The sequence below is a fragment of the Erwinia sp. V71 genome (assembly GCF_965644245.1).
Taxonomy (GTDB): domain Bacteria; phylum Pseudomonadota; class Gammaproteobacteria; order Enterobacterales; family Enterobacteriaceae; genus Erwinia.
In genome coordinates this window covers 1-42,885 of the sequence record NZ_CBFFRK010000026.1, presented here as the reverse complement: position 1 = coordinate 42,885, position 42,885 = coordinate 1, and the positions used below count along the sequence as shown (strand labels likewise).

Annotated in this window: 43 protein-coding genes and 3 tRNA genes; 9 read left to right on the top strand and 37 right to left on the bottom strand. The window is 54.8% G+C overall.

Annotated features, from left to right (window positions below; translation table 11 throughout):
- Positions 1-58 precede the first annotated feature (58 nt).
- The 23 genes from ACSZO1_RS08530 to sdhC form a co-directional block, all read right to left on the bottom strand.
- Complete coding sequence (locus ACSZO1_RS08530; protein ID WP_437611485.1) at positions 59-1,021, bottom strand: phage integrase central domain-containing protein; 963 nt, start codon at positions 1,019-1,021, stop codon at positions 59-61.
- 264 nt (positions 1,022-1,285) lie between these two features.
- Positions 1,286-1,361, bottom strand: a tRNA-Lys gene (locus ACSZO1_RS08525).
- Positions 1,362-1,499: 138 nt separating this feature from the next.
- Positions 1,500-1,575 (bottom strand) — tRNA-Lys (locus ACSZO1_RS08520).
- A 94-nt stretch (positions 1,576-1,669) separates the two neighbouring features.
- Positions 1,670-1,745 (bottom strand) — tRNA-Lys (locus ACSZO1_RS08515).
- 164 nt (positions 1,746-1,909) lie between these two features.
- Complete coding sequence (cpoB, locus tag ACSZO1_RS08510; RefSeq protein WP_437611483.1) at positions 1,910-2,701, bottom strand: cell division protein CpoB; 792 nt, start codon at positions 2,699-2,701, stop codon at positions 1,910-1,912.
- A gap of 9 nt (positions 2,702-2,710) precedes the next feature.
- Positions 2,711-3,214, bottom strand: a complete 504-nt coding sequence (gene pal, locus ACSZO1_RS08505; RefSeq protein WP_437611481.1) for a peptidoglycan-associated lipoprotein Pal — start codon at positions 3,212-3,214, stop codon at positions 2,711-2,713.
- A 45-nt stretch (positions 3,215-3,259) separates the two neighbouring features.
- Positions 3,260-4,552: a Tol-Pal system beta propeller repeat protein TolB gene (gene tolB / locus ACSZO1_RS08500; RefSeq protein ID WP_437611479.1), complete on the bottom strand. Its 1,293-nt coding sequence runs from the start codon at positions 4,550-4,552 to the stop codon at positions 3,260-3,262.
- Between the two features lie 170 nt (positions 4,553-4,722).
- The gene (gene tolA / locus ACSZO1_RS08495) at positions 4,723-5,889 is read right to left on the bottom strand and encodes a cell envelope integrity protein TolA (RefSeq protein WP_437611477.1); all 1,167 of its coding nucleotides are present in this window, start codon (positions 5,887-5,889) and stop codon (positions 4,723-4,725) included.
- Positions 5,890-5,920: 31 nt separating this feature from the next.
- Entirely contained in the window at positions 5,921-6,349 is a 429-nt protein-coding gene (gene tolR, locus ACSZO1_RS08490; protein ID WP_437611475.1) for a colicin uptake protein TolR, read from the bottom strand.
- Between the two features lie 13 nt (positions 6,350-6,362).
- The gene (tolQ, locus tag ACSZO1_RS08485; protein ID WP_437611473.1) at positions 6,363-7,049 is read right to left on the bottom strand and encodes a Tol-Pal system protein TolQ; all 687 of its coding nucleotides are present in this window, start codon (positions 7,047-7,049) and stop codon (positions 6,363-6,365) included.
- Positions 7,046-7,450, bottom strand: a complete 405-nt coding sequence (gene ybgC, locus ACSZO1_RS08480; protein WP_437611471.1) for a tol-pal system-associated acyl-CoA thioesterase — start codon at positions 7,448-7,450, stop codon at positions 7,046-7,048. The genes tolQ and ybgC overlap by 4 nt, the downstream gene beginning before the upstream one ends.
- 206 nt (positions 7,451-7,656) lie before the next feature.
- The gene (gene ybgE, locus ACSZO1_RS08475) at positions 7,657-7,950 is read right to left on the bottom strand and encodes a cyd operon protein YbgE (protein ID WP_437611469.1); all 294 of its coding nucleotides are present in this window, start codon (positions 7,948-7,950) and stop codon (positions 7,657-7,659) included.
- Entirely contained in the window at positions 7,950-8,060 is a 111-nt protein-coding gene (cydX, locus tag ACSZO1_RS08470; RefSeq protein WP_437611467.1) for a cytochrome bd-I oxidase subunit CydX, read from the bottom strand. The genes ybgE and cydX overlap by 1 nt, the downstream gene beginning before the upstream one ends.
- 14 nt (positions 8,061-8,074) lie before the next feature.
- Positions 8,075-9,214: a cytochrome d ubiquinol oxidase subunit II gene (cydB, locus tag ACSZO1_RS08465; RefSeq protein WP_437611465.1), complete on the bottom strand. Its 1,140-nt coding sequence runs from the start codon at positions 9,212-9,214 to the stop codon at positions 8,075-8,077.
- Positions 9,215-9,229: 15 nt separating this feature from the next.
- The gene (cydA, locus tag ACSZO1_RS08460; RefSeq protein ID WP_437611463.1) at positions 9,230-10,798 is read right to left on the bottom strand and encodes a cytochrome ubiquinol oxidase subunit I; all 1,569 of its coding nucleotides are present in this window, start codon (positions 10,796-10,798) and stop codon (positions 9,230-9,232) included.
- A gap of 794 nt (positions 10,799-11,592) precedes the next feature.
- Positions 11,593-12,465 carry a succinate--CoA ligase subunit alpha gene (gene sucD / locus ACSZO1_RS08455; protein ID WP_437611462.1) on the bottom strand — a complete coding sequence of 291 codons (873 nt, stop codon included), beginning with the start codon at positions 12,463-12,465 and terminating at the stop codon, positions 11,593-11,595.
- Entirely contained in the window at positions 12,465-13,634 is a 1,170-nt protein-coding gene (gene sucC / locus ACSZO1_RS08450) for an ADP-forming succinate--CoA ligase subunit beta (protein ID WP_437611460.1), read from the bottom strand. Before sucC ends, sucD begins: the two co-directional genes overlap by 1 nt.
- A gap of 61 nt (positions 13,635-13,695) precedes the next feature.
- Positions 13,696-14,913, bottom strand: a complete 1,218-nt coding sequence (gene odhB / locus ACSZO1_RS08445) for a 2-oxoglutarate dehydrogenase complex dihydrolipoyllysine-residue succinyltransferase (protein WP_437611458.1) — start codon at positions 14,911-14,913, stop codon at positions 13,696-13,698.
- A gap of 14 nt (positions 14,914-14,927) precedes the next feature.
- Positions 14,928-17,735 (bottom strand): 2-oxoglutarate dehydrogenase E1 component, encoded by a 2,808-nt coding sequence (gene sucA / locus ACSZO1_RS08440; RefSeq protein WP_437611456.1) that lies wholly within the window; start codon positions 17,733-17,735, stop codon positions 14,928-14,930.
- A gap of 199 nt (positions 17,736-17,934) precedes the next feature.
- On the bottom strand, positions 17,935-18,651 hold the full coding sequence (locus tag ACSZO1_RS08435) for a succinate dehydrogenase iron-sulfur subunit (RefSeq protein ID WP_437611454.1): 717 nt from the start codon (positions 18,649-18,651) through the stop codon (positions 17,935-17,937).
- Positions 18,652-18,668: 17 nt separating this feature from the next.
- Positions 18,669-20,435, bottom strand: coding sequence for a succinate dehydrogenase flavoprotein subunit (sdhA, locus tag ACSZO1_RS08430; protein WP_437611453.1), 1,767 nt, complete (start codon positions 20,433-20,435; stop codon positions 18,669-18,671).
- Complete coding sequence (sdhD, locus tag ACSZO1_RS08425) at positions 20,435-20,782, bottom strand: succinate dehydrogenase membrane anchor subunit (RefSeq protein ID WP_437611451.1); 348 nt, start codon at positions 20,780-20,782, stop codon at positions 20,435-20,437. The genes sdhA and sdhD overlap by 1 nt, the downstream gene beginning before the upstream one ends.
- Positions 20,776-21,165, bottom strand: coding sequence for a succinate dehydrogenase cytochrome b556 subunit (gene sdhC / locus ACSZO1_RS08420; RefSeq protein WP_437611449.1), 390 nt, complete (start codon positions 21,163-21,165; stop codon positions 20,776-20,778). Before sdhC ends, sdhD begins: the two co-directional genes overlap by 7 nt.
- Positions 21,166-21,856: 691 nt before the next feature.
- On the opposite strand from sdhC, the gene ACSZO1_RS08415 reads away from it, so the two are divergent.
- A complete protein-coding gene (locus tag ACSZO1_RS08415) occupies positions 21,857-23,140 on the top strand; it encodes a citrate synthase (RefSeq protein WP_437611447.1) in 1,284 nt (427 codons plus the stop codon).
- 244 nt (positions 23,141-23,384) lie between these two features.
- Here the strand turns inward: ACSZO1_RS08415 and nei are convergent, their stop codons facing one another.
- The 10 genes from nei to ACSZO1_RS08365 all read right to left on the bottom strand — a co-directional run bounded on the left by nei (position 23,385) and on the right by ACSZO1_RS08365 (position 32,233).
- Entirely contained in the window at positions 23,385-24,176 is a 792-nt protein-coding gene (nei, locus tag ACSZO1_RS08410; protein ID WP_437611445.1) for an endonuclease VIII, read from the bottom strand.
- Between the two features lie 15 nt (positions 24,177-24,191).
- Positions 24,192-24,839, bottom strand: a complete 648-nt coding sequence (gene pcp, locus ACSZO1_RS08405; protein ID WP_437611443.1) for a pyroglutamyl-peptidase I — start codon at positions 24,837-24,839, stop codon at positions 24,192-24,194.
- A gap of 7 nt (positions 24,840-24,846) precedes the next feature.
- Positions 24,847-25,866 (bottom strand): DUF979 domain-containing protein, encoded by a 1,020-nt coding sequence (locus ACSZO1_RS08400; protein ID WP_437611487.1) that lies wholly within the window; start codon positions 25,864-25,866, stop codon positions 24,847-24,849.
- A complete protein-coding gene (locus ACSZO1_RS08395) occupies positions 25,866-26,591 on the bottom strand; it encodes a DUF969 domain-containing protein (protein WP_437611441.1) in 726 nt (241 codons plus the stop codon). Before ACSZO1_RS08395 ends, ACSZO1_RS08400 begins: the two co-directional genes overlap by 1 nt.
- Positions 26,592-26,652: 61 nt before the next feature.
- Positions 26,653-27,390 (bottom strand): 5-oxoprolinase subunit PxpA, encoded by a 738-nt coding sequence (gene pxpA, locus ACSZO1_RS08390; protein WP_437611440.1) that lies wholly within the window; start codon positions 27,388-27,390, stop codon positions 26,653-26,655.
- Entirely contained in the window at positions 27,380-28,312 is a 933-nt protein-coding gene (pxpC, locus tag ACSZO1_RS08385) for a 5-oxoprolinase subunit PxpC (protein WP_437611438.1), read from the bottom strand. The genes pxpA and pxpC overlap by 11 nt, the downstream gene beginning before the upstream one ends.
- Entirely contained in the window at positions 28,306-28,962 is a 657-nt protein-coding gene (gene pxpB, locus ACSZO1_RS08380; protein ID WP_437611436.1) for a 5-oxoprolinase subunit PxpB, read from the bottom strand. Before pxpB ends, pxpC begins: the two co-directional genes overlap by 7 nt.
- 127 nt (positions 28,963-29,089) lie before the next feature.
- Positions 29,090-29,833: a type 2 GTP cyclohydrolase I gene (locus ACSZO1_RS08375; RefSeq protein WP_437611434.1), complete on the bottom strand. Its 744-nt coding sequence runs from the start codon at positions 29,831-29,833 to the stop codon at positions 29,090-29,092.
- Between the two features lie 4 nt (positions 29,834-29,837).
- Positions 29,838-31,268, bottom strand: a complete 1,431-nt coding sequence (gene phrB / locus ACSZO1_RS08370) for a deoxyribodipyrimidine photo-lyase (protein ID WP_437611432.1) — start codon at positions 31,266-31,268, stop codon at positions 29,838-29,840.
- An 8-nt stretch (positions 31,269-31,276) separates the two neighbouring features.
- Positions 31,277-32,233, bottom strand: coding sequence for a YbgA family protein (locus ACSZO1_RS08365; protein WP_437611430.1), 957 nt, complete (start codon positions 32,231-32,233; stop codon positions 31,277-31,279).
- Positions 32,234-32,388: 155 nt separating this feature from the next.
- Between ACSZO1_RS08365 and ACSZO1_RS08360 the strand changes: the two genes are divergently transcribed.
- A complete protein-coding gene (locus ACSZO1_RS08360) occupies positions 32,389-32,661 on the top strand; it encodes a type II toxin-antitoxin system RelB/DinJ family antitoxin (RefSeq protein WP_437611428.1) in 273 nt (90 codons plus the stop codon).
- On the top strand, positions 32,645-32,953 hold the full coding sequence (locus tag ACSZO1_RS08355) for a type II toxin-antitoxin system YafQ family toxin (protein WP_437611426.1): 309 nt from the start codon (positions 32,645-32,647) through the stop codon (positions 32,951-32,953). Before ACSZO1_RS08360 ends, ACSZO1_RS08355 begins: the two co-directional genes overlap by 17 nt.
- Positions 32,954-32,955: 2 nt before the next feature.
- Here the strand turns inward: ACSZO1_RS08355 and ACSZO1_RS08350 are convergent, their stop codons facing one another.
- Positions 32,956-33,156, bottom strand: coding sequence for a YbfA family protein (locus ACSZO1_RS08350; RefSeq protein ID WP_437611424.1), 201 nt, complete (start codon positions 33,154-33,156; stop codon positions 32,956-32,958).
- 359 nt (positions 33,157-33,515) lie between these two features.
- Between ACSZO1_RS08350 and kdpD the strand changes: the two genes are divergently transcribed.
- Together kdpD and kdpE are read left to right on the top strand one after the other, a co-directional pair.
- A complete protein-coding gene (gene kdpD / locus ACSZO1_RS08345) occupies positions 33,516-36,185 on the top strand; it encodes a two-component system sensor histidine kinase KdpD (RefSeq protein ID WP_437611422.1) in 2,670 nt (889 codons plus the stop codon).
- The gene (kdpE, locus tag ACSZO1_RS08340) at positions 36,182-36,859 is read left to right on the top strand and encodes a two-component system response regulator KdpE (protein WP_437611420.1); all 678 of its coding nucleotides are present in this window, start codon (positions 36,182-36,184) and stop codon (positions 36,857-36,859) included. Before kdpD ends, kdpE begins: the two co-directional genes overlap by 4 nt.
- Positions 36,860-36,909: 50 nt before the next feature.
- On the opposite strand, the gene pgm is transcribed toward kdpE, so the two are convergent.
- Together pgm and seqA are read right to left on the bottom strand one after the other, a co-directional pair.
- Positions 36,910-38,550, bottom strand: coding sequence for a phosphoglucomutase (alpha-D-glucose-1,6-bisphosphate-dependent) (gene pgm, locus ACSZO1_RS08335; RefSeq protein WP_437611418.1), 1,641 nt, complete (start codon positions 38,548-38,550; stop codon positions 36,910-36,912).
- Between the two features lie 24 nt (positions 38,551-38,574).
- A complete protein-coding gene (gene seqA / locus ACSZO1_RS08330) occupies positions 38,575-39,120 on the bottom strand; it encodes a replication initiation negative regulator SeqA (RefSeq protein ID WP_437611416.1) in 546 nt (181 codons plus the stop codon).
- 233 nt (positions 39,121-39,353) lie between these two features.
- On the opposite strand from seqA, the gene ybfF reads away from it, so the two are divergent.
- The 4 genes from ybfF (at position 39,354) to fur (ending at position 42,091) form a co-directional block, all read left to right on the top strand.
- The gene (ybfF, locus tag ACSZO1_RS08325) at positions 39,354-40,118 is read left to right on the top strand and encodes an esterase (protein WP_437611413.1); all 765 of its coding nucleotides are present in this window, start codon (positions 39,354-39,356) and stop codon (positions 40,116-40,118) included.
- A 192-nt stretch (positions 40,119-40,310) separates the two neighbouring features.
- Positions 40,311-40,589, top strand: coding sequence for a LexA regulated protein (ybfE, locus tag ACSZO1_RS08320; RefSeq protein WP_437611411.1), 279 nt, complete (start codon positions 40,311-40,313; stop codon positions 40,587-40,589).
- A 166-nt stretch (positions 40,590-40,755) separates the two neighbouring features.
- On the top strand, positions 40,756-41,286 hold the full coding sequence (gene fldA, locus ACSZO1_RS08315; protein ID WP_437611409.1) for a flavodoxin FldA: 531 nt from the start codon (positions 40,756-40,758) through the stop codon (positions 41,284-41,286).
- Between the two features lie 361 nt (positions 41,287-41,647).
- Positions 41,648-42,091: a ferric iron uptake transcriptional regulator gene (fur, locus tag ACSZO1_RS08310; RefSeq protein ID WP_437611407.1), complete on the top strand. Its 444-nt coding sequence runs from the start codon at positions 41,648-41,650 to the stop codon at positions 42,089-42,091.
- A gap of 90 nt (positions 42,092-42,181) precedes the next feature.
- Here fur and ACSZO1_RS08305 read toward each other — a convergent pair whose 3' ends face one another.
- The gene (locus ACSZO1_RS08305; protein WP_437611405.1) at positions 42,182-42,784 is read right to left on the bottom strand and encodes a family 20 glycosylhydrolase; all 603 of its coding nucleotides are present in this window, start codon (positions 42,782-42,784) and stop codon (positions 42,182-42,184) included.
- Between the last annotated feature and the right edge of the window lie 101 nt (positions 42,785-42,885).

Sequence of the window (42,885 nt, the reverse complement as noted above, 5' to 3'; positions counted from 1 at the left end):
ACACTGAAAACGATAGATGAACGGCAATCATTGTAGTCATGAACAGAACTTTGAATGATTAAATCGCACCTTCCATAGGCTGGCAGCGCTTTACCCTGCCGGGAAACACAAATGGCGAATGCTTACTCAGGGGCTTAAGTTGTTCCAGAACGGCCATCACCTGAGGAGACAGCGGCACCTGATGTTCACGTTTCATCTTCATACGGGCTGCCGGGAGCGTCCAGAGCCGTTTCCCTATGTCAATCTCACACCACATGGTTCCGGCGGCCTCAGCGGGGCGTACAAGCGTCAGAAGCTGCCATAACAACAACAGGCGTGTCATCGGAGACAAGTTAGTCGTATAAACCCGCTGCATCAGTTCCGGCATACGTTCCGGACGAATGGTTGGCATATGCTTCTTCCTGGGCTTCACAAACGCCTCATCAATGGTTGATGCCGGGTTGGCATCCAGCAGGCCGGTATTAATGGCGAATTTCATCACTTCGTTAATCCTCTGCGTCAGGCGGTGCAAGGTTTCCAGTGCGCCACGCAGTCTTACTGGTTCCAGAGCGGCGATAAGCGTATGGGCTTTCAGATCAATTACCGGCGTCTGCCCGATAGCGGGAAATACGTCACGCTCCAGTGATTTCCAGATATCATCTGCATAATCGGCGGAGATTTTTGTTTTCTTCACGGCGAACCATCTTGTCGCCACGTTGATAAACAGACTATCCACCGCCAACCTTTCACGCTCTGCCTCTTCCTGCTCCTGTTTTTTCGGGTCAATGCCTTTTACCAGCAGGGTAAGGTGTTCGGCATGTAGCGTTCGGGCGCTGGCAAGCGACATGGCAGGGTAGTGTCCGAGGGTAATGGTGGTTCGGGCAGTCGAACCGGGACGCTTGTAACGAAAGCGCCAGATTTTTTTACCGTTGGTTTTGATGAAAAGGGTCAGCCCCTGTCCGTCGAACAGTTCGTAATCTTTATCGGCGGGTTTTGCCTTCTGGACTTCCGAGGCAGATAAAGGACGGGTAAGAACAGCCATAAAGTCACTCCTTACGTATCAGTGGAAAATGACAGTGATGGAGTGTGCAATATTCTGTTTTCTGGAGCGTTTTTCAGCCCGAAACTCAATATGGGCCTACAAGACTTCCACCATCAGAGGCATAGGCCCTTTCATAGGCCCATTTGCTCTGGCTCCCCCGGTATACGGAGGGGAGCATACAGACGAAAAAAAACCGTATCCTGATGACAGTGATACGGTTTTCTTACTTCCCCGGATACCATGAAACATCCCAGGAATGTATGTTGGTGGGTCGTGCAGGATTCGAACCTGCGACCAATTGATTAAAAGTCAACTGCTCTACCGACTGAGCTAACGACCCGCTGTGCGGAATGGGTACTGCATACTTTAAGATAATGGTGGGTCGTGCAGGATGACTTGGCCTTTGGCCTCGCCCTGCGGGCCGTTGCTTTCAGCAACGTTATCCTTCACGAACTAACATTACATACTGCTTAAACAATGGTGGGTCGTGCAGGATTCGAACCTGCGACCAATTGATTAAAAGTCAACTGCTCTACCGACTGAGCTAACGACCCATTATCTGTAAATCTCAGGAAATACTTTATCAGGCACCTTCCTGCCCGGTGCTTACTTCAAAGGAGATGAGTTAATCAAAGCCTGAAGAAGTAGTGGTGGGTCGTGCAGGATTCGAACCTGCGACCAATTGATTAAAAGTCAACTGCTCTACCGACTGAGCTAACGACCCACTTTTTGGCTGTCAGAGCGCTTTCGCTTATGCCCTGTCAACGGCGGCATATATTACTGATTTGAATTTCCAGCGCAACCACTATTTTTGAATAAGTGGTTCAACTGCTTACCTTTCAGGCGGCAAGACCAGAAATCACACGATATCTGGTCAAACCTCGGCTATTACAGCCCCGCCGCGCGCTTTTGCGCCAGCTTAGACGCCTCAGTATTTGGGTACTGTTTTAATACCTGCTGGTACACGGCTTTCGCTTTCGCGCTGTCGCCTTTGTCCTGCATGATCACCCCCACCTTATACAGCGCTTCCGCCGCTTTCGGTGATTTCGGGTAATTTTTTACCACAGTGGCGAAGTAGTAGGCCGCGTCGTCTTTTTTGCCTTTGTTGTAATTCAGCTGACCGAGCCAGTAATTTGCATTCGGCTGGTAAGTGGAATCCGGATACTTCTTCACAAAAGCCTGAAATGCGACGATCGCCTGATCGTACTGCTTTTTCTCCAGCACCAGCGCCGTCGCAGCGTTGTAGTCGCTGTTTGCATCTCCGCCCTGTACCGGCGCAGCAGAAGCACCGCTGTCGGTTGCAGAGCTATCAGACGCCGCAGCCGCACCGGCACCCGCCGCTGCATCACCAGCAGCAGAAGCGCCGCTATTGCTGCCCTGCGAGTCTATCTGCTGATACATCTGCTTCTGCCGTTCAACGGTCTGGTTCAGGTTATAGGAGTTTTCCTGAATCTGACCACGCAGAGAGTCGATATCGCGCTGGTTGTCGTTGAGTTGCTGCTGAAGTTGTTGAATGAGTTGTGCCTGAGCATTAGAAATACGCTCAAGAGTGGTGACACGGTCTTCTACCGAGCCTGAGCCAACGCTACTGATTGATGCCTGGGCATTAGCGGCCCAGGGAGCCGCTACGCCAATCAGTAACGACAGACTCAACAGGTGAGTTCTGAAGCTACTAATCATGTGATTCTCTTAGTATACCAGTACGGCACGACGGTTTTTAGCGTAAGCCGCTTCGTCATGACCCAGTACAGCTGGCTTCTCTTTACCGTAAGAAACGATAGAGATCTGGTCAGCAGAAACGCCTTTACCCTGCAGGTACATTTTCACAGAGTTAGCACGACGCTCACCCAGGGAGATGTTGTACTCTGGAGTTCCGCGCTCATCCGCGTGACCTTCAACAGTCACTTTGTAAGACGGGTTGCTACGCAGGAAAGCAGCGTGCTGATCCAGCATCTGAGCGAAGTCAGAACGGATGTCGTACTTGTCCAGGTCGAAGTAAACAATGTTGTTACGCTGCAGTTCTTGCATCTGCAGACGCGCTTGTTCTTCAGAAGACATGTTACCCTGGTTGTAAGCACCTTCGGCACCCATACCAGACTGGTCGTTGTTGTTGTCTTTTTTAGAGCTACATGCAGCCACTGCGATAACTGGCAGTGCCAGCAGTAAACCCTTCAGCACTTTGTTCAGTTGCATTTCTAATATCCTATTTATAGTTTGCTATACATATTTGCACATGCATCACAGATACGGCGACCAGGCAGGGAATTTGACCTGTCCATCGGTAGCCGGAAGACGCGCTTTGAAACGCCCATCTGTCGAAACCAACTGCAACACGGAACCCATCCCCTGAGTGGAGCTGTAGATAACCATTGTGCCGTTAGGCGCCAGACTTGGCGTCTCATCCAGGAACGTGTCCGTTAACGTTTGAACGGCTCCCGTTTCCAGATCCTGTTTGGCGATATGCTGTGCTCCACCTGCGGAACTCACCATCACCAGAGATTTGCCATCGAAGCTGACATCAGAGTTCTGGTTCTGGGAACCTTCCCAGGTCAGACGCTGCGGTGCACCACCGTTGACGTTAACTTTATAAATCTGCGGACGACCAGCCTGATCCGAGGTATACGCCAGTGACTGGCTATCCGGGAACCAGGTCGGTTCAGTGTTGTTGCTGCGACCATCGGTCACCTGACGGATCTGGCCGGAACCAATATCCATCACATAAATATTCAGGCTGCCAGTTTTTGACAGGGCAAACGCCAGCTTCGTTCCGTCAGGCGAGAAGGATGGCGCACCGTTGTGGCGTGGGAAAGACGCCACCTGTTTGATCGCACCGTTTGCCAGCGTCTGGATAACCAGCGCAGAACGGCCGCTTTCAAAGGTCACGTAAGCCACTTTGCTGCCATCTGGCGACCAGGCCGGGGACATCAGCGGCTCTGGTGAACGGTGTACAACAAACTGGTTATAGCCATCGTAGTCGGACACACGCAGTTCATACGGGTACTGACCACCATTGGTCTGCACCACGTAGGCGATACGGGTACGGAATGCGCCTTTAATACCAGTCAGTTTTTCAAACGCTTCGTCACTGGCGGTATGCGCTGCGTAACGTAACCACTGTTTGGTCACTTTAAACGAGTTCTGCGCCAGTACGGTGCCTGGGGAACCGGCAGTATCAACCAGCTGGTAAGAGATGGTGTAGCTGCCATCTGCGCCAGGCTGCACCTGACCCACAACGACCGCATCAATACCCAGTGCGCTCCAGGCCGCTGGCTGCACTTCAGCAGCAGACGTCGGCTGCTGTGGCAGACGAGAACGATCCAGCGGGTTAAATTTGCCGCTATTACGTAAGTCAGCCGCAACAATGCCACCAACATCTTCAGGGGCAGCGCCCGGACCGTCCCATTTGAACGGCACTACGCCGATTGGGCGCGCGCTGTTGACCCCCTGGGTGATTTCAATACGCACTTCTGCGTGCAGCACAGCTGCCCACAGAAATAAAAAGCTTAACGCTACACGCAATGCCTGCTTCATCTTTTCTCCCTTATCTGAACCCGTGGTCCACGATAATTAGCAGTGTACGAACCATTAACGCAATATTGCCCTGCGAACCTGGCGCTGCTGCAGCGTGGGCGCAACGCGAGGTCTCAGGCTTATAGAGTACGGCATGTTTACCATAGTTCAACATGCCGACTGTTACTGAATTACTGTGGCTTAAACGTCATTGGCGCATTTTTAAAGACTTCATAAACCGCCTGGCTTGGTGGCTTAGGAATACGCGCCTGCTTCGCTGCCGCAATTGCCGCCTGACACAGCGCCGGATCGCCGCCTTCTGCCTTAACATCAATCAGTAAGCCATCGGGTGCCAGCTTGATACGCAGATCACAGCTCTTACCACGATACAGATCAGCATCGTAGAATTTGCTCTGAATCGCACCGGTAATCTGTCCTAAATAGCCACTCACTTCTGCGCCGGAAGCGCCTGCCGTCTTGCTGTTGCCCTGCCCTGCCGGACCGGATTTGCCCGCTTTCGGCGCATTCTTACCGGAGGAGAGACCACCAAGCAGGTCATCGACATCCGCCGATTCAGCTGCTTCCGCAGCCGCCTTCGCTTTTGCCTCAGCCTTCGCTTTTGCAGCAGCATCCGCTTTTTTCTTCGCTTCTGCAGCGGCTTTTTCTTTGGCTTCCTGCGCAGCTTTCGCCTCGGCTGCGGCCTTCGCTTTCGCATCAGCCGCCGCTTTGGCTTTCGCGTCTTCTGCGGCTTTCACTTTAGCGGCTTCAGCTGCTGCGGCTTTCGCCTGCTCTTCCGCTTTCTTTTTCGCATCAGCAGCGGCTTTCTGTGCCTCTGCTTCGGCCTTTTTCTTCGCATCCGCGGCCGCTTTCGCCTGGGCATCAGCTTCAGCTTTCGCCTCTGCTTTTGCTTTCGCTGCTGCGGCTTCCGCCTGTTTCTGCTGTTCCTGCGCCTGCTTCGCCGCCTGCTCAGCCTGTTTCTGCTGTTCAGCCTGCTCCTGAGCCTGTTTTTGCGCCTCTTCCTGCGCCTGCAAACGCTCTTTCTCCAGCTCTTTCAGGCGCTGCTGTTCAGCGGCCTGTTTTTGCTGCAGTTCTTCTGCCTGCTGCTCAGCCTGTTTTTTGCGCTGCTGCTCAGCACGTTTGCTGTCGCTCTGCTGATTCTGCTGCCGATTGTACTGTTCTACCACCGCACCAGGATCGACCATGACGGCATCTATATCGCTACCGCCACCGCCTGCGCCGGCGTCGATCTTTTCGTCAAACGAGCTCCAGATCAGTAATGCAATCAGCACGACATGCAGAATCACTGAAATGATAATGGCGCGTTTTAACTTATCGTTCTGCTCGGTTGCCTTCGACACTCTGGGTTCCCAAAAAACGGTTCGAATGAATTTAGATCGGCTGCGTCATCAGTCCGACGGACTTGACGCCCGCCTGGTGCAGCAGATTCAGCGCTTTGATGATTTCGTCATACGGCACATCTTTCGCGCCGCCGATCAGGAACACCGTTTTCGGGTTCGCTTCGAGACGACGCTGCGCTTCAGCCACCACCTGTTCTGACGGCAGCTGGTTCATACGATCGTGATCAACCACCAGGCTGTACTGTCCAACGCCTGAGACTTCAACGATTACCGGCGGATTATCATCGCTGGCGACCGTTTTTGATTCTGTCGCATCCGGCAGATCCACTTCCACGCTCTGGGTGATAATCGGCGCTGTCGCCATAAAGATCAGCAACAGCACCAGCAACACGTCCAGCAGCGGAACAATATTGATCTCGGATTTCAGATCGCGGCGACCGCGACCACGCGTTCTGGCCATGCGTTACCTCCGCTTACTTGCTGTTCTCGCTGGAGAACGCCTGACGATGCAGGATAGCCGTGAACTCTTCCATAAAGTTGTCGTAGTTCTGTTCCAGCTTGTTCACACGCTGGTTCAGGCGGTTATACGCCATCACCGCCGGAATCGCGGCGAACAGACCAATGGCCGTCGCAATCAGTGCTTCAGCAATACCTGGCGCCACCATCTGCAACGTCGCCTGCTTCACTGCGCCCAGCGCGATGAAGGCATGCATAATCCCCCACACCGTACCAAACAGACCAATATACGGGCTGATGGAACCGACGGTGCCAAGGAAAGGAATATGGGTTTCCAGCGTTTCCAGCTCACGGTTCATCGAAATACGCATCGCACGGCTGGCCCCTTCCACCACCGCTTCCGGTGCATGGCTGTTAGCGCGGTGCAGACGGGCGAATTCTTTAAACCCGGCATAGAAAATCTGCTCAGAACCGCCGAGTTCATCACGGCGCGCCTGGCTCTCCTGGTAAAGGCGTGACAGTTCAATGCCCGACCAGAATTTGTCTTCGAAAGCTTCGGCATTACGCCCCGCAGCGTTCAGAATACGGGTACGCTGGATAATGATTGCCCACGAGGCAATAGAAAATCCGATCAAAATCAACATGATAAGTTTGACCAGAAGGCTCGCCTTCAGGAACAAATCAAGAATGTTCATGTCAGTCACTGCTTGAACTCCGCGACAATAGACTTGGGAAGCGCTATCGGCTTCATTAGGTGTGGGTTGATGCAGGCGATCAGGACTTCCGCTTCATTAAGCACCCGGCCTTCCGCATTAACGATACGTTGTGCGAATGTCATCGTCGTCCTGCGCATAGCTACCACCTCGCTTTGCACTTCAAGCAAATCATCAAGGCGTGCTGCGGCAAGGTAGTCGACAGTAATACGACGCACAACAAAAGCAATCTGCTGTTCCAGCAGCGCCTGTTGGTTGAAATGGTGCTGGCGCAGCATCTCAGTCCGTGCTCGTTCATAGAAAGCCACATAGCTGGCATGGTAAACCACGCCACCGGCATCCGTGTCTTCGTAATAGACGCGTACCGGCCATCGAAACAGCGTTGTACTCACTCTACATCCCGGTAATGCTTTTAAACGTTGCTACTATACGCAAGAGAAAACGTGTTTGGAATGGGTTGCCAGGGGGGAACGAAAATAATTATCACAAGGTAACACTTACCTGGATTTATGGCATAAATCTTAGACAAATCCAGACAAAACCAGACATAAATGGACGTTAAAAGCGGTCAGCAGAACGCTGACCGCCAGGGGAAGCATTAACTGAAGAAGAAGCCGAGCCCGATCAGCAGAATGACCAGAGCCGGTAATGGCGTGAAAACGGCGCGCCAGCGGAGACGACGCGGACGAAAACCGACGCCATGAATCACGCCCGTGCACACCGCCCACATCAGGGCAAAACCCTGCCAGATGGTCAGAGGGCCGGTTTTGGCGGCAAAGCGCGACGGGTCCCAGAACATACAACCCGCCATCAGCAGCGCCAGCACCAGAGAAAGAGCCCGAAGCGGGCTCTTATCCATTACGGCATACAGTCGCGTAATCAGCGCTGCCATTACTGCTGCTCTTTCTTCGCGTTTTCTTCTACATGCTCAAGCGCCAGCGCCGTCATGATGCCAAACGAACAGGCCAGCAGCGTGCCGAGAATCCAGGCAAAATACCACATGGTTGGCTCCTTAATCAGTAGAGAGAAGTGGAGTTGTTTTCAATCTGCTCTTTCGTGATACGACCGAACATTTTGTAGTAACACCAGGTGGTGTACGCCAGAATAATCGGCACAAACACGATAGCAACAAAGGTCATCAGCTTCAGTGTCAGCAGGCTGGAGGTCGCGTCCCACATGGTCAGGCTGGCGTTTGGCACAGTGCTTGACGGCATGATGAACGGGAACATCGCCACACCGGCAGTCAGAATGATGCAGGCCAGTGTCAGTGACGAGAACAGGAATGCCCATGCCCCCTTCTCCATACGGGAGAACAGCACGGTCAGCAGCGGCAGCACCACACCCAGCGCCGGGATTAACCACAGTACCGGCGCATTATTGAAGTTCACCAGCCAGGCACCAGCCTGACGTGCCACTTCTTTGGTCAGCGGGTTAGACGCCGCAGCGTGGTCCAGCGTCGAGGTGACTACGTAACCGTCAATGCCATACACCACCCAGACGCCTGCCAGGGCAAAGGTCACCAGAGTCACCAGCGCGGTGATCTGCGCGGTAGTACGGGCACGCAGGTGCAGTTCACCGGTGGTACGCATCTGCAGGTAGGTTGCACCCTGCGTCAGGATCATCGCCACACTGACCACACCGGCCAGCAGACCAAACGGATTCAGCAGCTGGAAGAAGTTACCGGTGTAGAACAGACGCAGATATTCGTCAGCATGGAACGGCACGCCCTGCAGCAGGTTGCCGAACGCCACACCAATCACCAGCGGCGGCACAAAGCTACCGATGAAAATGCCCCAGTCCCACATGCCACGCCAGCGCAGATCTTCGATCTTCGAACGGTAGTCAAAACCAACCGGGCGGAAGAACAGAGATGACAGCACAAGGATCATCGCCACATAGAAGCCGGAGAAGGCAGCGGCATACACCATTGGCCATGCGGCAAACAGCGCACCACCGGCGGTGATCAGCCACACCTGGTTACCGTCCCAGTGTGGTGCAATCGAGTTAATCATCACACGGCGTTCGGTATCGTTACGGCCCAGTACGCGAGACAGCATACCGACACCCATATCGAAGCCATCCGTGACGGCGAAGCCAATCAACAGAATGCCAATCAGCAGCCACCAGATAAAACGCAATACTTCGTAATCTAACATTTATCGACTCCTGGTTTAGCGCAGCGGCTGTGATGACAGCGTGGACTGTTCGAAGTGATAGCGACCGGTTTTCAGGCTGCTTGGACCAAGGCGGGCGAATTTGAACATCAGATACATTTCCGCCACCAGGAACAGCGTATACAGGCCACAAATCAGTCCCATGGAGAACAGGATATCGCCCGCAGTCAGCGACGAGTTCGCCACGGCGGTCGGCAGTACTTCACCAATTGCCCACGGCTGACGGCCGTATTCAGCCACAAACCAGCCAGACTCGATGGCAATCCACGGTAATGGAATACCGTACAGTGCCACTTTCAGCAGCAGCGGGCTCTTGCCGATGCGGTTACGAATCACGCTCCAGAAGCTCAGACCGATAATCAGCAGCATCAGCACGCCACAACCCACCATGATACGGAAGGCGAAATACAGCGGTGCAACGCGTGGGATCGAATCTTTAGTAGCCTGCTGGATCTGCGCTTCGGTTGCGTCAGCCACATTCGCGGTATAGCGTTTCAGCAGTAAACCGTAGCCCAGGTCTTGTTTGTGTTCGTTAAAGGCGCTACGGACAGCCGGGTCAGTGTTGCCCGCACGCAGCTCTTCCAGCAGCTGGTAAGCTTTCATACCGTTACGGATACGGACTTCATGCTGTACCATCAGATCTTTCAGGCCGAGCACAGGCTTATCCACCGAGCGGGTGGCGATCAGGCCCAGCAGGTAAGGGATCTGGATAGCGTATTCGTTTTCCTGGGTATCCTGGTTCGGCAGACCAAACAGGGTAAAGGACGCTGGTGCAGGCTGGGTTTCCCACTCTGCTTCAATCGCCGCCAGTTTGGTTTTCTGCACGTCACCCATTTCGTAACCGGATTCATCACCCAGTACGATCACGGACAGAATCGCGGCCATACCGAAGCTGGCAGCAATCGCGAAGGAGCGTTTAGCGAACGCCACATCACGGCCACGCAGCAGATAGTAGGAGCTGATGCCGAGAATAAACATCGCACCACAGGTATAACCCGCTGCAACGGTGTGTACGAATTTCACCTGTGCGACCGGGTTCAGTACCAGCTCGGCGAAGCTGACCATCTCCATACGCATGGTTTCGAAATTGAAATCAGAGGCAACCGGGTTCTGCATCCAGCCGTTCGCCACCAGAATCCACAGTGCAGAGAGGTTAGAACCCAGCGCCACCAGCCAGGTCACTGCCATATGCTGTACTTTGCCGAGACGATCCCAGCCAAAGAAGAACAGGCCAACGAAGGTTGATTCGAGGAAGAACGCCATCAATCCTTCGATAGCCAGTGGGGCACCGAAGATATCCCCCACATAGTGCGAAAAGTATGACCAGTTGGTTCCGAACTGGAACTCCATGGTCAGGCCAGTGGCCACGCCCAGTGCGAAGTTAATTGCAAATAACTTGCCCCAGAACTTGGTCATATCTTTATAGATTTGTTTGCCAGACAGGACATACACAGTTTCCATAATCGCCAGCAGGAACGCCATACCGAGCGTCAGCGGAACGAACAGGAAATGGTACATCGCAGTCAGGGCAAACTGTAAGCGCGACAGTTCGACGATATCAAACATCTTGACCCCTTGCTCCTCGCGAAAGATTCCACCTGATAGTCATAACCCTCACCCGCCACAATAAAATAGCGATTCAGGGTAAATGCCTGTCAGAAACGGATGATATTTTTTCCAGTAATAGTGCGACGCGCAGCCGAAGAAGTGGCAGCACGATACGCAGCTGATAAATAAACTCAAATTAACCACCAAAAACACAGGGGTATCATACGCCGCTTCGTGCCAACAACAAATAGTTATTAACGTGACGTTTATCCTGTTTTAGTAGTTAGATCGCATTCGGCTAAAATACATGAATCTCGCGAATTTGATACAGCGCAATTTATACGAAAAGTGATGCATTTATCCAGCGCTAAACCTTGATAAAACGCGGCTTTTTTTTGATCTATGTTAATGTTGCGGCACCGAAAGTCGTGCCAGGTAAAATGGATGTTAAATAAAATGTAGCACGAGGTGAAAAACAGGAGGAAATAATAAAAACAGCTGACACTTTTTCGTAACCTGAATGTAGCAATAAACCAAAGTTATTTTCTCAGACTTCCTTTATATTCCTGAGCGCTATTATCGGCATTATTATTCCTTTTTTTAGCGTTATTTTTAATTATTTTACAAAGATTTCACCTTGCTTATTACAGGATTTAACCTTTTAGTTAGTAAGGATAGCGTAGCTGAGCCGTTTTGCAGGAAAAAGTCGTGCTGATTACCGATTTTTGATAACAAAAAGGCATAAAAAAACCGCCCGCAGGCAGTTTGATTTTGCTGGCAGACTGAATGCCTGCCAGCGGCTTGCTTTGCGCTTACGCAGGCAGTACAGCTTTCACTGCATCACCGATATCCGCAAGGCTGCGTACGGTTTTCACGCCCGCCGCTTCCAGCGCAGCAAACTTCTCGTCTGCCGTGCCTTTACCACCGGCAATGATGGCACCAGCATGGCCCATACGCTTGCCTTTTGGCGCAGTGACGCCCGCGATGTAGCCAACAACCGGTTTGGTCACGTGTTCTTTGATAAACGCAGCCGCTTCTTCTTCTGCGCTACCACCGATCTCACCGATCATCACAATCGCTTCAGTCTGCGGATCGTCCTGGAACAGCTTCAGGATATCGATAAAGTTAGAGCCCGGGATCGGGTCACCGCCGATACCCACGCAGGTAGACTGGCCGTAACCGATATCCGTGGTCTGTTTCACCGCTTCATAAGTCAGCGTACCGGAACGGGAAACGATACCCACGCGGCCTGGTTTGTGAATGTGGCCAGGCATGATGCCGATCTTACATGCGCCAGGGGTGATCACACCCGGGCAGTTTGGACCGATCATGCGCACACCGGCTTCATCCAGCTTCACTTTCACCGTCAGCATGTCGAGGGTAGGAATTCCTTCGGTGATGGTGATGATCAGTTTGATGCCTGCATCGATCGCTTCCAGGATACCGTCTTTACAGAATGGCGCCGGAACGTAGATAACAGATGCCGTCGCGCCAGTGGCTTCAACCGCTTCACGCACGGTGTTAAACACGGGCAGACCCAGATGCTCAGTACCGCCTTTACCTGGCGTCACACCGCCAACCAGCTGCGTACCGTAAGCCAGCGCCTGTTCAGAGTGGAAGGTACCCTGACCGCCAGTGAAACCCTGGCAGATAACTTTGGTGTTTTTGTCGATCAAAATGGACATTATTTACCCTCCGCTGCGGCAGCAACAACGCGCTGCGCTGCGTCACTGAGGCTGTTTGCTGCAATAATATTCAGACCGCTGTCCGCCAGTTTCTGTGCGCCCAGCTCGGCATTGTTACCTTCGAGACGCACCACCACTGGTACGTTCACACCCACTTCCGCCACCGCGCCGATGATGCCATCAGCAATCAGGTCGCAGCGTACGATGCCGCCGAAGATATTCACGAATACCGCTTTTACCGCATCATCGGACAGGATGATTTTAAAGGCTTCGGTCACACGTTCTTTGGTTGCGCCACCGCCCACATCGAGGAAGTTAGCAGGCTGGCCGCCGTTCAGTTTGACGATATCCATGGTGCCCATCGCCAGACCCGCGCCATTCACCATGCAACCGATGTTGCCTTCCAGCGCCACGTAGTTCAGTTCCCACTGTGCAGCGTGTGCTTCACGGGCATCTTCCTGGCTTGGATCGCGCATTTCACGCAGTTCAGGCTGACGGAACATCGCATTGCCGTCGGCGCCCAGTTTGCCGTCGAGGCACACCAGATCGCCCTGTTTGGTGATGACCAGCGGGTTGATTTCGACCAGTGCCAGATCGCGCTCCAGGAACAGCGTAGCCAGCCCCATAAAGATCTTGGTGAACTGATTGACCTGCTTACCGGTCAGACCCAGTTTGAACGCCAGCTCACGGCCCTTGTACGGCTGTGGACCGGTTAACGGATCAAGCGCCATTTTGTGGATCAGTTCTGGCGTCTCTTCCGCCACTTTTTCGATCTCAACGCCGCCTTCGGTGGAAGCCATAAACACCACACGACGGGTGCTGCGATCCACCACTGCGCCCAGATACAGTTCCTGATCGATATCGGTCGCTGCTTCAACCAGAATCTGGTTAACAGGCTGGCCAGCCGCATCAGTCTGATAGGTCACCAGGTTTTTACCCAGCCAGTTCTCAGCGAAAGCACGAATGTCTTCCTTGCTGTTGACCACTTTCACACCGCCCGCTTTACCACGGCCACCGGCATGAACCTGACATTTTACTACCCACGGACCTGCGCCAATTTTAGAGGCTGCTTCTTCCGCTTCACGTGGCGTAGTGCAGGCATAACCGGTTGGCGCCGGCAGGCCATAGCGTGCAAACAGCTGCTTCGCCTGGTACTCGTGTAAGTTCATGATGTTCTATCCATTCAGTTCTTAGAAGAGTTGGACGCGGCCAGCGCCGCGCCCGACGAGGTTATACATCCAGCAGCAGGCGCGCCGGATCTTCCAACATCTCTTTGACCGCCACCAGGTAGCCAACGGATTCACGGCCGTCGATCAGACGGTGATCGTAGGAGAGCGCCAGATACATCATTGGCTGGATCACCACCTGGCCATTTACCGCCATTGGACGATCTTTAATGGCATGCATGCCGAGGATCGCACTCTGTGGTGGGTTGATAATTGGCGTGGACATCAGCGAGCCGAACACACCACCGTTGGTGATGGTGAAGTTACCGCCGGTCAGTTCTTCAACCGTCAGTTTGCCATCACGGCCTTTCACCGCCAGCTCTTTAATTTTCTTCTCGATATCCGCCATGCTCAGCGCATCAACATCACGCAGCACTGGCGTCACCAGACCACGTGGTGTGGATACCGCGATGCTGACATCGAAGTAGTTGTGGTACACCACATCTTCGCCGTCGATAGACGCGTTCACTTCCGGATAACGTTTCAGCGCTTCGACCACAGCTTTAATGTAGAAGGACATAAAGCCCAGACGCACACCGTGACGTTTCTCGAAGGCATCGCCGTACTGCTTACGCAGGTCCATGATCGGCTGCATGTTGACTTCGTTAAACGTGGTCAGCATTGCGGTGCTGTTTTTCGCTTCCAGCAGACGCTCTGCCACACGCTTACGCAGACGGGTCATCGGTACGCGTTTTTCGCTGCGGCCAGCCAGAGCCGGAGCAGGTGCCGCGGCTTCCGCTTTCGCTTCAGGTTTGGCGGCTTTGTTATTCGCCAGATGTTTCTCAACATCTTCACGCGTGATACGGCCACCGACGCCGCTGCCTTTGATGGCTGCCGCATCGAGATCGTGCTCAGCAATCAGGCGACGGATCGCCGGGCTGAGTGCGTCGTTGCTCTCTTCGTCAAGCGCAGCGGTATGACGCTGTGCCGGGGTGGATTCTTTGCTGTCGGCTTTCGCTGAAGTCTCTTTGCCGCCGCTGTTGCCCTCTTTCAGGCGACCCAGTGGCTGGCGGGAGGTTACCGTACTGCCCTCGTCTTCCAGAATGGCTTCCAGTACGCCATCTGCCGCTGCCGGTACTTCCAGTACCACTTTATCGGTTTCAATTTCCACCAGCACTTCGTCGCGCTGGACGCTGTCGCCCGGTTTTTTGTGCCAGGTTGCCACAGTGGCATCGGCGACAGATTCAGGCAGATCGGGAACGAGAATATCTACGCTACTCATTATTTATCCTTTATTTAATCAACGTTCAGCGCGTCATTAACCAGGTCTTGCTGCTGCTTCTGGTGGACAGACATATAGCCAACTGCCGGTGAAGCGGATGCTGGACGACCGGCGTAACGTAAAGAGGCGCCAAATGGCACGACTTCGCGGAAGTGGTGCTGACTGCAGTACCACGCTCCCTGGTTCAGTGGCTCTTCCTGACACCAGACGAAATCATGCACATGAGCATAAGGTTGCAGCGCTTCCTGAACCGCTTTGTGCGGGAACGGATACAGCTGCTCAATACGCACGATGGCAACATCGGTTTGCTCGTTTTTACGGCGCTGTTCCAGCAGGTCATAATAAACTTTACCAGAGCACAGTACGACGCGCTTAATCCCTTGTGGATCAAGTGCATCAATATCGCCAATGGCCGGTTTAAAGCCACCGTTCGCCAGTTCTTCGAGGCTGGAGATCGCCAGCGGATGACGTAACAGCGATTTCGGTGACATCACCACCAGCGGACGGCGCATACCGCGCAACGCCTGACGACGCAGCATATGGTAGACCTGCGCTGGCGTGGACGGCACGCACACCTGCATGTTCTGCTCAGCGCAGAGCTGCAGATAACGTTCCAGACGCGCGGAAGAGTGCTCCGGCCCCTGCCCTTCATAACCGTGCGGCAGCAGCATCACCAGACCACACATGCGGCCCCATTTCTGTTCGCCGGAACTGATGAACTGGTCGATAACCACCTGCGCACCGTTGGCGAAGTCGCCGAACTGTGCTTCCCAGATAGTCAGGGTGCGCGGTTCTGCTGTGGCGTAACCATATTCAAACGCCAGTACCGCCTCTTCTGACAGCACGGAATCCCAGACGCGGAACTGACCCTGGCCGTTATGGATATGCTGCAGTGGGGTATAGGTGGAACCATTCGCCTGATTATGGATAACCGCATGACGATGGAAGAAGGTGCCGCGTCCCATATCTTCACCGGACAGACGGCACGGAATGCCTTCATCCAGCAGAGTCGCGTACGCGAGGTTTTCCGCCGCGCCCCAGTCGAATGCTTTATTGCCTGCCGCCATTTCAGCACGGTCGCCATAAATCTTCGCCACGCGCGACTGCATTTCCACACCATCCGGCACATGGCTGATGCGCTTCGCCAGATCCTGCAGACGTTTCAGATCGAGGGTTTCCGGATAGGCTTCATCCCACTCATGGTTCAGGTATGGTGACCAGGTGAAGGAGTGCAGGCTCATCGGACGCCATTCTGACACCACGCATTCGCCCGCATCGAGCGCATCGCGGTACAGGTTGACCATTTCCGTGGCATCTTCCAGGCTGGCAATTTTTTCCGCTTCCAGTCTGTCAGCATATAACTTACGTGGCGTCGGGTGTTTCTTGATCTTCTGGTACATCAACGGCTGGGTGGCACTTGGCTCATCCGCTTCGTTGTGACCATGGCGGCGATAGCACACCAGATCGATAAACACGTCACGTTTAAAGGTGTTACGGAAATCCAACGCCAGACGGGTAACAAACGCCACCGCTTCAGGATCGTCAGCATTCACATGGAAAATCGGCGCCTGCACCATCTTACCGATATCAGTACAGTATTCAGTGGAGCGCGCATCTTTCGGGTTAGAGGTGGTGAAGCCAACCTGGTTGTTAATGATGATACGAACCGTACCACCCACCTGGTAGCCACGCGCCTGCGACATGTTCAGGGTTTCCTGCACCACGCCCTGGCCGGTCACTGCCGCATCGCCGTGAATGGTGATTGGCAGCACTTTATTGCTCGCCGGTTCATCCAGACGATCGAGACGCGCACGCACCGATCCCATCACTACCGGGCTGACGATCTCAAGGTGCGACGGGTTAAACGCCAGCGCCAGGTGAACGATGCCGCCTTCGGTTTCCACATCGGAGGAGAAGCCCATATGGTACTTCACGTCACCGGTGCCGAGATGTTCTTTGTGCTTACCGGAGAATTCGTCGAACAGATCCTGCGGCTGTTTGCCGAGCACGTTGATCAGCACGTTGAGACGGCCACGGTGCGCCATCCCCAGCACCACTTCGCGCGTGCCGTTTTTACCGGCATGACGAATCATTTCGTTCAGCATCGGTACCAGCGCATCGCCGCCTTCCAGTGAGAAGCGTTTCGCGCCCGGGAATTTCGCGCCCAGATAACGTTCGAGGCCTTCTGCCGCGGTCAGCTGCTTCAGGAAACCTTTCTTCTCGTCGGCACTGAACGTCGCCTGTCCTGCCACGGATTCGATGCGCTGCTGAATCCAGCGTTTCTCTTCCGTGTTGGTGATATGCATGTACTCCGCACCGATGGAGCCGCAGTAAGTCTGCTTCAGCGCGTTATACAGGTCGGCGAGCTTCATGGTCTCTTTGCCGATGGCAAACGAACCGACGTTAAAGGTTTCCTGGAAATCCGCCTCGGTCAGATCGTGGAACGACGGTTCCAGATCCGGCACCGCGTCCTGTTTCCACAGGCCAAGCGGGTCAAGGCTGGCATGCTGATGGCCGCGGAAACGAAACGCGTTAATCAGCTGCAGTACTTTAACCTGCTTGCTATTGGTATCCGGGTCGCTAACAGAGGAGGTGTAACGCGAAGCGTCTTTCGCCAGGCGGCGGAAATACTCGCGCGTTGCGGAGTGGAATTGCTCAGGTCTAACCCCAGTGCCGGGAAGCTGCTGGAACATCGAACGCCAGGCAGCATCAACAGAGTCAGGATCGGTTAAAAAATCCTCATAGAGCTGCTCTATGTAAGATTGGTTGGCGCCGGCCAGCCAGGAGGAGTCCAGCCAGGGCTTCATCGCGCTGTTCTGCATTGTGATCCCTTAAGCATTGTATGCTTTTTTCGGTTTCATTGTTGCCGGGTTAACGGCTTGCCGTAGTACAGTTCAACGATACGAGCATTGTGCGATTGACGCCCGGCCCGTAAGGGAACCTTTAAAAGCGATCGTCGCGACAATCGTTTTTAAAGATTTCCTGATACGCCGGGAACCGCAGTTCCCGGCATGATCGCTGTTACGCACTGCGTTGCAGCAGCATCGACTTAATATGACCAATCGCCCGTGTCGGGTTCAGTCCTTTCGGGCAGACGCTGACACAGTTCATAATGCTGTGACAGCGGAAAACGCTGAAAGCATCGTTCAGATCATCCAGACGCGCATTGGTTTCCGTATCGCGGCTGTCGATCAGGAAACGGTACGCCGCCAGTAAACCAGCCGGACCGATAAACTTGTCCGGGTTCCACCAGAATGATGGGCAGGAAGTAGAGCAGCACGCACAAAGTATACATTCGTACAGGCCATCCAGCTTCTCACGTTGTTCCGGCTGCTGCAGATGTTCACGCGCAGGCGGATTATCTCCATTATTCAACAGGTAAGGTTTAATCTTCTCATACTGAGCGTAGAACTGGCTCATGTCTACTACCAGATCGCGAATTACCGGCAATCCAGGCAGTGGACGGATGACAATTTTCTTCGTGCCATTGCCCAATGCAGAAATCGGCGTAATACAGGCCAGACCATTTTTACCGTTCATATTGAGGCCATCAGAACCACACACCCCTTCACGGCAGGAGCGGCGGAACGCCAGCGTCGGGTCTTTCTCTTTCAGACGGATTAACGCATCCAGCAACATCATATCGCGTCCGTCTTCGCTTTCCAGCGTGTACTCCTGCATACGCGGAGCATCGTCAACATCCGGGTTGTAACGATAAATAGAAAATTCGAGTCTCATCGTTTTATCTCCGCAAACTAGTATGTACGCGCTTTCGGCGGGAAGGCCGCACGCAGTTTCGGCAGCATGTTCACCTCACGGCGCGTCATGCTTTCGTTTTGCGGCAGATAAAGGGTGTGACACAGCCATTTTTCATCGTCACGATCCGGGAAGTCGAAGCGGCTGTGTGCGCCACGGCTTTCGGTACGGAAGTTAGCGGATACCGCAGTGGCGTAGGCTGTCTCCATCAGATTATCCAGTTCCAGACACTCAATACGCTGGGTATTGAAATCGCTGGAACGGTCATCCAGGCGCGCATTCTTCAGACGTTCACGCAGCACTTTCAGCTCTTCCAGACCTTTCGCCATTGCATCACCTTCACGGAATACCGAGAAGTTGTTCTGCATACAGGCCTGCAACGCTTTACGCAGATCCGCCGGATCTTCACCCGTGGTGTTATTGTTCCAGCGGTTGAGGCGCGCCAGTGAGGCGTCGATGTTAGCTTCAGTCGCATCGCGCAGTTCGCCCTGCTCCTGAATAGATTCCTGCAGATGCAGACCGGCCGCACGGCCAAACACCACCAGGTCAAGCAGCGAGTTACCGCCGAGGCGGTTGGCGCCATGTACGGATACGCAGGCGATTTCACCTACGGCGAACAGCCCCGGCACCACCACATCTTCGCCCTGCTCGTTCACCGTCAGCGCCTGACCGGAAACGCGGGTCGGAATGCCACCCATCATATAGTGACAGGTTGGGATCACCGGAATCGGTTCTTTCACCGGGTCAACGTGGGCAAAGGTGCGCGACAGTTCGAGGATGCCCGGCAGACGAGACTCCAGCACCTCTTTACCGAGATGGTCGAGTTTCAGTTTCGCGTGTGGTCCCCATGGACCCTCACAGCCACGACCTTCACGGATTTCGATCATGATGGAACGCGCCACCACGTCACGACCGGCAAGGTCTTTAGCATTTGGCGCATAACGCTCCATAAAGCGCTCGCCATGTTTATTCAGCAGGTAACCACCTTCACCACGGCAGCCTTCGGTCACCAGCACGCCGGCACCGGCAATACCTGTCGGGTGGAACTGCCACATTTCCATATCCTGCACCGGCACGCCTGCACGCAGCGCCATACCGACACCGTCGCCGGTATTGATGTGCGCGTTGGTGGTGGACTGGTAGATACGTCCGGCACCGCCGGTCGCCAGCACGGTTGCGCGTGCCTTAAAGTAGACCACTTCACCGGTTTCGATGCACAGCGCAGTCGTACCGACAATCGCACCATCATCGTTTTTCACCAGATCCAGCGCATACCATTCTGAGAAGATGGTGGTTTTGTTTTTCAGGTTCTGCTGATACAGCGTGTGTAACAGTGCGTGACCGGTACGGTCCGCTGCTGCGGCAGTACGCGCCGCCTGCTCACCGCCGAAGTTCTTCGACTGACCGCCGAACGGACGCTGATAAATGCGGCCATCATCAAGGCGGGAAAACGGCAGGCCCATATGCTCCAGCTCCAGAATCGCTTCCGGGCCGGTGTTACACATATATTCAATCGCGTCCTGGTCGCCGATATAATCGGAACCTTTCACGGTGTCATACATATGCCATTCCCAGTTATCTTCGTGGCTGTTGCCTAATGCCACGGTGATGCCGCCCTGAGCGGACACAGTATGGGAACGGGTAGGAAAGACTTTCGATAACAGGGCACAGGTCTGGCCCGACTGGGAGATCTGTAACGCTGCGCGCATACCTGCGCCGCCTGCGCCGATCACAACGGCGTCAAATTCTCTGACTGGCAATTTCATTACACACCCCACACCACAACAGTTCCATAAATCGCGTAAACCAACAGCGCCACGACAATCACCAGCTGCAGCACCAGGCGCAGCCCGAGCGGCTTAACGTAGTCTGTCAGCACCTGCCACATACCAATCCAGCCATGTACCAGGATGGAAAACAGCGTCAGCAGCGTGAACACTTTAGTAAAGGAAGAGGCGAAGAATCCGCGCCAGATGTCATAGGTCAGCGTATCCGATACCACCAGGAAACCGAGGATGTAGAGCACGTAGAGGGCGATAACGATCGCCGCCGCGCGTAGCAGCAGCCAGTCGTGTACACCATTGCGCCCCAGTGCAGAAGCATTGCTTACCATACGAGGACTCCAGCCAGAATTGAGAGCACGACAGTGATACCAAAGGTGATCTGCGCAGAACGGGTACCCACCTGCAGGGTTTCCGCGAGATAACCAAAATCAGCCAGCATATGACGAATTCCGCCTGCGATATGATACGCCAGCGCAGTCAGAATGCCCCACATGATGAATTTAACGAAAAAGCTGTCCATGATAGCGGATGCCTGCTGGAAGCCTTCGGGTGATGAGAGAGAGAGACCAAGTAGCCAGAGCAGAATACCGACCGCCACGAAGGTGATCACGCCGGAGACGCGGTGGAGAATGGACGCTATCGCAGTAACGGGAAACCTGATCGTTGTCAGATCCAGGTTGACTGGTCTTTGTTTTTTCACGTATTTGCCCACACAGCTTTTTTTATTTTACTTCCTCCGGACCTGGTTGGCCGGGTCTCACCACCTAAATGGTCAGACTCATGCGCCGTCACCAAAACAGCAACATCCAGTGTTAATTGACGCGGCAATACGCTGGGTGGCTCCTGGTGCCAGGGGAAATCCGGAGACCTGGCCGAAGTATAGGAGGATCACATTCCTATTACAATTCCCCTACATTCTGTTTGGGAACATTTAAGTTGAACAGTGATCAGCCTCACGGTTTTCACAATTTATACAAATTTAATTATCTGATTTGACAAAAGTTCAACATTCTTGTTACAAACGAGCGACAGAAAAGCCTATGATGCACAAAAGTTATGGGGATACACTTTCCCCTAAGCGTAAGTTATGTAACATTGATTGTGTGAGCCACCCGTAGCATCAGGTAATGGTTGCAAGAAAAATAATGTCCAAAACGGATCTTTAACAACCATGGTATACCCTCGATAATTTGAGTGGCAGGGCACCAAATGCTCCTGCTTTTTTAACTATGATGGGTATAAAACAACATGTCGTGCCTGCCGGAGCCTCACTGTAGCGCCTCGTCGCTCTGTACCCTGCAAGCGGTTGTCTGCGCAGACTGGTTTTGCGCAATCAATCTGAGGTTGCTGGCCACACTAAAGGTGTCAAAGATCCTACAAATAAGGCGCTAAGGAGACAGTAAATGGCTGAGAAAAAAGCGACGCTAACCCTCGAAGGCGTAGATCCTATTGAGCTGAATGTGCTTAAAGGTACGCTGGGTGAAGACGAAATCGACATCCGAACCCTCAGTTCGAAAGGTCTGTTCACGTTTGACCCGGGTTTTACCTCTACGGCGTCCTGTGAATCCAAAATTACCTTTATTGACGGTGAAGAAGGCATCCTTCTGCACCGCGGTTTTCCGATTGACGAGTTAGCGTTACACTCTAACTATCTGGAAGTGTGCTATATCCTGCTGAACGGCGAAGCGCCGACCCAGAAACAGTTCGATGAATTCCGCACTACCGTTACCCGCCATACCATGATTCATGAGCAGATTACCCGTCTGTTCCACGGTTTCCGTCGCGACTCGCACCCTATGGCAGTCATGTGCGGCGTCACCGGCGCCCTGGCCGCATTTTATCACGACTCACTGGACGTAAACCTTGAGCGCCATCGTGAAATTGCTGCCTTCCGCCTGCTGTCGAAAATGCCGACAGTCGCCGCGATGTGTTACAAATATTCGATCGGTCAGCCTTTCGTGTATCCACGTAACGACCTCTCTTATGCCGGTAACTTCCTGAATATGATGTTCGCCACCCCGTGCGAAGAATACGTGGTGAATCCGGTACTGGAACGTGCCATGGACCGTATTCTGGTGCTGCATGCTGACCATGAGCAGAACGCCTCTACGTCAACTGTACGTACCGCAGGTTCGTCCGGCGCGAACCCGTTTGCCTGTATCGCCGCGGGTATCGCCTCGCTGTGGGGACCGGCGCACGGTGGCGCTAACGAAGCCTGCCTGCGTATGCTGGAAGAGATCAGCAGCGTTGACCATATCCCAGAATTTGTCCGCCGTGCGAAAGATAAGAATGACTCTTTCCGCCTGATGGGCTTCGGCCACCGCGTGTACAAAAACTACGATCCTCGTGCGACCGTCATGCGTGAAACCTGCCACGAAGTGCTGAACGAGCTGGGTATGAAAGATGACCTGCTGGAAGTGGCGATGGAGCTGGAACATATCGCGCTGAACGATCCGTACTTTATCGAGCGTAAACTGTATCCAAATGTCGATTTCTACTCCGGTATTATCCTGAAAGCGATGGGTATTCCATCATCAATGTTTACCGTGATCTTCGCGATGGCGCGTACCGTTGGCTGGATTGCACACTGGAAAGAGATGCATGACGAAGGCGTGAAGATCGCCCGTCCGCGTCAGCTGTATACCGGTTACGACAAGCGTGAGTTTAAGTCGAATCTACAGAAGTAAGGTTTCATGCTGATTGCCGAAACGCCGCATAATGCGGCGTTTTTTTTGGTTTGCATCTACAGGCGGCGGCAGAGAGGGTCTGCACAAAGAGATCGCCTTTCGTTCCGGGTCGGTGCAGAGGCGTCGCTTGTCGTCTTGTGTTCCCTGGGCTTTACGCTTATGAGTTGCTGCTGTTCTCGCTGGCCCTGGCTTATGGGGGTACTGCCTGCATTTCCAGCACGAGACGTTTATGACGTGTCACTCTTTAATGCTGGCAGCCCGAACACCAGTAAAACGGTCGTGACGATAACATGCCCTTTTCAATCAGCGTGCCACAACGCTCACACGGCTTACCCGTACGATTAAACACCTTAAAGCGAAACACCGCGCCATGATGACGATTCTCATCCATCGTGCCACGCATCTGATACGAATGGCGTGGGATCGCCAGCATCGCCTCAGCCAGTTGTTCCAGTTTTTCTGCCAGTAAATCCTGCGCCTTGTGCTGTGGCAGCAGTTGCGCCTGCCAGAGCATTTCCGCCCGCAGGTAGTTTCCCAGCCCGGCGAGAAACGCCTGATCGAGCAGCAGCCCACCCAGCTGACGACGGCGGAAACGCGCCGACAGCAACCGCTCACGCACCTGCGCCACCGTCAGACCTATATCCAGCACATCAGGCCCGACGCGCTGCAAAAAAGGATGACTTGCCAGAGTGTCACTGTTCAGCAATTCAATATCAGAGGCACTGTACAGCAGAATCGCCTGTTCTCCCGCCGCCAGCCGTACGCGCAGACTGCGGTTGGTGGCAGGCGGATCACCATGCTCCACCACCCGCCAGACGCCATACAGCTGGTTATGGCTGTACAGCGTCAGGCCATTGGAAAAATGCGTCAGCAGCGCTTTACCGCGGGTTTCGATCGCGGTGATACGCTCGCCAATTAACGACGACTGATACGTTTGCAGCTGCGGAAAGGCAAACCACACCTCAGTCAGTGGCTTGCCCAGCAGTGCCTGCTCCAGTTTATCCGCCGCACGCCGGATTTCCGGGCCTTCAGGCATGTTCGCTCCCTGTTGTTAGTGCGTTGCGCCACCCACCAGACGCAGATCCTGCTGCGTATGCAGCGCCGTAGTGATAGCAATTTTCAGTGCCTGCACTACCGTGTCCGCCGCCATACTCGCCATTCCCGGCAGATTTGCCGCCTGTTGTGGCAGGTAAGGAATATGGATAAAGCCACCGCGTACCTGCCCGCCCTGCTGCGCCAGACGGTGCAGCAGGCCGTACATCACATGATTACAGACATAGGTGCCCGCCGTCTGCGACACCGAGGCCGGAATGCCCGCATCACGCAACGCCGCCACCATCGCTTTAATTGGCAGCGTAGAGAGCCAGGCCGCCGGCCCCTCAGCGACAATCGGCTGATCGACCGGCTGATTGCCCTGGTTGTCCGAGATACGCGCATCATCGACGTTGATCGCCACGCGCTCAACGGAGATATCGGTACGGCCACCAGCCTGACCGACCGCAATCACCAGGTCCGGTTGCAGCTGATCCAGCGCGGCATACAGCGTATTCAGCGATTCGCCAAACACACAGGGCAACTGGCGGGCAACAATCCGCGCGCCATCCAGTCGCAGCTCATCCAGCTGGCGCACCGCTTCCCACGATGGGTTAATCGCTTCGCCACCAAACGGTTCAAAGGCGGTGATCAATACCGTTTTCATCGTCACCTCACAGGAACATCAGGAAGTAGAGCAGGAACACATTCACCGCTAATAACAGTACACCGGTTGGCACCTGCGCTTTGATCACCGCGTTGCGATCCGGCAGTTCCAGCAGCGCGGCAGGCACGATATTAAAGTTAGCCGCCATTGGCGTCATCAGCGTACCGCAGTAACCGGAGAACATGCCAATCGCCGCCATTACCGCCGGGTTACCACCGTGCTGCAGCACCAGAATCGGAATACCAATCCCGGCGGTGACAATCGGGAAAGCCGCAAAGGCGTTACCCATCACCATGGTCAGCAGCGCCATACCTATCGCATAGGTCGCCACCGCGATAAAGCGGTTATCTACCGCCAGATAACTTTCCGTCAGATGAGAAATCGCGGTGCCGACACCCGCGCTGGTAAACAGCAGACCCAGCGTGGCAAGGATTTGCGGCAGAATAAACGCCCAGCCAATGGAATCCAGCAGACGACGCGCTTCCTGTACCGATTGCGCGGGTGATTCACGCGTCATTTTTAACGCAATCAGCCAGCCCGCCAGACAACCCAGCGTCATGGAAAACAGCGTCACCAGCGTGGCATGGTTGCCCGTGCCAAACACCGCCTGTTGCAATCCGGGGAAATTGTTGAACACCAGCACGCCAACAACGGTGACCACCGGAATCGACAGCGCAGGCAGGAACAGTTTGTTGCCAAGACGCTTCGCACTGGCTTTACGTTCCGTTTCGCTGCGCTGATGGTAACTGACCAGTTTCACACCACCGAAGCCCGCCAGCAGCGCCATAACAATCACCAGCACACCGACCAGAATATGCAGTCCACGCTGACCTGCGGCGGTACTGCCCGCCAGCTGGCTCATCAGCGTATAAGCCCAGTCGCCAACGAGGAAAATCAGGCCATACAGCGCCCAGAACAGCCCGGTGGTCAGACGGCGCGGGTTCGCTTTATCGCGCCATGACATCACGGCCACCACCAGCAGCACGACGCCTGCCAGCCAGTACAGATATTGTTGCTGGAACATGATTACTCTCCCTTCGCCTGCATGGCCTGCGTGTTAAGGGAGGCCAGCTCGGCAGCAACCCGGTTGTCCAGACGGCGCAGACGCACCGCATGAATAATAAAGGCACAAATCGCCGTCGGAATTCCCCACATCGCGATATGCAGCGGCTCGGTCTGAATCCCGCCCGACTCCAGCATAAAGTTGTGCATAAAGATAATCGCACCAAAGGCGACGAAAATATCTTCACCGAAGAACAGGCCGACGTTGTCAGTCGCGGCAGACATCGCACGCAGACGATAACGCACCTGCGGCGGCAGCTCGCCATAACGGTTTTCTGTTGCCCCTTCCGCCATTGGCGCCAGCAGCGGGCGCACCATTTGCGGATGACCGCCCAGGCTGGTCAGACCCAGCGCCGCCGAAGCTTCACGCACAAACAGATAGACAATTAACAGGCGTCCGGCGGTGGCGCTTTTAATATGAGCAATCCACGCCTGCGCACGTTCTTTCAGGCCGTGGCGCTCCACCAGGCCAATTACCGCCAGCGGAATCAGCAAAATAAATGGCAGATTACGGGTATTTAAAAAACCGGCGCCCAGTTTTTCCAGAATCACGTCAATGGGCATACTGGCGGCAAGGCCAGTGATAATCCCGGAGGCGATCACCACCAGAACCGGGTTAAAGCGCAGTAAAAAACCGATAATAATGGCAGCAATGCCAAGCAACGGCCAAAGATTGACAGCGTTTTCCATAATAACTCCCCAGATAAAAAACTCCCCGGTGACACCGGAGAGATAAAAGCGTGCAGCGCGGTTACTCGCTGGTCACGTTAATCTGTTGTGCGGCAAAGGCCACGCGCAGACGTTCAGCAAAGGCCAGCGCATGGGCGCCATCGCCATGCAGACAGACCGTTTCAGCGCGCACCGTCACCGCTTCACCGCTGATCGCGCGCACCCTGCCATCGCGTACCATTTGCAATGTCTGTTCAATGGCCTGTTGTTCATCTTCGATCAACGCACCAGGCTGGCTGCGCGGCACCAGCGTGCCGTCCGCCTGATAACCACGGTCGGCAAATACTTCCTGACGGGTACGCAGTCCCTGACGCTGCGCTGCGCGAATCGACTCACTATTCGCCAGCCCCACCAGCACCAGTTGTGGATCGACCGCATACACCGCCCGGGCAATCGCCTCCGCCAGCACAGGATCGACGGCCGCCTGGTTGTACAACATGCCGTGCGGTTTCACATGCGCCAGCCTGCCGCCCGCACTTTCCGCAATCGTTTTTAGCGCGCCGATCTGATACAGCACCTGCGCATACACCGTCTCCGGCGGCAGCTGCATCGCGGTACGGCCAAAGTTTTCGCGGTCCGGGAAGCTGGGATGCGCACCAATCGATACGCCAAACTCCAGCGCCCAGCGTACCGACTGCAACATGGTCTCGGCATCACCGGCGTGAAAACCACAGGCGATATTGGCGGAACTGACCAGCTGTAACAGCTGACGATCGCTGCCGCTGCCCTCGCCCAGATCGGCATTTAAATCAACCTTCATCCTCTAATCCCCATGCCATTTGATCGATCACCCGCTGTTGCTCTCGTTTCGCCTGCAGTGCCTCATCCAGCGTACAGTGGACAAAATGCAGCGGCTCACCGAGGCGCAGCTGCGCCAGATGATAAAGATCCGCCTCAATTACACAGGCAATACGCGGATAGCCGCCCGTGGTTTGTGCGTCCGCCATCAGCACAATCGGCTGGCCGTTCGGCGGCACCTGAATCACCCCCGGTAACAGGCCGTGCGACAGCAAATCACGCTCGCTGTTACGGATCAGCGAACGCCCCTGCAGGCGATATCCCATGCGATTACTTTGCGGACTCAGTTTCCACGAGGTGCGCCAGAAAGATTCCTGCGACTCGCGGCTGAACTCATGAAATTCCGGCCCCGGCAGTGCCCGCACGCGGTTACCCCACAGCAGCTGGCGCACTCCCGCCGTTCTGGTAAAGCGCCGTTGCGGTTGTCCCAGCGGCAACTGATCGCCATCAGCAATCAGACGACCATGAAAACCGCCAAAGCCCGCTTTTTGATCGGTACTGACCGATCCCAGCAGCGGCGGCAGATCAAAACCACCGTCCAGCGCCAGGTAGCTGCGCATGCCACGCTGCGGCATTGACAGTTTCAGCACCTGCCCGGCTCTGACCGGGATGCGCCAGCCGGTCCACACCGGCTTTCCATCCAGTTTCGCCGCGCAGCCAGCGCCCGTCAGCGCGATCCAGCCATCACGGCCAAACTCTGCGCTAAACTGACCGAGGGTAATTTCCAGCACGGCGCTTTCCGGCGCATTGCCCACCAGCAGATTGGCGGTTTTCATTGCCGGAATATCCAGCACGCCACCACTGCTGATGCCAAACTGACGCCAGCCGGTACGGCCTGCATCCTGAATTGAGGTGCTCATCCCGGCACGCATAATCGTCAGCATACGCCCTCCTTACTGGGGATAAAGCGGATACTGTCGCCCGGGCGCAGCAGGGTTGGTGGCTGGTTTAACGGATTAAACAGGGTGATGTCGCTGCGGCCGATCAACTGCCAGCCGCCAGGCGTTGCCAGCGGATAGATACCAGTCTGGCTGCCGCCAATGCCAACCGATCCGGCAGGCACGCGCACGCGCGGTTCGGCGCGGCGCGGGGTATGCAGACGGCTGTCCAGCCCGCCGAGATAGGGGAAACCAGGCTGGAAACCAATAAAGTAGACCACGTACAGTGTGGATGCGTGCAGCTCGACCACGTCTCTGGCACTCAGCTGACTGTGCTGCGCCACAGTGTCCAGATCAGGCCCCGCCGCGCCGCCATAGAGCACCGGAATATCAATCTGCCGCGATTCCGGCAGCAGCGATTCGCTCTCTTCCCACCAGCGTTGCAGACGCTCAATCGCATCCAGCGCCGTGTTTTGCGGATCGGCCAGTACCACGGTCAGATTGTTCATCCCGGGTATGGTTTCAGTCACTTGCGGATAGCTTTTCAGGCGCTCGCTCAGTCCCCAAATTCGTTGCTGGCTCTCAAGGGACACCGGCGGCTCCAGCTCAAGCACAACAGCGCGTTCCCCTAACAGGTAACAGCGTGCTCGTTGCAATATGTACCTCCTGACGCTTATTACGTCGCAAGCTTATCTATTTCGAACAAATAGTTATGCTAAACAAGGAAGGTGGTGTCAATGATTTTACTCCCCGCGTCGGGCGACGCAGGGAGGCGGGGAAATATCAGGCAGGGTTGTCGATATCAACAAAGGTGACATCAAGGCCATGATGAGCCGCTAACCATTCACCCAGTGCGCGGATACCGGCACGTTCAGTGGCATGGTGACCGGCGGCAAAGAAATGCACACCGTTTTCACGCACGCTGTGGATGGTTTTTTCCGATACTTCGCCAGTAATAAAGGCATCGACGCCATAGGCAATCGCGTCATCGATATAACCCTGACCGCCGCCGGAACACCAGGCAATACGGCGGATACGCTCTGGCGCATTGTCGCCACAGTGCAGCGGCGTGCGGCCCAGTCGTTGCTCAATGCGCTGCGCCAGCTGCTCACCGGTTGGTGCGTCAGCCAGTTCACCCCACGGCAGCAGCAGAGCAATCTCGCCACGCACTTCGATGTCCAGCAATTGCGCCAGCAGCGCGTTATTACCCAGCTCTGCATGGCCGTCCAGCGGCAAGTGCCAGCCAAACAGGTTGATATCATTCGCCAGCAGGGTTTTCAGCCGGTTACGCTTCATGCCTTTAATCGCCGGAGATTCGTTTTTCCAGAAATAACCGTGATGCACCAGTACCGCATCCGCCTGCAGGCGCACCGCTTCATCCAGCAGCGCCTGGCAAGCCGTCACGCCTGTCACCACTTTACGGATTTCGCTGCGACCTTCCACCTGCAGACCATTGGGTGCATAGTCGCTGAACGCCGCCGTATTCAGCAGCTGGTTGACGATGTTTTCCAGTTCAAAATTACGCATTCTCTTATCCTGCCTGTTTGCGGGCAGCCTCAAAGGCCGCCAGAGTCCTGTTACGTGCCTCCTTATGGTCTACGATTGGCGACGGATAATCGAGTTTTTGCTGATTTTTCTTTGCCCACAACTGCGGCTGATGAATGCCTTCATCCGGCACCCCGCGCAGTTCCGGCACCCACTGACGAATAAATTCGCCTTTGGCATCAAAGCGTTCACCTTGCGTGGTGGGGTTGAAAATACGGAAGTAAGGTGCCTCATCTGTCCCGGTTGATGCCGCCCACTGCCAGCCGCCATTGTTTGCCGCCAGATCGCCATCAATCAGCTGCGAAATAAAATAGCGTTCACCGGCACGCCAGTCGATCAGCAGGTCTTTCACCAGAAAGCTGGCGGCGATCATGCGCAGACGGTTATGCATCCAGCCGGTACTGTTCAGCTGACGCATCGCAGCATCCACAATCGGGTAACCGGTTTTGCCCTGTTGCCACGCCTGCAACTGCTCCTCACTGCCCTGCCACTGTACTTTTCTGGTCCAGGCAGTAAACGGCTGATGGCGACACAACGCCGGATACGCCACCAGCAGATGACGGTAAAACTCGCGCCAGATCAGCTCATTCAGCCAGACAAAGCTCTTGTCGCCTTCCAGCGCAGCGGGATGTTGATGCAGTAAACGGTGCAGGCACTGACGCGGTGATAACACTCCTGTCGCCAGATACACCGACAAACGACTGGTGCCATCAATCGCCGGGATATCACGCTGCTCAGCGTAGTCAGTCACCGACTGCTGACAGAAATGGCGCAGCTGTTTCAGCGCCGCCTGTTCACCAGCAGGAAATAATTCGTCGTCAAATGACTCACGCGGATAATCAAACGGTTCCAGGTCGGGCAACTGGCTGAGCGGCGCGCCGTCACGCGCTTTTGGCGCGGGAAAACACTCCGGTAACCCCTGCTGCAGACGGCGCACAAAGGCTTTGCTGAACGGCGTAAAGACTTTGTACATCTCATGGTTACCCGTCTGCACGGAGCCTGGCGGAAGCAGCAAGCTGTCATCAAAACCCTGCGCCATAATGTCCTGATCGAACAGCGCTTTTTCCGCCGCCGCATCGCGCAGCACTTCATTCACTTCATACTGGTAGTTATAAAACAGTCGGTCCACTTTGTGCAGCTGGCAAAACGCCACCAGTTCATCCACCGAGGCCGCAAAGTCGTCACATTGCAGGTAGTGCAGTGGGATACCGCGTTCCGCCAGCGCCTGCTGCAACAGGCGCAGATTCTCATAGATAAACGCCGCCTGACGCGGTGCCATATCATGCTGTTGCCACTGTTGTGGCGTGGCGATAAACAGTGCAATCACAGAGGCATCCGCACTGCGGCACGCCGCATGCAACGCACTGTTATCATGGATGCGCAGATCATTGCGCAACCAGACCAGATGGGTGGTCATAATGCTCCTTAGAGACCGTAACGCAGACGCAGCGCTTCCGGCCAGGGTTCAAAATAGCGCTGCTGCGCCAGATAAACGTCTGGAAATTCCTTCATGTAATGCTTCAGCAGCGTGATTGGCGCCAGTAATGGCTGCAGGCCGCGACGATAGCGATCAATCAGCGCCGCCAGTTCCTGGCGCTGCGGCGAAGTGAGTTTCTCGCGGAAGTAGCCCTGCACATGCATCAGCACATTGGTGTGGTTGCTGCGCGTCGCCGGATGTGCCAGTAAATCCATCAGCCGCTGACGGTATTCCACGGCATAGGCTTCCAGCGAATCCCACTTATCTATCGCGGCAACAAACGGGCCGATTTCACGATAGCCAGGCTGCGAATGTGCCAGCAGCAATAACTTGTAGCGACTGTGATAGGCAATCAACGCATGGCGGCTGAGGCCCGCACGCCACAGCTGGTGCAACTCATGCAGCGCATACACCCGGGTAATAAAATTTTCGCGGATAGCATCATCATGCAGGCGGCCATCTTCTTCGACCGGCAGCCACGGCATGGCACGCATCAGTTCGCGGGTATAAATGCCGACACCGGCTTTGCGATTGTTGTTGGTGGCGGATTCATACACCCGCACACGCTCCATGCCACAACTGGGCGATTTCGCACAGACGATATAGCCGCACAGATGCTGCAGCTGCGCCACTTTGTCACGAGAGAATGCCTGCATCTGTTGCGTCAGATCCTCGCCACCCTCTTTGCTGAAACACAGCGCGACCTCATCCTCGTGCTCTTTCACCAGTCGTAACGCCGGACGCGGTGTGCTCAGGCCAATCGCCATTTCCGGGCAGACGCCTTCATAACGCACGAAAGGGGCGAGTTCATCGGTGGCAAAGGCAAAACGTTTATGCCCGCCATCAAAGCACACATTATTACCCAGCAAGCAGGCACTGATACCGACAGGGATTTTTTCGCTCATACCTATACAACCTTAAATATTTTGTACAGGTTTTAAGTGTAGCGCAAAGCAAAGTATTTTGGTACGGATGACACAGCATGATGTTTTTTTAATCTGTGAATTGAGCGATGACGGCATTGTAGCTACAATGTCGTCATCATATGAGAGGAGTCGATATGAATGCAGAAGTTCGTTCCCGCATAGACAGTGACCTGAAAGAGAGAGCAGCTTCGATTCTGGCTGACTGCGGACTCAACTGGAGTACAGCGATCAGAATGTTTGCCGAACAAATTGTGAAAACTGAAGGATTGCCTTTCGAAGTCACACGCAAACCAAGTGCACGCCTGTTGAACGCAATGCAGGAAGCAGATGACATTATTAATCAGCGAGAAGGACGTTTTCGCGACGCAGATGAGCTTATGGACAGCCTGAATGATGGGAAAAGATAAGAGAGCCCCCTTACCCTTTAAGTCGGATTACACCAAAACGTTTGAAAAAGCCTGGGCGCGCTACAATCGTGCCGGTCGCAGAGATATGACGGAAACGGCCGCAGTAATGGCACGAGTACTCTCGGGTCAGCCAGTCCCCGCAGAGTATCTCGATCACGCGCTAACCGGTGATTATGCCGGGTACCGGGAGCTCCACATCGGCGGGGACTACCTTCTTATCTATCGTATCGAACACAGCCAGCATACCGTGGTATTTACCGATTTAGGTACACACGCCGAGCTTTTTGATTAAACCTACCAGAAGACGCCTGCCGCAGCCTCAGACTGCGCCAGCCAGACTGGCTGGGTACTGGTTTTACTCCAGTAGCGGTGCAGCCAGCTGTAGAAACGTGCGCGATCGGCACGGAACAGCATCACTGGCAACGCCAGCACACCGATTGCTATCGCCGCTACGCGGCGCAGGATGATTTTACCTGTTGAAAAACGCTGATACATAAACCTGTGCCCTCCGAAATCTTCTGGTGTAAAAAAAGAAAAGTAAAATGGTCTGACATCTGACCACTATCATAAAACGCACGATGTAATTTTACTACTGATCCGACCACTTTAGCTGAAAAAAAGCGCACTTTCTGCCTGTTTCTGTAACTGGGTTACACAAAGGACACCAACTGATCACACTTTCGCTACATATCAGCTTATCTTCTGCATTACCGAAAGAGTGGCAGCCTCTGCGATAACCGGCTATTTGCTGAAGATATTCAACACCCCAGCGGCAAAATCGCTGGCGGACTCCGCGCAAATATCCTTATGCTGCATCTGGCATCAGCGCCATTACTGGCAAACAGAGACAAATCATGAATGATGAACTGCCACGTCCGTCACCGGAAAAACTGCTGCAACAGATCAATGCTGCGCCGCGCGGCAAGCTGAAGATCTTTTTCGGCGCCTGCGCCGGTGTCGGGAAAACCTATGCCATGCTGCAGGAAGGACGTCGCCTGCGCGAGCAGGGGCTGGATGTGCTGACTGGCGTGGTGGAAACGCATGGCCGGCGGGAAACCGCCGCCCTGCTTGATGGGCTCGAGGTGCTGCCGCTGAAGCGCTATACCCAGCAAGGCCGCCAGTATCCGGAATTTGATCTTGATGCCGCCCTCGCCCGCGCGCCCGCCATCATTCTGATGGATGAACTGGCGCACACCAATATCAGCGGCGCACGCCACCCGAAGCGCTGGCAGGATGTCGAAGAGTTGCTGAATGCCGGGATTGATGTGCTGACCACCGTCAATGTGCAGCATCTGGAAAGCCTGAATGATGTGGTCAGCAGCATTACCGGTATTCTGGTGCGTGAAACCGTGCCGGACCCGATCTTTGACCTCGCCGATGAGATCGTGCTGGTCGATCTGACTCCCGACGATCTGCGTCAGCGGCTGGCGGAAGGCAAAGTCTATATCGCCGCGCAGGCCGAACGTGCCATCGAACATTTTTTCCGTAAAGGCAACCTGATCGCCCTGCGCGAGCTGGCACTGCGCCGAACGGCTGACCGGGTGGACGATCAGATGCGCGCCTGGCGTGACAGCAAAGGGCGGGAAAAAGTGTGGCACACGCGCGATGCCATTCTGCTGTGTATCGGCCACGGCACGGGTAATGAAAAACTGGTGCGTACTGCAGCACGGCTTGCTGCCCGGCTCGATGCCCCCTGGCACGCGATCTATGTGGAAACACCACGGCTGCACTCGCTGCCCGGCGACCAGCGTCGCCGTATTCTGCAGGCACTGAAACTGGCGCAGGATCTCGGCGCTGAAACCGCCACCCTGTCCGATACCCATGAAGAGCAGGCGATACTGCGCTATGCGCGCGAGCATGACCTCGGCAAAATTATTATTGGTCGCCGCCCGGCGCAGCGCTGGAAACGCGACGGGTTCGCCAATCGCCTCGGCAAGCTGGGGCCGGATCTCGACCTGATTATTGTCTCGCGCGATGAGCCGGATACGCCGCTGCCAACACGGCCACTCAGCAGTAAAAGCACGGCAGAGAAATGGCGTAAACCACTGGAAGGGGGCGCGCTGGCTGTGGCGCTGTGCGCCCTGATTACCGTCGGTGCCAGCTGGCTGTTTCCGCAGGTGGCCGATGCTAACCTGGTGATGCTCTATCTGCTGGGCGTAGTGATTGTTGCGCTGACCTATGGCCGCTGGCCGTCGGTGCTGGCAAGCGTGATCAATGTCGCCAGCTTCGACCTGTTCTTTATCGCCCCACGCGGCACGCTGGCAGTTTCCGATCTCGAATACCTGCTGACCTTCGCCATTATGCTGGCGGTGGGTATCATTATCGGTAACCTCACCGCCAGTATGCGTTACCAGGCGCGAGTGGCGCGTTACCGTGAGACACGCGTACGTCAGCTGTATGAGATGTCGAAAGCGCTCAGCCGCACGCGCACCACCGACGATATTATCGCCGTCAGCCAGCATTTTATTGATAACAGCTTCCGTGCCAGCAGCGAACTGCTGATCCCCGATGCTGATGGCCAGCTGCCCGCGCCGCGTCAGGCCGATGCCGCGATTGCGCGCTGGAGTTTTGACAACGGTCAGCCTGCTGGCGTTGGCACCGATACCCTGCCCGGCGTGCCCTGGCAGATCCTGCCGCTAAAAATGCAGGAGAAAACCTGGGGACTGCTGATTATCGCCCCTTCCAGCCTGCGCCAGCTGATGGTGCCGGAACAGCAACGGCTGCTGGAAACCTTTATTATGCTGATCGCCACCGCGCTGGAACGGCTGGCGCTCACCCGATCTGAAGAGCAGGCACGCTTCTCCGCAGAGAGCGAGCAGCTGCGCAATTCACTGCTGGCAGCGTTGTCCCACGATCTGCGCACGCCACTGACGGTACTGTTTGGTATGGCGGAGATCCTGACGCTGGACCTGGCTGCGGCTGACTCACCGCATGCACCGCAGGCCAGCCAGATCCGTCAGCACATCATTCACACCACCCGTCTGGTCAATAACCTGCTCGATATGGCGCGAATTCAGTCCGGTGGTTTTGTGCTGCGCAAAGAGTGGCTGACGCTGGAAGAGATTATTGGCAGCACGCTGAATGCGCTGACGCCACTGCTGAATGATCGGCGTATCCAGACCGATCTGCCGGAAGAACTGCTGCTGGTGCAGGTTGACGGGCCGCTGATTGAACGGGTGCTGAGTAACCTGCTGGAAAACGCACTGAAATATGCTGGCAGCAACGCCAGTATCGGTATTCGCGCGCGGCGTGAAGCGAATATCCTCGATATCGAAGTCTGGGACGACGGGCCGGGCATTTTACCCGGGCAGGAACAGCAGATATTTGATAAATTTACCCGTGGTAACAAGGAGTCAGCGATTCCGGGCGTCGGTCTCGGGCTGGCGATCTGCCAGGCGATAGTCAGCCTGCATCAGGGCGAAATTATTGCCGCCAACCGCCCTTCTGGCGGCGCCAGCTTCCATCTGCGGCTGCCGCAGGATGCGCTGCCCGCCTGGGATCCGGAAAATATCGAGGAACTGTGACCACTGTCCTGATTGTCGAAGATGAAAAAGAGATCCGCCGCTTCCTGCGCATCGCGCTGGAGGGCGAATCTCTGCGTGTGTTTGACGCTGAGACGCTGCAGCGCGGCCTGATTGAAGCCGCCACACGAAAGCCCGACCTGGTGATCCTCGACCTTGGCCTGCCCGATGGCAATGGGGTGGATTTTATTCGCGATTTCCGCCAGTGGAGCGCCATCCCGATAGTGGTGCTGTCAGCACGCAGTGATGAGCAGGACAAAATTGAGGCACTGGACGCCGGTGCGGATGATTTTCTCACCAAACCTTTTGGTATCGGTGAACTGCTGGCGCGCGTGCGCGTGGCGCTACGCCGCCACGGTTCCGCACAGCCGCAGGCTACGGTAATTAGCTTTTCCGCTGTCACCGTCGATATTGCCGGTCGCCGCGTCACGCGTGCGGGTGAAGAGCTGCACCTGACGCCGATTGAGTTCCGCCTGCTGAGTTTTTTGCTTAATAATGCCGGCAAAGTGCTGACCCAGCGCCAGTTGCTGACGCAGGTGTGGGGGCCGAACGCGGTGGAACACAGCCACTATCTGCGTATCTATATGGGTCATCTGCGCCAGAAGCTGGAAGCCGATCCCGCTCAGCCCAGACACCTGATTACCGAGACGGGCATTGGTTATCGCTTTATGCCATAAAAAAAGGCGCTGATTGCTCAGCGCCTTCTGGTCATTCCCGCAACAGATAATCAGGCGTTTTTCAGCACTTCGCTGACAATCTCTACCGCTTCTTTTTCAATCTGCGCGCGGTGCTCAGCGCCGAGGAAGCTTTCACAGTAGATCTTATACGCGTCTTCAGTACCTGACGGACGTGCCGCAAACCAGCCGTTCTCGGTCATCACTTTCAGACCGCCAATCGCCGCACCATTACCTGGTGCCGCGGTCAGACGTGCCGTGATCGGGTCACCTGCCAGCGTATCGGCGCTCACCATTTCAGGTGACAGCTTAGACAGCGCGGCTTTCTGTGCCGAGGTCGCGGACGCCTGCAGACGGTTGTAACTTGGTGCACCAAAACGCTCAGCCAGCTCATCATAATGCTGCTGCGGGTTCTTACCGGTCACGGCAGTGATTTCCGCCGCCAGCAGGCACAGGATGATGCCGTCTTTATCGGTTGACCACGGCGTGCCGTCAAAGCGCAGGAAGGAAGCCCCCGCACTCTCTTCGCCACCAAAACCGAAGCTGCCGTCAAACAGACCATCCACAAACCATTTAAAGCCTACCGGCACTTCCACCAGCTTACGGCCAATATCGTTCACCACACGGTCAATCATCGCGCTGGACACCAGCGTTTTACCGACCGCCACATCTTTGCCCCACTGTGGACGATGCTGGAACAGATAGTTGATCGCCACGGCCAGATAGTGGTTCGGGTTCATCAGGCCCGCAGGCGTGACGATACCGTGACGGTCGTAATCCGGATCGTTAGCAAACGCCAGATCAAACTTGTCACGCAGTGCCAGCAGACCCGCCATCGCCGATTCAGAAGAGCAGTCCATTCGGATCACGCCATCTTTATCCAGATGCATAAAGCGGAAGGTCTGATCGACCGCGTCGTTAACAATGGTCAGGTCCAGCTTGTAGAACTCGGCAATGCGCTGCCAGTAAGCGATACCGGAACCGCCCAGTGGATCGACGCCAATTTTCAGGCCTGCTTTCTGGATAGCCGCGATATCCACCACCTGCGCCAGACCTTCAATATAAGGCTGGATCAGATCCTGTTCCTGAATACGACCGCTGGTCCAGGCTTTATCCAGCGCCAGGCGTTTCACCTCTTTCAGGCCGCCCTGAATCAGCTGGTTAGCACGATCTTCCACCACTTTGGTGACATTGGTATCGGCCGGGCCACCGTTCGGCGGATTGTACTTAATCCCGCCATCTTCCGGTGGGTTATGCGACGGCGTGATCACAATGCCGTCAGCCTGCGCACCGCCACGTTTGTTGTGCTCAAGAATCGCGTTGGAGATCGCCGGGGTCGGCGTGTAACCATTGTCCTGCTGGACAATAATATCGACACCGTTCGCCGCCAGCACTTCCAGTACCGAAATCAGTGCTGGCTCAGACAGCGCATGGGTATCTTTGCCGACATAGCACGGGCCGGTAATGCCATTCTTTGCACGCTCTTCGGCAATCGCCTGAGCAATCGCCAGGATATGCGTCTCGTTAAAGCTGTGGCGACCTGCACTGCCACGATGGCCTGATGTGCCAAATTTCACCGCATGTTCTGCATTCGCCAGATCCGGCTGCAGCACATAATACTGAGATGTTAATTGTGCAACGTTAATCAAATCGCTTTGCTGGGCTGGCTGCCCGGCACGGGGGTGACTGGCCATTGGCGCTTCTCCCTGACGCTTCGGTTAAATGGTGCCGCAAACCTTCTCTGTCAGTTCCGCCGGGAACTGCATCGACAGCATGATGTGTTCGACCATGCTGGATTTGCGACCTGTATTAGTATTGGTGATCACCCAGTACGGCGTGCCGGGCACATGCTTCGGCTTGGTATGGGTGCCATTCTGGAGCAGAACCTGCTGGTTACCCGCAAAATAGACGCGAGTACGACCGTGAAGAGACTCGGTCGCCTCGGCAAACGCTTCCGGATCCAGAGAATAGAGCGTCGACAAGATCAACATAAAACGGTTAACCGCCCGCTTCTGCTCAGCGTATTCATCAGAAAGCAGCAGTTCACGCATCGCACGCACCCGGTCCTGTGGACGTGAGGAGGTTTTCACGGCAGCGACATCCTGCGCTGCTGCTGGCTGTACCGCCACTGCCGGTTCCGGCGCGGCCTGACCAGCGGAAAACTTCAGCATACGGCGTAAAATATCAGATGCGCTTTCACCAATGTGCTGAGTGTGGCTGGCAATATAGCGGTAGAGCTCTTCGTCGACTTCAATCGTTTTCATCTTTATCCGTATGGTTATCGCATGTTGCTGAGCCGGTTCGACTAAAATGTGAGCTGGCTCTAACATTCAGGATTATAAAGTTAAATCTTGCAGCAGTGTAGCGCCAGCGCCCTTTGCAGGCAAAAGTCAGAATAAGCCGCAAAAAGTTTACTGATCGCGCGGTGCGTTGATCCGGCAAGAACGGAAAAAATCATGATAACCTAAGCTTTCGCTTCCACTGAAAGAACTTTGCCATGAATTTGAACGCCCGCCTGCAAACTGAACAATCTGATCCTTCTGCTACCCCCATTTTGCTGATCCATGGTCTGTTTGGCAGCCTGGATAACCTTGGTGTGCTGGCGCGCGACCTGAAAAATGATCGTCCGGTTCTGCAGGTGGATGTGCGTAATCATGGGCTGTCGCCACGCAGTGACGAAATGAACTACCGCGTGATGGCACAGGACATGCTGGATACGCTGGATGTCCAGGGCATCGACAACGTATCCGTGATTGGTCACTCGATGGGCGGCAAAATTGCCATGACGCTGAGCGCTCTGGCGCCAGAACGTATCAAACAGCTGGTGATGATCGATATTGCACCGGTCGATTACCAGACGCGTCGCCATGACGAAATCTTCGCGGCAATCAACGCCGTCAGTGCGGCAGGTGTCACCTCACGCTCTCAAGCCGCGCAGGTGATGCGCCAGCATGTGGCGGAAGACGGCGTGATTCAGTTTCTGCTGAAATCGTTCCAGGATGGCGCATGGCGCTTTAATGTGCCGGTCTTGTGGGACAACTACACCACCATTTCCGGCTGGGAAGACGTACCCGCCTGGCCGCATCCGGCACTGTTTATTCGTGGCGAGCAGTCGCCTTATCTGGATGATATCCATCGCACCACCCTGCTGCGGCAATTTCCGCAGGCACGCGCACATGTCATTGCCGGCGCCGGACACTGGGTGCACGCTGAGAAACCTGACGCAGTATTGCGCGCAATCCGCCGCTTTTTTGCGCTGTAAAAGCAAATAGTTGCAGCAAGGCCGAAATGATTGTCGTCACGACTTTCACTGAGGTATGATGGCGCGCTAAAATTTTTACCCCGTCATACTTCCGGCAAATGGCAGCATATGATGCGGGGTACAGCGGCCCATATTTAGTCAGAACCCGCGCAGCGATTTCCGCCGCTGGCGCACACTCAGTATCACGATCCTATGGCAAAAGAAAACACGGACCGTACCACGATCGATCTGTTTGCAGACGAACGTCGTCCGGGACGACCCAAAACCAGTCCGCTTACGCGTGATGAACAGCTGCGCGTAAACAAACGCAATCAACTGAAACGTGACAAAGTGCGCGGGCTGCGTCGCGTCGAACTGAAAATCAACAGTGACGCGGTTGACGCACTGAATCATCTGGCCGAGCAGCGCAACATGAGCCGCAGTGAGCTGATTGAAGAGATGATTCTGGCGCAGCTCAACGCCAGCCACTGAGCAATGGTGTAACAACGCCAGTGGCTGCGCGCTTTCGATAACGCACAAAGCGACAAATCTGCTGGTGTTTCCGGTTCCGCCCCCCGGGACTGTCTGCTATCATTGCCGATAACTGTGTATTATTTGCATTCACCATATCATTAAGTTTCAAGAGGTTATTAAACTCATGGCAATCGTAGGCATTTTCTTCGGCAGCGATACTGGCAATACCGAAAACATCTCGAAGATGATCCAAAAGCAACTGGGTAAAGATGTTGCCGAGGTTCATGATATTGCCAAGAGCACCAAAGAGGATCTTGAAGCTTTTGATATTCTGCTGCTCGGTATTCCAACCTGGTACTACGGTGAAGCACAGTGTGACTGGGATGACTTCTTCCCGACACTGGAAGAGATTGACTTTAACGGCAAGCTGGTCGCACTGTTTGGTTGCGGTGACCAGGAAGACTACGCAGAATACTTCTGTGACGCGATGGGCACCATCCGTGACATCATTGAGCCAAATGGCGCAGTGATTGTTGGTCACTGGCCAACAGAAGGTTACCACTTCGAAGCCTCCAAAGGCCTGGCGGATGACAAACACTTCCTCGGCCTCGCGATTGACGAAGACCGTCAGCCAGAACTCACCAATGAGCGTGTTGATCGCTGGGTGAAGCAGATTTATGAAGAGCTGCAGCTTAAGGAAATTCTGGAAGCCTGATATTTTTCACTCAATGTGGGCGCAATCTCACATAGATTGAATGGTTTTTCCTATAAAAATAATAGATACATGTTTGTAACTTTTAACAGCAAATCTGTACAATACCCCCATCGGTTGCCCTGATATTCTGGCTTTCTCAGCAAATTGAAGGGCTTGGCACTGACTCTGTAGTGGGAACGACGCTGAGGCATGGACTTCTCGTGGACGTAATACCTTACATTCTTCAGTTGTTTTACGCTCGCCATGCAGTTTTCATTTCGAAGCACGAGTTCTATAATGAGACGCATTAAGGTTTAGCATCGCCGATGTTCAGGGCTTTTCAGCCACAATGTGACTAGCAAAGTAACAGGACAATACCCGCATGACTGACAATAACACCGCATTAAAGAAGGCCGGCCTGAAAGTCACGCTTCCACGACTGAAAATTCTGGAAGTGCTTCAGGAACCTGAGGGCCATCACGTCAGTGCGGAAGACTTGTATAAGCGCCTGATTGATATGGGCGAAGAGATTGGTCTGGCCACGGTTTACCGCGTGCTTAACCAGTTTGATGATGCAGGGATCGTGACCCGCCACAACTTTGAAGGCGGCAAGTCTGTTTTCGAACTGACGCAGCAGCATCACCACGACCATCTGATCTGCCTCGATTGCGGTAAAGTGATCGAGTTTAGTGATGAGTCAATTGAGAACCGCCAGCGTGAAATCGCCACGCGCCACGGTATCAAGCTGACTAACCACAGTCTCTATCTGTATGGACACTGTGCGCTGGGTGATTGCCGCGAAGACGACACCCTGCACGACAAATAATAGAATTGTGCTATGCAGTAATGACAAAACCGGTGCCGCTTCACCGGTTTTTTTATGCCTGTCGCTCAGGGGTCGGCCTCTTAGCGCTGACTACGTCTCCTGATGCATCGCACGAAATCCAGCGACCGCTTTAGCCACATAGCGTTTCGAGGCGTCAAGGCAGGCGGAGGGATAGTGAGTATGCTCATAGCGCAGTAACGACGTCGCTCCCGGCTGATTTATCGCATCCGGCAGAAGGTACTCCTGCATCAGCGCACTCACTCCCAGTTGCATAAAACTGCGCTGACGCGCTTCCATCGCCATAATCGCTGCACGTGCATGAGCAGGCATATCGATTTCCGGGATCATCTCTGCCACTCGCGTATGCGCATATTGCAGGATTTCAATGCGCTGAAACTGATAAGCGACATCGGCCATCATGCTGTCAGACGCACCGCGCGACTCAGTAACAACAGTATCCTCCGCGGACACACGCGCTCTGTCGCCACTAATCAACAGATTCGCGCGGGTATCACTGACAGTGCAGTCAATAATATTGTGCAGCACGGGATGGTTATTCTGCCACGAGTCATCCGCATCCCGCTGACTGAAGCTCCCTCTCAGCCGTATTTCATCCCCCAGACTGGCATGAGTGCTGCCACAGAACGACAACATCATGAATACCACCAGCATCCCTGCTTTGCTCTGTTTCACGTTCTCACTCCTGATTGCGTGTTGATTAGGGAAGGTGCGATTTAATCGTCAATTATGAGAACATAACCCTTTCTTTGACATAGACTTTTCACGATGCCCGC

What these genes read in the sequence shown, in the direction of transcription:
- ACSZO1_RS08530 (WP_437611485.1), bottom strand. Translation starts at nt 1,021, where the DNA reads ATGGCTGTTCTTACCCGTCCTTTATCTGCCTCGGAAGTCCAGAAGGCA.
- cpoB (WP_437611483.1), bottom strand. Translation starts at nt 2,701, where the DNA reads ATGATTAGTAGCTTCAGAACTCACCTGTTGAGTCTGTCGTTACTGATT.
- pal (WP_437611481.1), bottom strand. Translation starts at nt 3,214, where the DNA reads ATGCAACTGAACAAAGTGCTGAAGGGTTTACTGCTGGCACTGCCAGTT.
- tolB (WP_437611479.1), bottom strand. Translation starts at nt 4,552, where the DNA reads ATGAAGCAGGCATTGCGTGTAGCGTTAAGCTTTTTATTTCTGTGGGCA.
- tolR (WP_437611475.1), bottom strand. Translation starts at nt 6,349, where the DNA reads ATGGCCAGAACGCGTGGTCGCGGTCGCCGCGATCTGAAATCCGAGATC.
- ybgE (WP_437611469.1), bottom strand. Translation starts at nt 7,950, where the DNA reads ATGGCAGCGCTGATTACGCGACTGTATGCCGTAATGGATAAGAGCCCG.
- cydX (WP_437611467.1), bottom strand. Translation starts at nt 8,060, where the DNA reads ATGTGGTATTTTGCCTGGATTCTCGGCACGCTGCTGGCCTGTTCGTTT.
- cydB (WP_437611465.1), bottom strand. Translation starts at nt 9,214, where the DNA reads ATGTTAGATTACGAAGTATTGCGTTTTATCTGGTGGCTGCTGATTGGC.
- cydA (WP_437611463.1), bottom strand. Translation starts at nt 10,798, where the DNA reads ATGTTTGATATCGTCGAACTGTCGCGCTTACAGTTTGCCCTGACTGCG.
- sucD (WP_437611462.1), bottom strand. Translation starts at nt 12,465, where the DNA reads ATGTCCATTTTGATCGACAAAAACACCAAAGTTATCTGCCAGGGTTTC.
- sucC (WP_437611460.1), bottom strand. Translation starts at nt 13,634, where the DNA reads ATGAACTTACACGAGTACCAGGCGAAGCAGCTGTTTGCACGCTATGGC.
- odhB (WP_437611458.1), bottom strand. Translation starts at nt 14,913, where the DNA reads ATGAGTAGCGTAGATATTCTCGTTCCCGATCTGCCTGAATCTGTCGCC.
- sucA (WP_437611456.1), bottom strand. Translation starts at nt 17,735, where the DNA reads ATGCAGAACAGCGCGATGAAGCCCTGGCTGGACTCCTCCTGGCTGGCC.
- ACSZO1_RS08435 (WP_437611454.1), bottom strand. Translation starts at nt 18,651, where the DNA reads ATGAGACTCGAATTTTCTATTTATCGTTACAACCCGGATGTTGACGAT.
- sdhA (WP_437611453.1), bottom strand. Translation starts at nt 20,435, where the DNA reads ATGAAATTGCCAGTCAGAGAATTTGACGCCGTTGTGATCGGCGCAGGC.
- sdhD (WP_437611451.1), bottom strand. Translation starts at nt 20,782, where the DNA reads ATGGTAAGCAATGCTTCTGCACTGGGGCGCAATGGTGTACACGACTGG.
- ACSZO1_RS08415 (WP_437611447.1), top strand. Translation starts at nt 21,857, where the DNA reads ATGGCTGAGAAAAAAGCGACGCTAACCCTCGAAGGCGTAGATCCTATT.
- nei (WP_437611445.1), bottom strand. Translation starts at nt 24,176, where the DNA reads ATGCCTGAAGGCCCGGAAATCCGGCGTGCGGCGGATAAACTGGAGCAG.
- pcp (WP_437611443.1), bottom strand. Translation starts at nt 24,839, where the DNA reads ATGAAAACGGTATTGATCACCGCCTTTGAACCGTTTGGTGGCGAAGCG.
- ACSZO1_RS08395 (WP_437611441.1), bottom strand. Translation starts at nt 26,591, where the DNA reads ATGGAAAACGCTGTCAATCTTTGGCCGTTGCTTGGCATTGCTGCCATT.
- pxpA (WP_437611440.1), bottom strand. Translation starts at nt 27,390, where the DNA reads ATGAAGGTTGATTTAAATGCCGATCTGGGCGAGGGCAGCGGCAGCGAT.
- pxpC (WP_437611438.1), bottom strand. Translation starts at nt 28,312, where the DNA reads ATGCTGACGATTATGCGTGCCGGGATGAGCACCTCAATTCAGGATGCA.
- ACSZO1_RS08375 (WP_437611434.1), bottom strand. Translation starts at nt 29,833, where the DNA reads ATGCGTAATTTTGAACTGGAAAACATCGTCAACCAGCTGCTGAATACG.
- phrB (WP_437611432.1), bottom strand. Translation starts at nt 31,268, where the DNA reads ATGACCACCCATCTGGTCTGGTTGCGCAATGATCTGCGCATCCATGAT.
- ACSZO1_RS08365 (WP_437611430.1), bottom strand. Translation starts at nt 32,233, where the DNA reads ATGAGCGAAAAAATCCCTGTCGGTATCAGTGCCTGCTTGCTGGGTAAT.
- ACSZO1_RS08360 (WP_437611428.1), top strand. Translation starts at nt 32,389, where the DNA reads ATGAATGCAGAAGTTCGTTCCCGCATAGACAGTGACCTGAAAGAGAGA.
- ACSZO1_RS08355 (WP_437611426.1), top strand. Translation starts at nt 32,645, where the DNA reads ATGATGGGAAAAGATAAGAGAGCCCCCTTACCCTTTAAGTCGGATTAC.
- ACSZO1_RS08350 (WP_437611424.1), bottom strand. Translation starts at nt 33,156, where the DNA reads ATGTATCAGCGTTTTTCAACAGGTAAAATCATCCTGCGCCGCGTAGCG.
- kdpD (WP_437611422.1), top strand. Translation starts at nt 33,516, where the DNA reads ATGAATGATGAACTGCCACGTCCGTCACCGGAAAAACTGCTGCAACAG.
- pgm (WP_437611418.1), bottom strand. Translation starts at nt 38,550, where the DNA reads ATGGCCAGTCACCCCCGTGCCGGGCAGCCAGCCCAGCAAAGCGATTTG.
- seqA (WP_437611416.1), bottom strand. Translation starts at nt 39,120, where the DNA reads ATGAAAACGATTGAAGTCGACGAAGAGCTCTACCGCTATATTGCCAGC.
- ybfF (WP_437611413.1), top strand. Translation starts at nt 39,354, where the DNA reads ATGAATTTGAACGCCCGCCTGCAAACTGAACAATCTGATCCTTCTGCT.
- ybfE (WP_437611411.1), top strand. Translation starts at nt 40,311, where the DNA reads ATGGCAAAAGAAAACACGGACCGTACCACGATCGATCTGTTTGCAGAC.
- fldA (WP_437611409.1), top strand. Translation starts at nt 40,756, where the DNA reads ATGGCAATCGTAGGCATTTTCTTCGGCAGCGATACTGGCAATACCGAA.
- fur (WP_437611407.1), top strand. Translation starts at nt 41,648, where the DNA reads ATGACTGACAATAACACCGCATTAAAGAAGGCCGGCCTGAAAGTCACG.